The organism is Paenibacillus lupini, assembly GCF_011761355.1.
GTDB lineage: Bacteria > Bacillota > Bacilli > Paenibacillales > Paenibacillaceae > Pristimantibacillus > Pristimantibacillus lupini.
Window position 1 is genome coordinate 333,188 of sequence record NZ_JAASRW010000003.1, and the last position, 57,671, is coordinate 390,858.

50 protein-coding genes (1 of these 50 cut by a window edge) are annotated in these 57,671 nt (G+C 48.3%); 36 read left to right on the forward strand and 14 right to left on the reverse strand.

Features of this window, described 5'->3' with window-relative positions:
- Positions 1-667: 667 nt before the first annotated feature.
- The 6 genes from FHS17_RS11095 (at position 668) to FHS17_RS11120 (ending at position 4,806) form a co-directional block, all read left to right on the forward strand.
- The gene (locus tag FHS17_RS11095) at positions 668-829 is read left to right on the forward strand and encodes a hypothetical protein (RefSeq protein WP_167278470.1); all 162 of its coding nucleotides are present in this window, start codon (positions 668-670) and stop codon (positions 827-829) included.
- Between the two features lie 44 nt (positions 830-873).
- A complete protein-coding gene (locus tag FHS17_RS11100) occupies positions 874-1,728 on the forward strand; it encodes a hypothetical protein (RefSeq protein WP_167278471.1) in 855 nt (284 codons plus the stop codon).
- Between the two features lie 37 nt (positions 1,729-1,765).
- Entirely contained in the window at positions 1,766-2,218 is a 453-nt protein-coding gene (locus FHS17_RS11105; protein ID WP_167278472.1) for a flavodoxin, read from the forward strand.
- A 127-nt stretch (positions 2,219-2,345) separates the two neighbouring features.
- Positions 2,346-3,023 (forward strand): hypothetical protein, encoded by a 678-nt coding sequence (locus tag FHS17_RS11110; protein WP_167278473.1) that lies wholly within the window; start codon positions 2,346-2,348, stop codon positions 3,021-3,023.
- A 189-nt stretch (positions 3,024-3,212) separates the two neighbouring features.
- Positions 3,213-4,064: a helix-turn-helix domain-containing protein gene (locus tag FHS17_RS11115; protein WP_167278474.1), complete on the forward strand. Its 852-nt coding sequence runs from the start codon at positions 3,213-3,215 to the stop codon at positions 4,062-4,064.
- Between the two features lie 70 nt (positions 4,065-4,134).
- A complete protein-coding gene (locus FHS17_RS11120; protein ID WP_167278475.1) occupies positions 4,135-4,806 on the forward strand; it encodes an SOS response-associated peptidase in 672 nt (223 codons plus the stop codon).
- 503 nt (positions 4,807-5,309) lie between these two features.
- On the opposite strand, the gene FHS17_RS11125 is transcribed toward FHS17_RS11120, so the two are convergent.
- The gene (locus FHS17_RS11125; RefSeq protein WP_167278476.1) at positions 5,310-6,290 is read right to left on the reverse strand and encodes an electron transfer flavoprotein subunit alpha/FixB family protein; all 981 of its coding nucleotides are present in this window, start codon (positions 6,288-6,290) and stop codon (positions 5,310-5,312) included.
- 1,047 nt (positions 6,291-7,337) lie between these two features.
- Positions 7,338-8,153 carry an electron transfer flavoprotein subunit beta/FixA family protein gene (locus FHS17_RS11130; RefSeq protein ID WP_167278913.1) on the reverse strand — a complete coding sequence of 272 codons (816 nt, stop codon included), beginning with the start codon at positions 8,151-8,153 and terminating at the stop codon, positions 7,338-7,340.
- Positions 8,154-8,416: 263 nt separating this feature from the next.
- On the opposite strand from FHS17_RS11130, the gene FHS17_RS11135 reads away from it, so the two are divergent.
- Positions 8,417-10,663: a (Fe-S)-binding protein gene (locus FHS17_RS11135; protein WP_167278914.1), complete on the forward strand. Its 2,247-nt coding sequence runs from the start codon at positions 8,417-8,419 to the stop codon at positions 10,661-10,663.
- A 333-nt stretch (positions 10,664-10,996) separates the two neighbouring features.
- Positions 10,997-13,417, forward strand: a complete 2,421-nt coding sequence (locus tag FHS17_RS11140) for a 3-hydroxyacyl-CoA dehydrogenase/enoyl-CoA hydratase family protein (RefSeq protein WP_167278477.1) — start codon at positions 10,997-10,999, stop codon at positions 13,415-13,417.
- Here FHS17_RS11140 and FHS17_RS11145 read toward each other — a convergent pair.
- Entirely contained in the window at positions 13,388-13,621 is a 234-nt protein-coding gene (locus tag FHS17_RS11145; RefSeq protein ID WP_167278478.1) for a hypothetical protein, read from the reverse strand. The two genes, FHS17_RS11140 and FHS17_RS11145, sit on opposite strands and share 30 nt — an antisense overlap.
- 1,008 nt (positions 13,622-14,629) lie before the next feature.
- Here FHS17_RS11145 and FHS17_RS11150 point away from each other — a divergent pair.
- From FHS17_RS11150 to FHS17_RS11200, 11 genes are all read left to right on the forward strand, one after another.
- A complete protein-coding gene (locus tag FHS17_RS11150; RefSeq protein ID WP_167278479.1) occupies positions 14,630-15,841 on the forward strand; it encodes an acetyl-CoA C-acyltransferase in 1,212 nt (403 codons plus the stop codon).
- Positions 15,842-15,903: 62 nt separating this feature from the next.
- Entirely contained in the window at positions 15,904-17,679 is a 1,776-nt protein-coding gene (locus FHS17_RS11155) for an acyl-CoA dehydrogenase family protein (RefSeq protein WP_167278480.1), read from the forward strand.
- A 15-nt stretch (positions 17,680-17,694) separates the two neighbouring features.
- The gene (locus FHS17_RS11160) at positions 17,695-19,935 is read left to right on the forward strand and encodes a long-chain-fatty-acid--CoA ligase (RefSeq protein ID WP_341805819.1); all 2,241 of its coding nucleotides are present in this window, start codon (positions 17,695-17,697) and stop codon (positions 19,933-19,935) included.
- A 22-nt stretch (positions 19,936-19,957) separates the two neighbouring features.
- On the forward strand, positions 19,958-20,389 hold the full coding sequence (locus tag FHS17_RS11165; RefSeq protein ID WP_167278481.1) for a hotdog domain-containing protein: 432 nt from the start codon (positions 19,958-19,960) through the stop codon (positions 20,387-20,389).
- A gap of 147 nt (positions 20,390-20,536) precedes the next feature.
- Positions 20,537-20,734, forward strand: a complete 198-nt coding sequence (locus tag FHS17_RS11170; protein ID WP_167278482.1) for a hypothetical protein — start codon at positions 20,537-20,539, stop codon at positions 20,732-20,734.
- Between the two features lie 197 nt (positions 20,735-20,931).
- Complete coding sequence (locus tag FHS17_RS11175) at positions 20,932-21,120, forward strand: hypothetical protein (RefSeq protein ID WP_012772497.1); 189 nt, start codon at positions 20,932-20,934, stop codon at positions 21,118-21,120.
- A 194-nt stretch (positions 21,121-21,314) separates the two neighbouring features.
- Positions 21,315-21,566 carry a hypothetical protein gene (locus FHS17_RS11180; RefSeq protein ID WP_167278483.1) on the forward strand — a complete coding sequence of 84 codons (252 nt, stop codon included), beginning with the start codon at positions 21,315-21,317 and terminating at the stop codon, positions 21,564-21,566.
- A 128-nt stretch (positions 21,567-21,694) separates the two neighbouring features.
- Positions 21,695-22,441, forward strand: a complete 747-nt coding sequence (locus tag FHS17_RS11185) for a response regulator transcription factor (protein WP_167278484.1) — start codon at positions 21,695-21,697, stop codon at positions 22,439-22,441.
- Entirely contained in the window at positions 22,438-23,487 is a 1,050-nt protein-coding gene (locus FHS17_RS11190) for a sensor histidine kinase (RefSeq protein ID WP_167278485.1), read from the forward strand. Before FHS17_RS11185 ends, FHS17_RS11190 begins: the two co-directional genes overlap by 4 nt.
- Before the next feature lie 12 nt (positions 23,488-23,499).
- On the forward strand, positions 23,500-24,753 hold the full coding sequence (locus FHS17_RS11195) for a molybdopterin-dependent oxidoreductase (RefSeq protein ID WP_167278486.1): 1,254 nt from the start codon (positions 23,500-23,502) through the stop codon (positions 24,751-24,753).
- A gap of 129 nt (positions 24,754-24,882) precedes the next feature.
- Complete coding sequence (locus FHS17_RS11200) at positions 24,883-25,884, forward strand: hypothetical protein (RefSeq protein ID WP_208420327.1); 1,002 nt, start codon at positions 24,883-24,885, stop codon at positions 25,882-25,884.
- A 60-nt stretch (positions 25,885-25,944) separates the two neighbouring features.
- On the opposite strand, the gene FHS17_RS11205 is transcribed toward FHS17_RS11200, so the two are convergent.
- The 4 genes from FHS17_RS11205 to FHS17_RS11220 all read right to left on the reverse strand — a co-directional run bounded on the left by FHS17_RS11205 (position 25,945) and on the right by FHS17_RS11220 (position 28,355).
- Entirely contained in the window at positions 25,945-26,625 is a 681-nt protein-coding gene (locus FHS17_RS11205; RefSeq protein ID WP_167278488.1) for a DUF4386 domain-containing protein, read from the reverse strand.
- Between the two features lie 11 nt (positions 26,626-26,636).
- A complete protein-coding gene (locus tag FHS17_RS11210; RefSeq protein WP_167278489.1) occupies positions 26,637-26,858 on the reverse strand; it encodes a helix-turn-helix transcriptional regulator in 222 nt (73 codons plus the stop codon).
- A gap of 3 nt (positions 26,859-26,861) precedes the next feature.
- On the reverse strand, positions 26,862-27,308 hold the full coding sequence (locus FHS17_RS11215) for a hypothetical protein (RefSeq protein WP_167278490.1): 447 nt from the start codon (positions 27,306-27,308) through the stop codon (positions 26,862-26,864).
- Positions 27,309-27,491: 183 nt separating this feature from the next.
- Positions 27,492-28,355 (reverse strand): hypothetical protein, encoded by an 864-nt coding sequence (locus FHS17_RS11220; RefSeq protein WP_167278491.1) that lies wholly within the window; start codon positions 28,353-28,355, stop codon positions 27,492-27,494.
- Positions 28,356-28,540: 185 nt separating this feature from the next.
- Here FHS17_RS11220 and FHS17_RS11225 point away from each other — a divergent pair, with 185 nt between their 5' ends.
- The 4 genes from FHS17_RS11225 (at position 28,541) to FHS17_RS11240 (ending at position 35,437) form a co-directional block, all read left to right on the forward strand.
- A complete protein-coding gene (locus tag FHS17_RS11225; RefSeq protein ID WP_167278492.1) occupies positions 28,541-29,377 on the forward strand; it encodes a sulfurtransferase in 837 nt (278 codons plus the stop codon).
- A 385-nt stretch (positions 29,378-29,762) separates the two neighbouring features.
- Entirely contained in the window at positions 29,763-31,733 is a 1,971-nt protein-coding gene (locus FHS17_RS11230) for an ATP-binding protein (protein ID WP_167278493.1), read from the forward strand.
- 280 nt (positions 31,734-32,013) lie between these two features.
- Positions 32,014-32,976, forward strand: a complete 963-nt coding sequence (locus tag FHS17_RS11235; protein ID WP_167278494.1) for an AAA family ATPase — start codon at positions 32,014-32,016, stop codon at positions 32,974-32,976.
- Positions 32,942-35,437: a S8 family peptidase gene (locus FHS17_RS11240; RefSeq protein ID WP_243865299.1), complete on the forward strand. Its 2,496-nt coding sequence runs from the start codon at positions 32,942-32,944 to the stop codon at positions 35,435-35,437. Before FHS17_RS11235 ends, FHS17_RS11240 begins: the two co-directional genes overlap by 35 nt.
- A gap of 188 nt (positions 35,438-35,625) precedes the next feature.
- On the opposite strand, the gene FHS17_RS11245 is transcribed toward FHS17_RS11240, so the two are convergent.
- Complete coding sequence (locus FHS17_RS11245) at positions 35,626-36,459, reverse strand: phytanoyl-CoA dioxygenase family protein (protein WP_167278495.1); 834 nt, start codon at positions 36,457-36,459, stop codon at positions 35,626-35,628.
- Between the two features lie 308 nt (positions 36,460-36,767).
- On the opposite strand from FHS17_RS11245, the gene FHS17_RS11250 reads away from it, so the two are divergent.
- Positions 36,768-37,667 carry a helix-turn-helix transcriptional regulator gene (locus tag FHS17_RS11250; protein WP_167278496.1) on the forward strand — a complete coding sequence of 300 codons (900 nt, stop codon included), beginning with the start codon at positions 36,768-36,770 and terminating at the stop codon, positions 37,665-37,667.
- Positions 37,668-37,778: 111 nt separating this feature from the next.
- Here FHS17_RS11250 and FHS17_RS11255 read toward each other — a convergent pair whose 3' ends face one another.
- A complete protein-coding gene (locus FHS17_RS11255) occupies positions 37,779-38,849 on the reverse strand; it encodes a YheC/YheD family protein (RefSeq protein WP_167278497.1) in 1,071 nt (356 codons plus the stop codon).
- 153 nt (positions 38,850-39,002) lie between these two features.
- Here FHS17_RS11255 and FHS17_RS11260 point away from each other — a divergent pair, with 153 nt between their 5' ends.
- On the forward strand, positions 39,003-40,340 hold the full coding sequence (locus FHS17_RS11260) for a YheC/YheD family endospore coat-associated protein (RefSeq protein WP_167278498.1): 1,338 nt from the start codon (positions 39,003-39,005) through the stop codon (positions 40,338-40,340).
- A 137-nt stretch (positions 40,341-40,477) separates the two neighbouring features.
- Positions 40,478-41,695 (forward strand): YheC/YheD family protein, encoded by a 1,218-nt coding sequence (locus tag FHS17_RS11265; protein ID WP_167278499.1) that lies wholly within the window; start codon positions 40,478-40,480, stop codon positions 41,693-41,695.
- Between the two features lie 77 nt (positions 41,696-41,772).
- On the opposite strand, the gene FHS17_RS11270 is transcribed toward FHS17_RS11265, so the two are convergent.
- Positions 41,773-42,684, reverse strand: coding sequence for a glycoside hydrolase family 43 protein (locus FHS17_RS11270; protein ID WP_208420328.1), 912 nt, complete (start codon positions 42,682-42,684; stop codon positions 41,773-41,775).
- A gap of 205 nt (positions 42,685-42,889) precedes the next feature.
- Between FHS17_RS11270 and FHS17_RS11275 the strand changes: the two genes are divergently transcribed.
- From FHS17_RS11275 to FHS17_RS11300, 6 genes are all read left to right on the forward strand, one after another.
- Positions 42,890-43,930 carry an NADH:flavin oxidoreductase gene (locus tag FHS17_RS11275; RefSeq protein WP_167278501.1) on the forward strand — a complete coding sequence of 347 codons (1,041 nt, stop codon included), beginning with the start codon at positions 42,890-42,892 and terminating at the stop codon, positions 43,928-43,930.
- Between the two features lie 151 nt (positions 43,931-44,081).
- Entirely contained in the window at positions 44,082-45,473 is a 1,392-nt protein-coding gene (locus tag FHS17_RS11280) for an MATE family efflux transporter (RefSeq protein ID WP_167278502.1), read from the forward strand.
- A gap of 186 nt (positions 45,474-45,659) precedes the next feature.
- Positions 45,660-46,082 (forward strand): VOC family protein, encoded by a 423-nt coding sequence (locus FHS17_RS11285; protein ID WP_167278503.1) that lies wholly within the window; start codon positions 45,660-45,662, stop codon positions 46,080-46,082.
- A 47-nt stretch (positions 46,083-46,129) separates the two neighbouring features.
- Positions 46,130-46,837 (forward strand): RNA polymerase sigma factor, encoded by a 708-nt coding sequence (locus tag FHS17_RS11290; protein WP_167278504.1) that lies wholly within the window; start codon positions 46,130-46,132, stop codon positions 46,835-46,837.
- Between the two features lie 30 nt (positions 46,838-46,867).
- On the forward strand, positions 46,868-47,365 hold the full coding sequence (locus FHS17_RS11295) for a DinB family protein (protein WP_167278505.1): 498 nt from the start codon (positions 46,868-46,870) through the stop codon (positions 47,363-47,365).
- A gap of 149 nt (positions 47,366-47,514) precedes the next feature.
- The gene (locus tag FHS17_RS11300) at positions 47,515-48,138 is read left to right on the forward strand and encodes a flavin reductase (RefSeq protein ID WP_167278917.1); all 624 of its coding nucleotides are present in this window, start codon (positions 47,515-47,517) and stop codon (positions 48,136-48,138) included.
- 77 nt (positions 48,139-48,215) lie between these two features.
- Here the strand turns inward: FHS17_RS11300 and FHS17_RS11305 are convergent, their stop codons facing one another.
- The 3 genes from FHS17_RS11305 to FHS17_RS11315 form a co-directional block, all read right to left on the reverse strand.
- Complete coding sequence (locus FHS17_RS11305; RefSeq protein ID WP_167278506.1) at positions 48,216-49,820, reverse strand: ABC transporter permease; 1,605 nt, start codon at positions 49,818-49,820, stop codon at positions 48,216-48,218.
- Positions 49,804-50,517 (reverse strand): ABC transporter ATP-binding protein, encoded by a 714-nt coding sequence (locus FHS17_RS11310; protein WP_167278507.1) that lies wholly within the window; start codon positions 50,515-50,517, stop codon positions 49,804-49,806. The genes FHS17_RS11305 and FHS17_RS11310 overlap by 17 nt, the downstream gene beginning before the upstream one ends.
- A gap of 161 nt (positions 50,518-50,678) precedes the next feature.
- Positions 50,679-52,160 carry a leucine-rich repeat domain-containing protein gene (locus tag FHS17_RS11315; protein ID WP_167278508.1) on the reverse strand — a complete coding sequence of 494 codons (1,482 nt, stop codon included), beginning with the start codon at positions 52,158-52,160 and terminating at the stop codon, positions 50,679-50,681.
- 195 nt (positions 52,161-52,355) lie between these two features.
- Here FHS17_RS11315 and FHS17_RS11320 point away from each other — a divergent pair, with 195 nt between their 5' ends.
- Positions 52,356-54,464 (forward strand): GMC family oxidoreductase, encoded by a 2,109-nt coding sequence (locus tag FHS17_RS11320; protein WP_167278509.1) that lies wholly within the window; start codon positions 52,356-52,358, stop codon positions 54,462-54,464.
- Positions 54,465-54,523: 59 nt separating this feature from the next.
- Positions 54,524-55,738, forward strand: coding sequence for an RCC1 domain-containing protein (locus FHS17_RS11325; protein WP_167278510.1), 1,215 nt, complete (start codon positions 54,524-54,526; stop codon positions 55,736-55,738).
- 49 nt (positions 55,739-55,787) lie between these two features.
- Here FHS17_RS11325 and FHS17_RS11330 read toward each other — a convergent pair whose 3' ends face one another.
- On the reverse strand, positions 55,788-56,120 hold the full coding sequence (locus FHS17_RS11330) for a hypothetical protein (protein WP_167278511.1): 333 nt from the start codon (positions 56,118-56,120) through the stop codon (positions 55,788-55,790).
- Positions 56,121-56,259: 139 nt separating this feature from the next.
- Between FHS17_RS11330 and FHS17_RS11335 the strand changes: the two genes are divergently transcribed.
- Together FHS17_RS11335 and FHS17_RS11340 are read left to right on the forward strand one after the other, a co-directional pair.
- Positions 56,260-57,219: an MraY family glycosyltransferase gene (locus tag FHS17_RS11335; protein ID WP_341805826.1), complete on the forward strand. Its 960-nt coding sequence runs from the start codon at positions 56,260-56,262 to the stop codon at positions 57,217-57,219.
- 199 nt (positions 57,220-57,418) lie between these two features.
- Positions 57,419-57,671: the 5' portion of an SDR family NAD(P)-dependent oxidoreductase gene (locus FHS17_RS11340; protein ID WP_167278512.1), read on the forward strand. Its footprint extends 404 nt past the window's final position; the window shows 253 of its 657 coding nt (coding positions 1-253); the start codon lies at positions 57,419-57,421; the stop codon falls past the right edge of the window.

Consider the following 57,671-nt stretch of genomic DNA (forward strand, 5'->3'; position numbering starts at 1 on the left):
CACCCCAAACCCCAAACCCCAAACCCCAAACCCCAAACCCCAAACCCCAAACCCCAAACCCCAAACCCCAAACCCCAAACCCCAAACCCCAAACCCATGGGCTGTGTTGTATTTTATACAGCACACTTCGCCCTGGAGGCGGGCTTTAGTGCCTCGGCTGTATTTTATACAGTATTATCAGCCCGAACGAGCACGGCAGGTGCTGAGTGTGGCAAATTGACTGTATGAAATGCAACGCAGCACGCGTACGTCACCCGATAGCGGTGATTATACTGCATAAAATGCAGCCTGGCTGACAAGTTCTTAATGAAATTTGTCAGGAAGACAGATATTTTGGCGGGAGCGGGCATACATTGTAACATTACGCACAGCAATTGCGAGCGGGAGTAGTCACGCTATATGCATTGCTGCTTCTCGCGTCGAAATAATTGCCGATAGGAATAGGTACTTGGGTACAGTTGACAGTGCCATTGAGAATGGTTATCATGAATATAACGATACTGATAATCATTATCAATAGCATATAATGGAAGTTTGGTCCCAGTGGATAGTCGACAGAGATCAAGAGGACAAACTGGAGCGTTGCTAGACAGCATGCAGCTTGTAACTAATGTAGCAATTACTTATCGGGCAGAGGCCTAGGTGCAGCATAAAGGAGGTTCTGACATTGGGTTTGTTGTATGAAATGGTTGTGAAGAAAAGACAGTCGATGACGCAAAATAAGCCGAACCAAAGTAGAGAACATGAGGAGCGGGTAAGCAGCCCATGGACGGTGAAGTCGATCACGATTCATGCAGCTGATCAAGAACGGAAAGAACATAATAAGTAAGCCTAATCGATAAGGCATCACATAGCATTGGAGCTGGTTCAATAATGAAGGAAAGTCGATTTAACGCTAACGGGCAGCAGCCGGAGCAAACAGAAGAAGTGATTAATCACGAGGGGAAGCCATGGAACTGGATGCTGTTCCCCTTTTCCTCCGTGCGGGTGGGCCAGGAATCCATTCTTGCTGCCTCTGTTGGTTACGGAGTGTATGAGATCAATGAATTTGGAGAGTGGAACAAGCTGGGTGTCGGAATGCCGGAGAATGCCACTGTGAACCGGCTCCAGCTGCACAGCGGTGTCCTGCATGCGTGCACGAGCGAAGGGCTGTATGTGTTCGATGAGGAAGAATGGGTAGATACGGGACTAGCTGTCCCTTGCTCCCAATATCGCCTGCTAGGCGGGACCGGTTATGCGGCGACGGAATACGGGCTATGGGCGGAGATTAGCGGAGAATGGCAAAAGTTCGCCTGTCCGGAAAAACGGGTGTATGATTTTATGAATTTGCCGCAATACCTAGTTGTTGCTCATGAGAGCGGTATTTCGCTCTATGACCGGTTTATGGATGAATGGGCGGAGTTCGAACTGAATCGTGCGGTTACAAGCCTATCTGTATTTCGAGGGTACCTAATTGGGGCAAGCGATAAGGGAGAGCTGCTGGTTGGGGATAAAAGAGGCCGGTTCGACCGAATCCGCTTCAGCGGCAAGTTTATTTTCTCCGTCGTCTCTATTGGTATCGATACTTATGTGTGTACGGATCACGGTTTATTCCGGCTCAGCCAGATTCAAAGTCATTTCTCGCTGCTCTCGGTTAAGCTTGGAGTTCCTGTGACGGATGTAGAGCTTCATGATGGAAGGCTGTATATGGCGACCTTATTTCAAGGCATTCAATATTTAGATATTTAAATTACTTTCTTACAGGGGAAATAGGAGGTACGGGAGATTGGCGAAAGTCATTGTACTTTATGCAAGTATGACGGGGAACACCGAAGAGATGGCAGGTGCGGTTGCCGTTGGGGCAAGAGAAGCAGGGGCTGAAGTTGTCCTGCGGGATGTTTTTGACGCGACAGCTTCTGAGCTTGTAAAATATGACGGCATTGCCATTGGAGCCTATACCTGGGGAGACGGCGAATTGCCTGATGAATTCCTTGATGTCTATGAAGCGATGGGCGCTCTTGATCTAAGCGGGCGAAAGGCTGCTGTATTTGGCTCAGGAGACTCATCCTACCCGATCTTTTGCGGAGCGGTTGATACGATTGAGGAGAAGCTGAAGGAGCTGGGCGCGGAATTAGTAGCGGAGGGCGTGAAGGTAGAGTTCACCCCGTCGAAGGAAGAGTTGACGAAATGCCAAGCGGCTGGGCGACTGGTTGCAGGCGCTGTGCCGGCGTTGAATTAGATCCATCTGGAAGAGGTGACCGGCTATTAGCGCGATAGCAAAAGGAACGATCATCGAGGATTATAAGCTGGAAGAGTTATTAAAATGCCCTTACCGATACATAAAACGGCAGGGTGCCGTACCGTCAATGAAGACGGAAGTGAACTGGATGCAGCTTTCTCAGCTTGCCGTCAGCCATGTGGTGAATGCTTTTTATTCGACGCCAGAGATGGAGCGGCCCTGGTTCTCCATCCCCGCAACTCTGGAGCGCTGGTGGACGAACAAAATATCCAAGTTTGAGTCGGAAGAGCATTATTGGTCAATTAAGCAGCGCCTTCTCGATGGCCTTCATTTATTATTAATGGAAAATAAGAGCGACTCCCCCCTTATCCTGTTCGAACAGCATCAAGTATTCGTGCAGGAGCTTCAGGTGGAGCTGATGCACATTTTGCAGCTTGTGCTTAGAACTGAGGATGGAGAACCGTCTGATTATATGGTGCGCAAATATATCGTCGATGAGGACGAGGATATGATTGCCTTGTTTCAGCATTTGACGACTGTTTTTTGCGCGAGTGCATTTGGCAGGCTGCCTATGCAAATCGAGGTGTTGTCTGTACTAAGCGGCAATAGGCTCGTGACGAATCCATCGTCAGAATCGCTCCAAGGATCAATTGATTACATGAAGCTTGTTACAAGCTTAATGCCTGAGGTGGCTTCGGAGCCGATGCAAATTCGTAAAACACAAGGATCGGCAGAATGCCGCCGCTGTCCGTTTTTGGAAGAATGCATAAGGCCGGCAGAGACAGCTGAAGCCGTTATGATGTAAAAGATAATAGCCTTGCTCTTCTAATAGAGGAGCAGGGCTATTTTTTTCATAGAATGACAGGGATGAGGAGACTTCTTGCGCATCTGTCGAATATTGTAGACAAATAGGGTTGATTTATGTAACATGGCAATAGCCTTAAGGATTTTTTGCATACATACACACACAACTAGACAACGAGGAGAGGTTTTTGTGTCGGAGGAATTGCTGCTGACTTTTCGGTCGCCGCCGCTGCCGTTTTTCATAGAGTCAAATAGAAGAACCTATCACGCGGGGGAGGAGCATCCGAACCGGACGAATCTAGGCGTGTTTGATCTGTTATTTGTCCAGCAGGGGTCGCTTTATATCGCGGAGGAGGACAAACGGTGGACGCTTAATGCGGGGGATGTGCTCATTCTTCGGCCAGACCGCTGGCATCATTCCTATAAGCCCTGCCAAGAGGATACAGTGTTTGACTGGGTACATTTTCAGACCGTTGGGGCCTGGGAGGAAACCGAAGGAAGTCAGCAAGGCTCGCTGCGCGGAGATTATTACACCTATGCCATCCGCCTGCCGAAAAAAATGCATTTATCGTTCCCGGACGAAGCGAAGCTTCTGTTCTCCCAGCTGCATGAAGCAGCGCAAAGCTCTTCGCATGGCGCTTTCTGGGAGCGTCAGCAGCGTTTTCTTCACTTGCTGCAGATGCTTGATGAGGGCTGGCGTTCGGATGCGGCAAAAGCTGGCGTCTCCGTTGCGGAGCGGGCTGCCGCTTATTTGAAAATGAACTATCGAAGTATCATTACGAATACGATGCTGAGCGAAGCGCTTCAGCTTCATACCAATTATATAACCCGTTGTATGACGGAGGTATTTGGCTGTACGCCGCAGCAATATTTGCTGTATTACCGTTTAGACCAAGCGAAGCTTCTGCTGATCAAGACAGATTGGCCAATCGCAAGGGTGGCAGAGGAGACCGGATTCAGGCAGACGCCGCATTTTTCAAGACTTTTTGCTGCTCAGACCGGCATGCCGCCGCTTAAATTCCGCAAACGTTTTACGAATTAATGGGATATTAACGCATAATCGACCTGTGCTTAAGCAAATACTGGGTAAAAAGCACAGGGGGTTATATTGCATGATAGAACGTTATTCCATTACAGCAGATGTTGGAGATATGATTGAGTCTTTTAAGGTGGAACAGTTAATTAACTGTTATACGAACCGATTTAATGTGGCACCGACCCAAACGGTGTCGATCGTAATGACGGATCGCTGGGGTCTGCGCACGATGCATGATGCAAGATGGGGACTATTCCCGTTCTGGGCAAAAGATTCGGTGAATGCGGACAGCTCGATGCTGTCGAACAAGCCTTTCTTCGAGCGGATGCTTCGGAAGCAAAGATGTGTTGTCCCTTGCAGCGGCTTCTTCGGCTGGCAGAAGGGCCAGAAAGAAAAGGATTCCCGTGCGATGCATATCGTCGTGCCGAATCAGGGATTGTTTGGTATCGCAGGCTTCTTCGACGTATGGCGGAATTACAGCGGACAAGAGGTGCGCGCTTTTACGATGATTACGGCGCCGGCTTCGGGGACGATGTCGCAATGGCAGCCTAACGTGCCGATTATTATGGACGAAGAGGGCATTGAGGACTGGCTCAATCCACGTATTTCGGATTTCCGCTCGCTGCGCAAGCATCTTGAGCCGATGGACAGCTACCGGATGCGGGCTTATCCGGTGACGAACGCGGTTGGCGATGAGGCTTATGAGTCGCCGGATTGTATCCGGGAGATTCGTCCGGATTTTGCCTGAATGATGAAAAGGCGCGTTCCCTGGGGGGACGCGCCTTTTTTTTGTTGGTGGAGCAGGTTAGTTGGGCTAGCTAGGACATCGGAATGGGCTGAGTAGGCGGTTAATCAGGGCGTATGACTAGCCCGTCGGACTGGGCAGGGTAGGCGGTTAACCAGGTTGTCTGACTAGCCCATCGGACTGGTCTGAGTAGGCAGTAACCAGGCCGTCTGACTAGCCCATAGCCCATCGGACTGGTCTGGGTAGGCTAACGAATCCTGGTATCGTTATTTACCCATTTGGGGCAGCTTTTGGAATCTAACGAATCCTCATATCGCTATTTGGTGATTTAGGTGAATCTGGTGGGCATTATCACGAAAATAGCATTATTACGATTCGTTAGAATTCCGCGAGCGGCGTTTGGGGCGGAATAAGCGACTGAGGATTCGTTAGAGTTGGGCGATTAACTTGTAGAATGATTAACTGACAGAGTGATTAACTTGATGGATGATTAACTTACAGAATGATTAACCAGATTGCGTTCTGCGGAACTCATCTGTTAATAATGGAACAACCTCGAATAGATCCCCGACGATGCCATAATCAGCGACGCTGAAGATGGGAGCGTCGGGGTCTTTGTTTATAGCGATAATTACGCGCGATTGGCTCATGCCGGCCAAATGCTGGATCGCGCCGCTGATGCCGCAGGCGATATAGAGCTGCGGCGTAACGACCTTGCCGGTCTGCCCGATCTGCAGGGCATAACCGCAATAGCCGGCATCGCAGGCGCCGCGCGAGGCGCCAACTGCGCCGCCGAGCTGGCCCGCTAGCTCTTGCAGCGGCTCGAAGCCCGCTGCACTGCGCACGCCTCTGCCGCCGGAGATGACCACGTCGGCTTCGGCGAGATCGATCTGACCGCCAGCGCGGCGCACAAGCGAGCGCACGGCGGTCAGGAGCGGCGGCACCGTGAATGGCAGCGCCTGCACGGTGCCTTGGGCTTCGCCAGCCGTGGTCTCGGCCGGCTCGAAATTGTTCGGCCGGATCGTGACGACCCACGGCTGGCCCGGGGTGAAGCTGCGCCGCTCGAACGCCTTGCCAGCGTAGATCGGCCGCGTGAATACGCCATCAGTTTCATCGATGGCGGTCACGTCAGCGACGTGGCCGGCGCCGCAAGCCGCGGCCACGCGGGGCGCGAGTTCGCGCCCCATAGCGGTATGGCCGAGCAGCAGCGCGTCCGGCCGTACCGCCTCCATCGCTGCGCGCAAGGCGGCGATGTACGCCTCGGGCGCGAAGGCGCGAAGGGCCGGGTCGTCCGCGACATGGACGACGTCCGCCCCTCGCGCAGCCAGCTCGGCCGCTTCATCGGCCGCGCCGCCGGCTGTGGCGAGGACGGCATGCACCGAGCCGTCTCCGCCTGCGAGGCGCCGGGCTGCGCCAAGCGCCTCAAGCGCCACACGGCGCAGCTTGCCGTCCCGGCTCTCGGCGAAGACGAGTATTGTTCTTCCCATTCGTAATTCCTCCTTTGTTGCAGTTATAACTGCAGCTTCACTCAGAACTCAAACGTTGCTAAAGTAACCTTTTATTTAGTCACTTGTCTTCATGGGAGGATAAGACCCTGCGAGGGTCTTATTGCCTCAGATCGGGTAGTCATTGTGTTGAATAAGACCCTCATAGGGTCTTATATCATTAGTTTCTTCTAGTATTCGATGTATTCTCGGCTGTAAGGTCGAGATAAGACCCCGACAGGGTCTTATCTGAGTGGAACCAGTAGAAGAATGGGGCAATAAGACCCTGACAGGGTCTTATCACTATCTCTGGCATTGCACGGAGGGACGCTTGACTAGTAGCCTGTGTCCGCGAGGTTAAGGTCCTTCAGGGTACCCGAATAAACGTGACGAGAGCCATGTTAAGGTCCCTAAGGGACCTTAACCATTGCCACAGCAGCAATATTACCGCCAAAGTGATTTGTTCACCCGAGCATAGGGTCCTTCAGGGACCTTAACTAGCTGAAAAAGCGTTGCACGAGCCATGTTAAGGTCCCTAAGGGACCTTAACCATTGCCACAGCAGCAATATTACCGCCAAAGTGATCTGTTCACGCGAACATAGGGTCCTTCAGGGACCTTAACTAGCTGAAAAAACGTTGCGCGAGCCACGTTAAGGTCCCTAAGGGACCTTAACCATTGCCACAGCAGCAATATTACCGCCAAAGTGGTCTGTTCACCCGAGCATAGGGTCCTTCAGGGACCTTAACTAGCTGAAAAAGCGTTGCGTGAGCCGCGTTAAGGCCCCTTAGGGACCTTAACCATTGCCACAGCAGCAATATTACCGCCAAAGTGGTCTGTTTACGCGATCATAGGGTCCTTCAGGGATCTTAACTAGCTGAAAAAGCATTGCGCGAGCCATGGTAAGGTCCCTAAGGGACCTTACCCATTGCCACAGCAGCAATGTTGTCGCCCAAATGGTCTTTTCCCGCAAACTGAATGCCGATTAATCGACTTAACTATTAACGGTGGCATGCACCAAGCGAGCGCTACAATCCCGTCGCACCAACACCTACTGTGGCAGCTGCCCCTCCGCTTGCAGCAGGCGGACCAGCTCGAGCGCCTGCTCGCCAGGCGTTCCGGCGATACGCCGGCCTGCCGCACGTGGCGCCGGCGGGAAAAGCTCAACGCGTGTTGTTCTCGCGCCTTCGTCTGCGCTCGCGGCCGCCGCCACCCTGGCGAGCGGCTTACGCTTCGCCTTCATAATGCCCGGCAGCGACGGATAGCGCGGCTCGTTCAAGCCTTGCTGCGCCGTGACGAGCGCGGGCAGCGGGATAACGACCGTCTCCGTATCGCCTTCCACGTCGCGGTCCACGACAGCGAACCGTGCCGCCGCTGCAGCTCCTGGCGGCAACTCACCGGATGCCTTAGCCTCATCCGGTCCAACAATGCCTAACTTCACCGCAGATGAAGCATGCGGCAGCCCAAGCCGCTCCGCGACCTGGAGCGCAACGCTGCCGGAGCCGCTGTCGACGGCGAATAAGCCGGCCAGCAGCAGGTCCGGCTTCAGCGGCTCGATCACCTTCGCGAGTGCAGCAGCCAATGCGAAGCTGTCATCTCCCGGCACGGTAGCAATATCCAGCCGAATAGCTTCGTCCGCGCCCATCGCTAGCGCTGTACGCAGCGCCTCCTCCGACCGGTCTCCGCCGCAGGAGACAACACGCACCTCACCGCCATGCTGCTCCCGCTGGCGCAACGCTTCCTCGAGGGCATATTCGTCATAAGGATTAATGACGAGTTTGGCATCTGCCTCCGAAATCGCGCCATCCTTTACCGCGATTTTTTCTTCCGTATCAAACGTCTGTTTTAGTAGAACGACAATGTTCAGCACCGCAGCATAACCTCCTTCAAAACTGTAATTCTAACCTCTTCATCACTCTAACAATCCGAAGACGCAAGGCTCGGCTTACCCAACTTCCATCAGTGCTACGATATGAGGCAACACGGCCAAATAGACCGTCCAAAGCGGCGAAAGGGGCGCATGTTCATGCTAACGGGCTCATATACTGGAGCACCGCGGTATTTTGAAAGAAAGCGCTTATGAACTTGTCCGAATGAAGGGCTGCAAAAGGGGGCGAAGCGCGTATGAGCATGCTGGATTGGTGGTCGGCAGATGAGGTAACAACGGGAGTTCGATGGATATTTTTCGCTGTAGTAACAGGGCTGGCTGCGGCTGCTTTTGCAACCGTTGTACTGCGCAGAGTCGGGTATATGAAGCTTGGCCGGGCGGCTCCGCTTGAAGAAATACCGGCTGATGAGCGACACAAGAAGAAAGGCCGTTCTTCCGTAGCAGGTCAAGTACTTGGGCATCGCAAGCTGCTGCGCGATTTTAGAAGCGGCGTCATGCATTTCATTTACTTCTACGGCTTTATTATCCTGCAGTTTGGGGCGGCAGATCTGATCTGGAAAAAACTCAGCGGTCACCCGATACCGTTTCCCTTCTACGGACAGTTCGCCTGGTCGCAGGAGTTGACCGTTTCCCTTGTCTTCCTTGCTGTTTTATACGGGGCATTCCGCCGGTATGTCGAGCAGCTGCCAAGGCTGAAGAGAGGCTGGAAGCCTTCTCTTGTTCTATGGTTTATTGGCGGCTTGATGCTTACCGTTCTGCTGACCCTAACCTTCGAGCGGCTGTCAGGGGACGCTCATTCTGTAGCTGAACGTTACGCACCTGTTTCCTCCGTACTTGCGGACTGGATCGGGAAGCTTGGCATGCCGACAGGAGGTATCGCAGCGGAAGCCGGCTATGAGCTGTTCTGGTGGATGCATTTACTGGTGCTGCTGTCTTTCCTTGTGTATGTGCCGCAGTCGAAGCATTTTCACCTCATAACGGCTCCCGTTAATTTGTGGCTGGGGCGGAACGCGCCGGTAGGTCGTCTTGTGCCGCTTAATTTGGAGGATGAGGATGCGGAGTCGTTTGGTGTGGGGAAGGTAGAGCATTTTACGCAAAAACAACTCCTCGATCTGTACGCCTGCGTCGAATGCGGCCGCTGCACGAACGTGTGCCCTGCCTCGAATACCGGCAAGCTGCTGTCGCCGATGCATCTGATGACTAAGCTTCGTGATCACCTGACGGAAAAAGGAGCTGCCATTACGTCGAAGTCACCTTGGATCCCGTCAGCTATGGGCGGGCAGTTGGCAGGAGCCCATGTGATGGGCGCGGTTATTCCGATTTGGGAAGAAAGCCCTGAAGGCAGTGTCACTTCCATTATTCCAACAATGACGGCGCAAAAGCAGGCCTGGGGTGTTCGGGAGACCATGAAGGTGGAAGAGCTGGAGCTGATTGGGGATGTGATGACGGAAGAGGAGCTGTGGGCTTGCACGACCTGCCGCAACTGTGAGGAAATGTGTCCTGTTGGTAATGAGCATGTCGACAAAATTATCGATATGCGCCGCCATCTCGTGCTGATGGAAGGACGGATGCCCTTCGACGGCCAGCGCGCCCTGCAAAATATTGAACGCCAAAGTAATCCTTGGGGGCTGCCAAGAGCGGAACGTGCAGCATGGATCTATGATTGCGAGACCCGCACAGGCATCCGTGTCCGGACGATGCAGGAGATAAAAAAGCAAGGAGCCGCCAAGCCGGAGTTCCTCCTGTGGGCAGGATCGATGGGGGCGTACGATACACGCAGCCGGCGCGTGCTCTATGATCTTGTGCGGCTGCTGGACCGGGCTGGGGTGTCCTTTGCTACGCTAGGTCTGGAGGAACGGAGCTCGGGTGATACCGCAAGGCGGATTGGCAACGAGCTTTTATTCCAGGAGTTATGCCGCGAAAATATCGAGACCATCGCTCGTTACGGGGTAACCCGGATCGTTACGGCATGTCCACATACGTACAACGCTTTCCTTAAGGAATACCCCGACTTCGGTCTGCCAAAAAGCATACAGATTGAGCATCATACGGAATTGCTTGCCCGTCTCTTGAAGGAAGGTCAACTGAAGCCTACGCATGTGTTAAAAGAACGGGTTACTTACCATGATTCCTGCTATTTGGGACGGTATAACGGTGTCTATGATGCACCTCGGGAAGTGCTGAAGGCCATTCCTGGCGTTGAGCTTGAAGAAATGGCACGTTCACGCGAGAACGGTATGTGCTGTGGTGCAGGCGGCGGGCTCATGTGGATGGAGGAACAAAGTGGTGTGCGCGTTAACCGGGCGAGAGTCTCGCAAGCGCTGGAGGTGCGTCCGACGATTATCGGTTCTGCGTGTCCGTACTGCTTAACGATGATGGAAGATGGATTAAAGCTGCTCGAAGCGGATGAAAAAACGTCAGCCAGGGATGTTGCAGAGCTGCTTGCAGCAAGCGTGTTTGGCGGGGAGACCGCAATGCTTACGAAGTAAGAATTGCTCTAAGCGGCTAGAGGTAGCCATTAATGTGGCGATTCTCTAAGTCTACGCTTACGAAGTAAGAATTGCCTCAATCTGAATTAGATTAGCCGCTCATAATGCAATTCTTTTTGATGCTTACGAAGTAAGAATTTCTTCAAATGACCGAAGACGGCCATCAACGTGGTCATTCTTTAAGCCAATGCTTACGAAGTAAGAATATCCACAAATGGCTAAAAACGGCCATTTACGTGGTCATTCTTTAAGTCCACGCTTACGAAGTGAGAATATCCACAAATGGCCAAAAACGCCATTTACGTGGTCATTCTTTTTAGGAGGTGCTTTCAAATGTCGATGAATCGAACGGGTACAGTGAGGCGCGCGGCGGTAATTGGGTCTGGCGTTATGGGCGCCGGGATTGCTGCGCATCTGGCGAATGCCGGTATGCGTGTGCTGCTGCTTGATGTAGTGCCGCAAACCCTTCTTCCAGAGGAGGAGAAACGAGGTCTTACCCTTGCTTCCCCACAGGTGAGGAGCCGCCATTCACAAGCAGCAATTGGCCGTATGGTGAAGGCGCAGCCTGCACCGCTATATGAGCCGTCTTTTGCCGCGAGGATTACGGCAGGTAATCTGGAGGATCATCTCACCGCCTTGTCCGAGGTGGATTGGATTGTGGAAGCGGTGGTCGAGCGGCTGGATGTGAAGCGGAGTCTGTTTGAGAAAGTGGAGTCGGTATGGAAGCCGGGAACGCTTGTGACTTCGAATACGTCGGGCTTATCCGTGGCTGAGATGGTGGAAGGCAGGAGTGAGGCGTTCCGGCAGCATTTTGCAGTGACACATTTCTTCAACCCGCCTCGCTATATGAAGCTGGTGGAGGTTGTGCCAACGGCAGATACTGATCCAGCGGTTACAGCTCTCTTGGCTGCGCTTTGCGAGGAGCGGCTTGGCAAAGGTGTTGTTGTAGCGAAGGATACACCGAATTTTATCGCGAACCGGATTGGCACTTACGGCATGCTCGTAACGCTGGAGGAGGTTCTGCGATACGGACTTACGGTGGAGGAAGCCGACGCACTGACGGGTCCTGCTATGGGCCGTCCAAAGACGGCGACCTTCCGGATGCTTGATCTGGTTGGCCTTGATACACTGCTTCATGTCGTAGATAACGTCCGGGATAAAAGCTCAGATCCTGCGGAGCGCGAGACGTTCGCCAGACCTCCGCTGCTGGAGCAGCTTGTAGCTGCAGGCAGGCTAGGAGAGAAGAGTGGAGGCGGCTTTTATCGGAAAATTAAGGGGCCAAAGGGCAGCAGTGAGATCGAATCATTAGATTTGCAATCGCTTGCTTATAGGGCGCGCAGCTCGGTCAAGGGGCCGATCATAGATGCCGCGAAGGCGGCCAAAGGTACAGGTGGGAAAGTGAAGGCGCTGCTTGGCACTGATCCTAACCATCCTTATGCCCAGTTTGCCTGGCAGACCATTAAGCGGACTTTGCTCTATTCGGCCAACCTTGTTGGAGTCATTGCCGATTCCATCACGGATATCGATAAAGCGATGAAATGGGGCTTCAACTGGGAGCTTGGACCGTTCGAGCTGTGGGATGCGCTGGGACTGCAGAAATCCGTTGCCCGGATGAAGGCTGAAGGGGACGTGGTGCCGGAGTGGGTGGAGCAATGGATTGCGGGAGGTCATAGCAGCTTTTACGCGGTGCAGGAGGGCAAGCGATTGGTTTACTCAGGTGCGAGTGGTAGTGGATTTGCCGAAGAGGAACAATCGCCGGATGAAATATCGCTTACTGCTTTGAAAGAAGCGGGCAGGACGGTGCTGCGTACCTCAGATGCCAGCTTAATCGATCTTGGCGACGACGTCGTCTGCCTCGAATTCCACTCGCAGAATAACGCAATCGGAGGAGAGATACTGACAGCCATTAGGCGGACAGCCGATGAGGTAAGCCGCAACTGGCGCGGACTGGTCATTGCTAACGATGGACGCAACTTCTGCGTAGGCGCGAACCTGCTGCTTCTGCTCATGGAGGCGCAAAACGGCGAATGGGATGAAGTCGAAGACATCATCCGGATGTTCCAGAGCAGCATGCTCTCGATTAAAAAATTAGACCGCCCCGTCGTCGCCGCCCCTCATCGGATGACGCTTGGCGGAGGTGTCGAGGCTTGTTTACCGGCGGATCAGATTATTTTCTCGCCGGAAACATACTTTGGCCTCGTCGAGACCGGTGTCGGCCTGATCCCGGCGGGCGGCGGCTCGAAGGAAGCCGCCGTTATGGCAGCAGCGCGTGCTGGAGGCGGCGAAATTCAGCCGCATCTGAACACCCTGTTCGAGACGGTCGCGATGGCTCGCACCTCCTCAAGCGGCTTTGATGTTGGCCGCATTGGACTGAAGCGTCCGCAGGACAGTGTCATTATGCGGCAGGATGCCCGCATAGCTGAGGCCAAGCGGGCCGTGCTCGAGCTTGACCGTGCGGGCTATACGCCGCAACCGGAATCACGCGTCCGTGTGGCAGGCCGCGAAGGCAAAGCAGTTCTGCGCATGGGCGTGCACAGCTTGCTGCTCGGTGGCCAAATCAGCAAGCACGATGCGCTGATCGGTAATAAGCTCGCTCATGTGATGGCCGGCGGTGATGCCGCGCCAGGAGCAGAAGTGAGCGAGCAATATTTGCTCGATCTAGAATGCGAAGCCTTCCTTAGTCTCTGCGGCGAACAGAAGACGCAGGATCGCATGAGCCACATGCTAACCACCGGCAAGCCGCTGCGGAACTAGGCTGGTGAGGCGCGGAATTGCCTGAGCCCATGCCAGACTCAGAGGTACGTTCGCATTCACACTCCTAGCAACATTCACACCTACTCTCATACCTACTCTCGCACCTACATTCGTATCTACATCCACACTTACATCTAAACTTACATCTAAACTTACATCTACATTCCTATCAACACTCATATTCACACTCAAATCTGCACTCATATATACGCTAACTTCAAAGCTCATTCCTGACCCAGACTGTATTTCGTACAGCCTAATGCCGCGCTATCAACAAGTAACTAGCCCTACAGTGGATTCCATCCAGCATAATCAGTAACTTCTCTGCGGGGATGGTCTGAACGGGCAAATGTTACTGTAGAGAATCCAACGTAGGTGCGTCATACGAGCTTCTGCTGGACTTTTACTGGAGTAATTCCAACGTAGGTCAACGCCATTCTATGAATCCAGGCAGTAAAGGGGAGAGAAGTGTTAGCTTCCAGATACTTAAGGTCCTTCAGGGACCTTAAGTACCCTGAAGTTCACTGTTTGGAGCACGTTAAGGCCCCTGAGGGACCTTAACACACAGGATCCACGCTGAAAAGCAACAGTAAACGCTCCATTCCAAGTACTTAAGGCCCTTTAGGGGCCTATTCATCCGAAGAACGATAAGGTCCCTAAAGGACCTTATCTCTCAAGAGCTAAGCAGATACGTAGTCGAAAACGCGGACCGTGGAGCAAATAAGGTCCTGCGAGGGTCTTATCTGTAACGCACCAAGCCGTTCGGAGTGAGATAAGGCCCCGGGAGGGCCTTATCTCCCAAACTCAAGCAGAAAAGTAGTCGAAAACGCGGACTGTAGAGCGAATAAGACCCTGCGAGGGTCTTATCTGCAACGCACCAAGTCGTTCGGAGTGAGATAAGGCCCTGGGAGGGCTTTATCCTCCCGAACTCAAGCAAATAGGTAGTCGAAAACGCGGACTGTGGAGCGAATAAGGCCCCGCGAGGGTCTTATCTGCAACGCACCAAGTCGTTCGGAGTGAGATAAGGCCCAGAGAGGGCCTTATCCTCCCGAACTCAAGCAGAAGGGTAGTCGAAAACGCGGACCGTGGAGCGAATAAGGCCACGCGAGGATCTTATCTGCAACGCATCAAGCCGTTCGGAGTGAATCGGCCGGTGAATGACACGGCGCTGCGTGTGAATACCGCGCAGCGCCAACAAGAAGGAGGACGCTTATGGGAGCAGCGGGCAAGTTTGTGGATAGTGACCGCGATGCCGTTATCGTATCCGCGGTGCGTACCGCGGTCGGCAAGGCGAAGAAGGGGAGTTTAGCGGAGACGAGGGCCGAGGATCTTGGACGGGCCGTGCTGACGGCGGCGCTGGAGCGGGTACCGGGCTTGAACGCAGCGGATGTCGAGGATGTGATCATCGGCTGCGCGATGCCGGAGGGAGAGCAGGGGCTGAATATGGCGAGGATCATCTCGCTTTATTCAGGCTTTCCTGTGACAACGCCAGCCGTAACGGTCAACCGATTCTGCGCATCGGGTCTGCAGTCGATTGCTTATGCGGCGGAACGTATTCGCCTAGGCGAAGCCGACATCCTGGTGGCTGGCGGCGTGGAAAGCATGAGCCATGTACCAATGACTGGCTTCAAGCTGTCGCCTCATCCGGGCATAGTAGATGCCATGCCGGAAGTGTACATGGGTATGGGCCATACCGCCGAGGAAGTGGCCCGTCGCTACAACGTCACGCGTGCCGCACAGGATGCGTTCGCAGCATCGAGTCATCGCAAGGCGGCAGCGGCGATCCAGGAAGGACGCTTTAAGGACGAGATTGTACCGGTAACCGCTACACGATCCGATGTGAATGCAGCTGGACGTCCAATCGAAAAAACCTTCACCTTCGACACAGATGAAGGAGTCCGCACAGAGACTTCACCGGAGACACTTGCTCCGCTGAAGCCTTCTTTTGCAAGGGAAGGAACGGTAACAGCAGGTAACTCCTCGCAGATGAGCGACGGCGCAGCGGCAGTCATTGTGATGAGCCGGGCAAAAGCGAGGGAGCTTGGGCTGACGCCTTTGGCTGCTTTCCGCACCTACCGTGTTGCAGGGGTAGCCCCGGAAGTGATGGGCATTGGCCCAATCGAGGCCGTGCCAAAAGCGCTTCAAGCCGCTAACTTAACGGTTAATGACGTTGATATTTTCGAGCTGAATGAAGCTTTTGCCGCCCAATGTGTACCGATTATTGAGCAGCTAGGCATCGACCCGGAGCGTGTGAATGTGAACGGCGGTGCGATTGCACTTGGCCATCCACTCGGCTGCACAGGGACGAAGCTTTCGGTCTCGCTTATTCATGAACTGAAGAGACGCGGCGGAGGTATTGGGGTAGTCACAATGTGTGTCGGCGGGGGCATGGGTGCGGCAGGAGTGTTCGAAGTGTACGCATAGCATAGCGCGATAGAGCGAAGGTGGAGGAAGCAGGAAGGCCAACTGAAAGGAGAGCTTAAGGCATGGGGGAAAACATTCGTTTTGGCGGCAGATTCGTCATTGAAGACGCTTTGCCGTCCGCAACGGTGACGCCGGAGGATTTCAATGAAGAGCAGCGGATGATGGCGGATGCGGCACAGCAGTTTATGGAGGGAGAGATTTTCCCGGTTGATGAACAGCTTGAAGGCTTAGATTATGAACTAACCGTGAAGCTGATGCGCCAGGCAGGGGAACTTGGGCTGCTCGGAGCTGATGTACCTGAGGCCTATGGTGGACTTGGGCTCGATAAAGTAAGTACAACACTGCTGTCGGAGACGCTTGCCCGCGCCTCCTCTTTCGCGCTGTCCGTAGGTGCACATACGGGGATCGGCACGCTGCCGATCGTCTTTTTCGGGACAGCTGCGCAGAAACGCAAATACTTGCCGAAGCTTGCAACCGGTGAGTTAATTGCAGCCTATTGCTTGACGGAGCCAGCCTCCGGATCGGATGCCTTAGGTGCGAAGACAACAGCTCGGCTGTCGCCTGACGGCAGTCATTACCTGTTGAACGGTTCCAAGCTTTACATTACAAACGCGGGATTCGCGGATGTGTTTATCGTGTATGCGAAGGTGGATGGGGAGGCTTTCACCGCGTTTATTGTGGAGCGGGATATGCCGGGGTTCAGTGTTGGTCCCGAAGAGCACAAGATGGGGATCAAAGGCTCATCGACTCGCCCGCTATTTTTCGAAGATGTGGCCGTCCCCGTAGAACATGTGCTGGGCGAGATTGGTCAGGGGCACAAGATTGCCTTCAACATTCTGAATATCGGACGGTTCAAGCTTGGAGCGGGCTGCCTTGGCGGGTCGAAAGAAACGATTGAACTGGCCTCCAAATACGCTAACACGCGAAAACAATTCGGCCGCGCCATATCCTTCTATCCTCTGATCGGCGCTAAGCTGGCGGATATGAATATCCAGACGTATGTGCTCGAAAGCATGGTGTATCGTACCGCTGGCTGGATTGATGCGATGCTCAGTGCAGAAGGGGCAGGAGCCGATGCTCCGGATTCTGGCGTGCGGGCTGCGAAAGCGATCAGTGAGTATGCGCTGGAATGCTCAATTATTAAGGTTTTTGCGTCGGAGACATTGGATTTTGTGGCGGATGAAGGCGTGCAAATTCATGGCGGCTACGGCTATATCAAGGAGTACAAGGTCGAGCGTATTTACCGGGATTCGCGGATTAACCGGATTTTCGAAGGGACCAACGAGATTAACCGGATGCTGATCCCAGGAACGTTGCTCAAAAAAGCAATGAAAGGCGAGCTTCCACTCCTCGAAAAAGCGCAAGCCCTGCAGGCGGAGCTGCTTCAACCGATGCCGGTGCCGCCGTTTGATGAGCCGCTGAGTCGTGAGGCGTACCGCGTTGCACAAGGGAAAAAAGCATTTCTTGCCGTCGGCGGCCTCGCCGTGCAAAAACTTGGAACTCGTCTGGATCAAGAGCAGGAAGTGCTCTGCTCGCTGTCAGATATCATGATCCAGCTGTTCGCTGCCGAAAGCGCGCTGCTGCGTACGCAAAAGCTCGTGCAAAGCGGAGCAGAAGCGAAGAACCCGATTCAAATGACTGAAATATTTGTACAGGAGGCACTGGAGAAAATCGAATCGATAGCGAAGATTGCTCTGGCAGCACTCGCCAAGGGGGATGCCCTGCAAATGCAACTGTCTGTCTTGAAGAAACTGATGCGTGCTCCGCTGGTGGATACGATTGCCGCTAAGAGAGAAGTTGCCGCACGCGTCATTCGCGGGGAGCAATATATTGTGTAGGAGGGGGAACGCCTTATGGATCCGTCAAATCCGGAACGCCCGCTTGTACCCGAGGATCGGCAAGAGCCGACCAATTCCACACCTATCGAAACGTCACTTCCGTCACAGCAGGAGGAAGCCGCAGCCTCGCAGCTCGTAGTAGCAGCGCAGCCAGAAGAAGAGTTATCTGTAATGTTGGAAACAGAAGATCAGCCTGAGCAAGATACCGTACTAGCAGAGGCAACTTCAGACGAGGAGCCTGCTGAAGCAGGTTTTGAGCAGACTGTCGAGGAGGCTGCCCCAAGCGGGGAGCCTCTCGTTGCTGCTCTTAATGCCGAGGCTGAACCGCTGTCAGACACAACCGTTGAAGCAACTTCATCTGATGAAATGCAAGAAGCGGAGCCTGCTTCGCACACCGAGGCAAACTCACTCGATGAAACTCCTGCCGCCCAACTCGTACTAACGTCCGACTCAACCGCCGAAGCATCCTTTTTTGAGGATTCCTCCACGGAAGCCCCAGCAGAAGAAGTCGTCTCATCCGCGGCTACACCTACGGATGAGCCCGCCGCTGCAGCAGAAATCCCAAAACCATGGCTGCGCCATTATCCGCCGGAGATTCCGGCTACTCTTGATTATCCGAACTATGGCATTCCTCAATTTTTGATCAATGCCGTAGAGAAGTATCCGGCTAATGAAGCTGTTCATTTTCTAGGCAAATCCATCACTTACCGCGAGTTATATGATCATGTCTGCCGCATCGCCAACGGTCTTATCACTCTTGGTGTGAAGCGGGGAGACCGCGTCGCCATCATGCTGCCGAACTGTCCGCAGGCGGTCATCTCCTACTATGCTGCTCTAATGGTCGGAGCTGTTGTTGTACAGACGAATCCGCTGTACGTCGAGCGGGAGATTGAGCATCAGCTGTCCGACAGCGGTGCAACGACTATTATCACCGTGGATCTGTTCTATGAGCGTCTCGCGCGCGTTCGTGGTGATTTCCCTGAGGCAGGTCCTCTGCCAAACCTTAAGAACGTGATCATTACGTCACTTAAGGATGGACTTCCTTTTCCGAAAAACCTGCTCTACCCGCTCAAACAACGCAAAGAAGGCTTCAAAGCAGATATTCCTTATGGCCGCCAAGGTGTTGTGTCTTACAAAAAGCTGCTTTCCTCCAGCTCTAACTTGCCTGTCATAACGGACATTCACGGCAGCGATCTTGCGCAGCTTCAATATACAGGTGGTACGACGGGAACGCCGAAAGGGGTGATGTTAACACACCGGAACCTTGTTGCCAATACGATGCAAATTGCGGCATGGTGCTACAAAGCAAAGGACGGATACGAAAGATTTCTAGCGGCACTGCCGTTATTCCATGTATTTGGTTTGACCGTCATCATGAATTTCTCGGTGCTGCGCGCATCTTCGCTTATCCTGCTGCCGCGCTTCGAGACCGAGACTGTACTGGAGACAATCAGCCGGCAGCAGCCCACTATATTTCCCGGTGCTCCAACGATGTATATTGCTCTAATTAATCATAAGAACGCAGCAAGCACAGACCTTTCCTCCATTGAAATATGTGTAAGCGGGTCTGCGGCTCTGCCGCTTGAGGTACAGGAGCAGTTCGAGAGGATGACGGGTGGCAAGCTGATTGAAGGTTATGGTCTGACGGAGGCTTCACCTGTCACGCATAGTAATCTGCTCTGGGGCAAACGCAAAATCGGTACGATTGGCTTTCCGTTCCCGGACACGGAAGCAGCAATCTTCAGCCCGGAAGGCAAGCCTCTCCCTATACGGGAGGTTGGGGAGATTGTTGTAAGGGGACCGCAGGTGATGAAAGGTTATTGGAACAATCCCGAGGAATCCGCCATTGTGCTGCGCGATGGCTGGCTGCATACCGGCGATCTTGGTTATATGGATGAGGATGGTTTTTTTACAATCGTAGATCGCATTAAAGATATCATTATCGCAGGCGGCTTCAACATTTATCCGCGTGAGATTGAAGAAGTGCTGTATGAGCATCCGGCGGTGATGGAAGCCTCTGTTCTGGGAGTCAAAGATCCATATCGGGGCGAAACCGTGAAGGCATACATTGTGCTGAAAAAAGGTTCCTACACCTCGGCTGCTCAGCTGGATGTCTGGTGCAGACAACGGCTTGCTGCGTTTAAGGTGCCTCACCTGTATGAATTCAGGGAGTCGCTTCCGAAGACAATGATCGGCAAAGTATTAAGGCGCAAGCTGCTTGAAGAGCTGGAAAAGGAAAAGGAACAGGAACAGTAATAGTAAAGGCGGTGAGCGAGGCGTGTCGGAGGATTTTGTCGTGAAGCAGGCGGACATCGAGGAGCACTTGGCAAGACTGGAGGAGCTGGCTCGTGGAACCTTCTGGAGTGAGCTTGGCTGTGAAGTCGTATATGCAAATGCTGAAAAAGCGGCGATCCGTCTGCACGCAGAGCAGCGTCATCTGAATTTGATTGGGATCGTGCATGGCGGAGTGTTAATGTCTATGCTGGATAATGCGATGGGGCTGGTGGTAATGGTCGCTTGTCGGGAGAAGACGGTAACCGCCCAGCTCAATACGCATTTTTTGGAGAGTTCAAGAAGTGGGATTCTGGTGTGTGAAGCCGAGATTATACATCGCATCGGCAGGACCATTACGCTTCAAGCAACGGTGAAAGATGAGGACGAAAAATTTATCGCATGGGGCAGCGGTTCTTACCGAATTGTATCGAGGTAACACGGAAATAGTCTGATAGTCCGAGTTGCTGTCGAGCGGCTGCTTCGATATAATATATCCTATATATGGAAGAAAATTTTATGGGCGAATGAACTGTAACGAAAGCATCGATTTGCCGATAAATATAAGAAGAGAGGAGGCGGGAAAATGGTCGACGGTTGGATTACGGCAGTTGTGTTGATATTCGGTATTGCAGTTGCATTGATCGGTGTTTTTGCTTATTTACGAATGTTTAATAGAAACGAGACGCATCATTCACCTACAGACATCCCGCCTCCAACACCCGTGAAACCGGCTCCTACAGAGGAAGTAGTCCCTGCTGTGAAGCCGCCCGGGGAGAGCTGAAGGTAAGGATTGGATTAATATTTGTTTATTTTACAATCTTGCCCGAAATGTTATAATAGTAAGAAAAATGCAAACATTGTGACTCATTGACCATGGAGTTGCCTGCACCGAATGGGGGTAATTGCGGTGTAAGTGCCGCATCCGTTCTCGGATTTGTTGTTTAGGACGACCATCCAACGTATAGGGGAGGAGATTTCATGGCGAAGCATAGCCAGAATGAGGTCAAGGAAAGCCTGAAGGAACTCACGAGAATTTTTCAACCTAAGGACCCGCGTAAGTTTGTAAAGGATTATATCCGGAAGTACAGAATTACGGGTGGTTACGAGGATGAATTAACAATTTTAGTGGAAGACGAGATGGGTAAGATAAACTCCTCGGTCAGTTGAGTGACGTAAAGATGGCTTTGCATCTGTGGCATACAGATGCAAAGCCTTTTTTGTGCTTGGAAAATGTAATTCTTTTGTAAGGATTTGATAATGCTTTTGCAAGGAGCTCGTTCTTGGATGGTTAGTTTTGTCCGCTAAGCTAGTTCTCGTAGGCAAGTTAAGGGCGAAACGAACACTTCGAGGGAGAGATGATAATGAAGAAAACACTATGGAGTACCTTAATTATTGGAGGAATGCTGCTGATCAGTGCTTGTAACTCCAATAACAACAACGAAATGAAGAACGACAAGCCGGCGACGGAAATGAATGACGACAAGATGATGAATGACGATAAAGCTATGAATGATGACAAGATGATGGATGATGAGAAAGCTATGAACGACGACAAAATGATGAACGACGATAAAGCGATGAACGACGACAAGATGATGGATGACAGCAAATAGGTCCAGTAAGCAAGTCCTTCGCCTTGCCAGGCGGGGGATTGTTCTGCATTAAGGAGGAAAGTCGTATCCGGGACGAACAGGTCGTATAATAGAATGAACTAGTACTACTTTTGACGGGAGGACATAAGATGGGCGCATGTATTGTTGTCGCGGACGATGAACGGAATATAACGGACGTGTGCCGACGGTATCTGGAGCGGGAGGGCAATACGGTATGGGTTGCTGAGAACGGGGAAGAAGCACTCCGATTATGGCGAGAGCATCGCCCGGACTTGCTTGTCCTCGACCTGATGATGCCGAAGGTAGACGGACTTGAAGTCTGTGATACGATCCGGCAGACAGATGATACGCCTATTATTATACTGACAGCCCGCGGAGAGGAAGCGGACCGGCTGCTTGGTCTGACGATGGGCGCCGACGATTATATGACAAAGCCTTTCAGCCCGAGGGAGCTTGTGCTTCGGGTCAATAATATTTTACGAAGAATGGGCTGGAAGAACGATGCTGCGGTCGGTGAACGGGATGTTGGCAGCAAAGCTTTGGAAGAAGCCGAAGGCGAGAAGGCTATCCATTATGAAGGATTATCGATCTTTCCGCAGGAGAGAAGAGTCACTGTGCAGCAAGCGGATATTGAGCTGACAGTCACGGAATTTGACCTTCTCTATTTATTAGCTACATATCCGGGAAAAGTATTCTCGCGCAGCCAACTGTTGAACCAGGTGTGGGACATCGCGTATGACGGCGATACGACGACTGTGACCGTTCATGTCCGGCGTCTGCGGGAGAAGATTGAACCAAATCCGTCTGATCCGAGGTGGATCAAGACGGTGTGGGGCATCGGGTACAAGCTCGATAGTAAGGGGATTGCACCATGAAGCTCCGCTCCTATCTGCTGCTAGCGAACACAATTAGTATCGCTTTTATTATTATTCTGCTGCTTGTTTTCTTTCAATATATGCTTGTGACGCGGGAACAGCTGATTTGGCTTGGTATTGCCACAGTTGGGGCAGGTATCGTCTCGGCGCTGTTATTCTACTTGCTCGTTCGCCCGCTAGAAGCATCGGTTCGAAGAGTGAGTGAGGGTGCGGCGCGGATTGCTGCAGGTGATTTAGAGGCAAGAGTTGAGAATACCGGCTTGACGGAGTTTAAGCTGCTTGCTGACCAGTTCAATACAATGGGAACCAATCTGGAGCAAAGCTTTCGTCAGGTGAAAACAGCAGAAGCAGCTCAGCGTGAGCTTGTTGCGAATATGGCACATGATCTGCGTACGCCTCTCGCTTCCATGCAATCTTACGCAGAGGCGCTGGAGGATGGCGTGATTCAGGACGAAGCAACGTATCGCCGTTATGTGACGACAATTCGTTCGGAGACAGTTAGGCTCAGCGAGCTTATACAAGATTTGTTTGAGCTCTCGACGCTGGATGCTGGGGCGAGGAGCAGAGAGGAAAGTCAGCCGGCGGTAGTAGAGGATGTTCTGCTAGAGCTGCATCCGAGATTTTCGCTTCAGCTTGAGGCGAAAGAGCTTCAACTGAGGGTAAGATTGCCTGATCGATCACTTCGAGTGAATATGCTGGCGAGACATCTTCAACGTGTACTGCAAAATCTGATCGAAAATGCGGTTCGTTATTCCCCTCAGGAAGGGATCATCGTCATTGCAGCTGAAGAGCTTGAGGGAGAACTCATTCGAATATCCGTCATCGACGAAGGAGCGGGTATTGCGGAAGCGGAACGCGAACGGATCTTTGAACGATTTTATCGAACGGATCGCTCTCGAAGTCGTCAAGGCGGCGGGGCTGGAATCGGGTTGTCGATTGCCAAGCTGCTGGTCGAGCAATATGGCGGACGTATTGGCGTAGAGCAGGCGGAAGGGCAAGGAAGTCGGTTCTGGTTCACCGTGCAGGAAGTGAAGATGGTCCAATAAGGAGGAAGACGAGTGGGCGAGTTGTTGAAGCGGCTGCGTAAAGGGTTTGGCAGGAAGCTGGTTGTACTGCACACGATAAACGGCTGGATTGTCGTAATCCTGGCATTGTCCGGCGTCATGCTGTTCATGAATTACTGGCGGGGTACGCTTGGAGAAGGCCGGGTGTGGTTGAAAGAGCTTCATATTATCGTAGGACTGCTCTCTCTGGCACCGGTCATCTTCTATCTCCTGCTCGCGGCCAAGCACTGGAAGCAGCTCAAGGGTAAGCCTTGGCAGAAATTTAATGTATTTGTTGTGCTTGGTCTACTGGTTGGATGGTTGATCTCAGGCTTACTGCTGTGGCAGTTCCGTACGGTTGGTCCGTGGTGGTCCAACCATGCTCTGACGGTTCATGATCTATTGACCTGGGTCGGGCTTCCTTACATCATTTATCATTCGATTACGAGAGCCAAATGGCTGAAGGAGCCAAACCGCCGGACCGTGCGGATAGAGCGAGAGGTAAAAGAAGGTGGAGCAGCAGTCATTCATCCTGCGGCAAGCCCGCAATCGTTTTTATCCCGGCGAGCTTTCGTAAAATGGGCAGTAGGCGGGGGCATTGCGATAGCGGTGGGGCCGTCTTTTCTCAAATGGACCGTGAATACGCTTGGGGTTAGCATCGGCAGCCCATCCTATGATGAGATTGTGACGAGGGATGGCAATCAAATGGTTCCTCTTCCGCAGCCAATGCCTGCATCTGCCCCTCCGGTGGGTGGGGGAGCGAAAGGAGATTTTCGCATCTACTCGGTGACACCAATTCCGTCATTCTCGAATGCGACATGGTCCTTCAAGATTGACGGTCTTGTCGACAAGCCGATGACATGGAACTGGGAGCAGTTCGTGAAGCTGACCCGGAAGGTACAGGTGAGTGATTTTCACTGTGTGACGGGCTGGTCCGTATACAAAAACACATGGGAAGGCATTCCGCTGAAGCAGTTCCTTCAAGAGGCGGGGGTTAAAACTAACGCGAAGACGGTTAAGTTTTACTCCGGAGATGGCGTATATACCGATTCGCTCACGCTTGAACAGGCGCAGATGGACGACATTATGGTCGCGGTGCTGCATGACGGCAACCTGATTCCGAATGATCTTGGCGGACCAGTCCGGTTGATCGTACCGAAGATGTACGCGTACAAGTCGGTGAAGTGGCTGAACCGAATCGAGCTGATCGACAAGGATCATGTGGGGTATTGGGAAGAGCGAGGATATGATATTGATGCTTGGGTGTAAGAATATCTTGAAACAAGGTGTACTAAAATAGACGCTTTGCTCAGGGGCAAATATCGTGCCATGACGGTTGACCATCCAATACACTGTTAACCAGGGCAGTTAAGTTTGGATGGCAGGAGGAATGGCGCTTTGGCTAGAAGCAAAAGGCTTACTATTGAACAGAGGGTCAGCAAATTGGAGCTTCCCATAACCGCTAGACGGATTGCACCAAGAGCAATAACGACCACTAAATTAGCAAGAAATGCGGTTACTTCAAGCAAAATTTCTGCAAACGTCATACCCGCTTTGATTGCGAGCCCGAGTTTTAACCGATCGATCGTCTCTGCTTTACCGGAGGTATTAGCAACTCCTGCATTTGATAGGGTCGTTCGTACGGTTCTGCCGCAAGTGATAGCCCATCCCGTATTTGATAACGCTGTTCGGTCTGTGCTGCCCACGCTTGTATCAACCCCGGCATTCGTGCAGGCCATTCAGGCGGCGAATATAAGAGGGGCTGCGGTGGCTTCAGATATTTCTGGTGTACAGGTAGAAGCGGGAGTGCAGGGAACACAAGATGCACAGGGAGCTCAAGGAGCTCAAGGAACTCAAGGCACTCAAGGTGCGCAGGGCGTACAAGGTGTGCAAGGCGTTCAGGGGGCGGTTGGGGCGCAAGGAGCAGCAGGTGCAGAGGGGCAGCAAGGTGTGCAGGGTCTATCTGGTCCTCCAGGTATTGTGGATATCCGGTTCGCAGGCAGCAATACACCGATTCCACTAGTAAATAACCAGGTCACGGTGGAGTTAACCTTAACGCCTATCGTTCTCGGAGCTAACCAGGTCGTGAAGCTGGATGCTTTTACAAACGTTGATTTTACCATTGTCCAAAGCTATTCCGTTAACAGCTTCCTGTCCAGAAACCCGGCGGATGTTATTACTACTAATAACGAAGCGATTATGCAGCAAGCTAATCAGACGGACTTCTCTCAAGCTACTGTAACGACTAATCTAACTTGGGTGGATAATCCGGGTCCAGGAACGTATACCTACTCTTTTACCGTAACAGGTCTTGCCACATCACAAGTGCAATTAGCCGGAGGGGCAATGAATAGCCGGTGCCTTACAGCTACGGTCATCAATACGAATGGAACCTTATGAGCTAAAAAGCCCAATATATAATCGAGGCCGGGATCCCTTGTGGAATTCCGGCCTTTTTGGTTAGAGTACAGACTTATTAAATCCTCTGGCGATCAGCCATACAGCTAGAATCATTTCATTCGCCGCAACGGGAACAGCGAGCAGGGCACCCCATACGGAAAGCTGAGGGAATACGCCAAACATCTCTAATACGGCTGCGATAAAAATTAAGGCTGCACCGGTCATACCTAGAATAGCGATTGGCCGCGGTACGAGACCGGAACGATAGAAAATGTAACTGTACAGCATAGTATTAAGGCCAAGCATGAAGTTGGGGCCAAGCAGGAAGGTCCAGTCGTGGATCGCTTTTAGTACGGTGCCGGAAGCCTGGAATGTCGCTATATCTGGGGAACTTGCTGCGGTAAATTCCTGACTTAAAGTCAGCAGGGACAATACGCTGACGATACCAATCGTAATAATAATGGCCTCAAGAAAACGAAAACAGACATGCCCTAGTGCAAGGGTTTCATTGTATTTGCGTAAGTGTGGAAACATCGTAATGGATGTACCAACCGCAGAAATGACAAGAATTAATTCCATTAATGCTCCGGTAATCACCTGATTGGCATGTGAAGCGCCGTTTACCAGGTAGTCAGAGCCGTTAAGGATGGGGTCGTACAACAGAAGTCCAATGATGGAAGAAACCGCCGCAAGGATAAATAGTACACCTGTCACTTTCCCTGTTGATATAGCTGATCTCATAGTTAACCTCCCTAATTAGATTCATCCCCGTAAAAGAATACCTCCTCAAGTGGTAAGCCAAAGGCGTGTGAAATGCGGAAGGCCAATTCGAGAGACGGGGAATAGTTGCCCTTTTCCAACGCTACAATCGTTTGTCTCGTTACGCCAACCTTGTCAGCCAATTGCTGCTGTGTCATTTCATTATGATTGAAACGTAATTTGCGGATGTGATTGCCGACAAGATTTTTGCTCATTGCTTAGACTCCTCTCCTGTAGTGATAAAGTTTCGTGATAGATCCGGTAACATCGGATAGGAAGCCGGAAACGATAAGAATGACGAACATGACAGATAGCGGCTGATCGGTGACCAGTGATCCCATGGCAAGCAGAAAGCCGAGGATAAAGAGGAAGAAAGAGTTCCGGTGTGCTCTTAACTCAATTAATTTATCCAGTTCATCGGCGAAGGTGGGTTCCTTCTCCCCGGTGGTGATCCGGAAAATGATGTTAAAGATGATGCTGATGATGATATGAGCCACGATGGATACCAACGTCAAGACAAGGACGAAGGAGCCCCAATAACGGAAGCTTTCTTCGAGCTCCAGCCCCTCCTCGGGGTACTGCACATACATGTACAAACAATAGGATGCGAAAATAAGTACGGCACTGATTAACGTGGTGATGCTTTTCTTCTCCTGGTAGGTCAAGCCTGCACCTCCTTAAATGGTAAATATAGTTAAGTTCTATATACAAAATGTAATCCAAACTATACTTGATGTCAAGTAAACTTTACACGTTAGTGAGCCTAAATTAAAAAACAGCCTTCCTTCGCTTAATAGCTAAGCAGAGGAAAGCTGTTTGACAGGTTGACAGGCGATTAATTCATTAGATTAATAACGATCCATAATTAACTGCGTTTTCAGCGAATCTTGAGCGAGGAACCAGCCTTTGCTTTGCAGGTAAGTGACCAGCTCATCATGTTTAGTGGAAGCAGTTGTGGCGCTGGTTGTTTTGAAGGAAGCCTCAACCACATATTCCGTGCCAGTGCCTGCAGCGTTCTTGATCGGCCATACTTCGATATAAATCTGCATGCCGCTCCATGTACCGATGGAACGTTTGGCAAGTACCGGACCGAAATAACGGGAGGATTGCAGTTTGCTTGTGCCCCAATCATTAGACAGCCAATCATTAAATTTGTCTGGTGCGTTGTTAATCATCAAGCTGCGGGAGTCACTAATCGATGGGAGATCCATGCCGCTGTAACCGGATTTGCTGCCGCTTTTGGTCCGAGTGATGCTGAGTGTTTTCTTCTGGTAGCCCCATTCCACTTGAGCCTCATAGTTGGTATCGCCGGAGTTAAAGCCATCATTGTTTGCCTGCGTCAGAGCGGCATTAGTATCGTTATTGGTGATGGTGTAGCGCTTCTTATAAGACAATTCGAAGTCATCTTCGCCTTCCGTCTTGCGGATTCGAGTGCTCCAGCCGTTGTTGTAGATGTCTTTGGTGTTGGTATCCAGGAAAGCTACGTTCATCTTCGTAACGGTTGTTGGCATCGAGAAGGCGCTTAATACGGAGCTTGTCAGCTTATAATCCGAGCCTAGTGTGGTGCTTGGATTCATAAGCAGCTTCACTTCATAATCCGGAACCATGTTACTAGCCGCATGAGCTGTTGATGGCGCAACCCCGGCCTCCGTAACGAGCGCTGCACCTAGTGCGATAATAATGGCCGCCGTACCGATGACACGTTTAAACATAAATTCATCTCCTTTGATAAAATGTTGGACAAACCTGTCCAAAGAAGATTTTATCTATGAAGTATTTCTACATGATTATGGAAATATGCGATATTTGTAAACGGAAGCCACCTTGGTTAGAAGATAGGGGCCGGATTCATGTATAATGCACATATAGCATACATACGAAAGGCGGTTATTCCTAAATGAACAATATCGTATCATTAAAATGGCTTCTTGCCCGCTTATATGAAACAGACATCGTTATCGTCGACTGCCGGTTCCAGCTTGGTAAACCGGACTTCGGCCGTGAAGCTTATGAAGCTTCCCACATTGCAGGTGCTGTATTTCTTGACTTGGAAAAAGATCTGTCCGCTCCGGTTGAAGAGCATGGCGGACGCCATCCATTGCCGGACATTACGGCGTTAACCGTTGCCCTGAGCAAAGTTGGTATCAGTAATGAAACTCGCGTCATTGCTTACGACGATCAAGGAGGAGCGTTCGCTTCGCGTCTGTGGTGGCTGCTGAAATATTTGGGCCATGAACAAGTATTTGTGCTGGATGAAGGCTATTCGGCTTGGCAAAACGCCGGCTTCCCAGTCAATGCCGATCAGAAAGTGCTGATCCCAGCACGCTTCCTTGCAACGGTGCAGCACAACATGCTCGTTGAGATGGACGAAGTCCATGAGAAGCTTGGTAATGAGAACATTACGCTCATCGATTCCCGTGATGGTGCGCGCTACCGCGGAGAAGTTGAGCCGCTGGATAAGAAAGCCGGCCATATCCCTGGAGCCATAAACTATCTTTGGTCCGAAGGCAAGGGAGAAGGCGGCAAGTGGAAAAGCGCGGACGAGCAGGCAGCTCGTTTTGAGGGATTAGATAAAGATCGTGAGACAATCGTCTACTGCGGCTCCGGTGTCACGGCTTGTCCGAATGTACTGGCTTTGCAGGATGCAGGCTTTACGAAGGTAAGGCTGTATGCTGGGAGTTGGAGTGACTGGATTAGTTATGAGGGGAATCCGGTGAAGGTTGGGGAAGAGTAGGGAGAGAGTTGAATAGAAGTGAGTTGAGATACAGAGCAAGGCGAGAGGGATGCCGTTGCTCTGTATTTTTTATGTTTCGTTGTCAATACCAGTTCAACAGTCAGCAATTAGGAAATGAGTACAACATGACTTTGTATGAGTGTGTTCATTGAATCAATATTTGAAGACTATTAGGTGTAAATTAAGGAATTGTAGCAAGTAAGAAGAATTCAATTTTAAATAATAATAATATAGGGAAAAGAAGGAAAAAAATAAGAGCTGTTGAAGTAGTTGTTTTATGATTGGGAGGATAATAGTAATTTTTGTTATTACCAGATCAATATTAGAACTCGCATATTATGGGGATACTATTAAAAGACAAATTTTATTTAGGTAGGGGATATACTTGAACAAATTTGAACCGTTTGACCCGTTGGAAGCTAAGCATATTGTAAGTTCTGATGTGGCAACAAGATCTGTTAAAAGGGAAATTCTTAATATTTTGGCTTCCTATGTTGGTTGGTTTGATCCTTTTGCAGAAACAATACAAAATGCGTTGGATTCTATAGAGGAACGAGCAGAATCTGAAGATTCTAGTTATATACCCTCTATCTTCATTACTATTGACATTCAAAATCAAATGTTATTTGTAACTGATAATGGCGTCGGCTTAGATGAGCAGAAATATAAGTCATTCTTGGCTCCCGATTTTTCATTTAAGTCAGGCAAGACGAGAGGACATAAAGGCGTTGGGGCAACATATTTAGCATATGGCTTTAATTTTATGCAAGTCTGCACTAAAACCCCTGATTTTTCGGCCGTAGGAAAACTTGTTGATGCAAGAAAGTGGATATTAGATGAAAGTCCTTCTGGAAATCCAGAAGTAAGGTACGATGAAACAGGAGCAATTGACGATAAGTTTAAGGAAATCGATAAAGGCGTATCTATTTGTCTGAAATTTGATAAATATACCCATCCAAAAGACTTAGGTTGGCTAAAAGTAGATAATGCTTCGGCCTGGATGCAAATACTCTCAGTAAAAACTGGGTTAGGTGCATTTAGAGAGAATAAGGATATTAGAGTGGAACTAACAGTTTTTTCTCGCTCAGGGGAAATAACGTCAGATTCAATAACCGGCATTAATTATCTATGGCCACATACAGTTGTAAGAAAATCTGCTTCTATTCGTGAAATAGAATCGAAAAGGAGTGAATTGTTTGATAAAGGAAAGGATCCATATAGGTTACCTTCTTATTTAAATGATTTAGATATGGTTTACGAGTATTGGGGAACTGAGGATTTAATATCTCTAGCAGGAATAGATCCAGATAGTGAGGAAATGGAAGTATGTATTAAGTTCTCTCCATCTGTTTATTTTGCATATACCTACACTACAAAAGTTTGGGATAAGTTTAATCAAAACCTTAATGTTCGAAGCAATTATAAAATTCTTCAGGGCGGAATTCAACTAGCTGCAAACAATATGCCACAAGGAGAAGTAATTCAAATACCATTAAAAAGATACATTGGTCGACAACATCAGGTTCATGCAGTGTTTCATTTTGATAACTGCAGCGCCGACCTGGGGAGGAAAGGATTCCAAAGTGAAATTGTGGAGTTTTCGAAGGAGGTATCCAGAAAACTAATTGAAGGTGCGTTACAGAGGGTAACTTCTGCTTTGAAATCAAATACAGGAGTCGCACCAGATTTATTAAGGGAGAAAAAAGTCGAAGACTGGAAAGATGAAATGATGCGATATGAAAATGAGAACCCTCTAACCTTGATTAGTGAGCATTTCTTTCTTCCACTAAAAACAATTTCTATCACTTCACAACCTACCAGAGAACAAGATGTTATTGCATTGTTTAACCAGTTAATTGCAGGTGGAGTAATACGTGGGGTTAGAATTATGTCAACTAACGAACGGTTTACTTATGATGGTTTATACCGCATTATAATTGCTGAGCCTTTAGAAAACCACATTTATAATAATGAAATAAATCCATTAGGTGTATTACGTGAAAATACTGATCAATTAAGAGATAAGCCCTTCATATCAGGACCTAAAATTCTAGAGTACAAGTATTCACTTGACGGGCTAATAGAAAATATTCATGATGGCTCCAAAAACTCAAATGATATTGGATTAGTTGTAGTTTGGGAAACAGGTGAGAGCTATAAAGGAAACTATAAAATCACCTCTATGCTAGACCAAAACAATATAAGTCTACGTCAATATCATGGATTAACCCATGTAATGACGAACGTTACTACTGGCCAACGAGAGATGGACTTGATTGTTTTGAAAGAAATGATTGATTTTCTAAATGACCCTATCTCCACTCAGCGCGATCAAGTGGAGAAGTATGAAGACTGACGTATTTATAAAATGGTGCCTATGGGCACCTTTTTGCTGGATTACCCTATGGCACAATTAAGTTTTACTCCAGATCATCAATGCCGTTATACCGCTTTATGGTGCTAATTATTTGAAGTTGACTCTATCAAAAATGGCGCAATCAATAGAGTATGTTGAAATAATCAATGAGTTTTAGTAATAAGATGGTAATAAGATTAAATTTATATAATTCTACGTTTTATCAAGTATTTCCACTTTTGAGTGATGTGATAATATTAAGGAAGGGGGCGAAAATATCGTGGCAACTGCAGAGCAAATAAAAATGTTAATAAAGTCCCATTATGAGAATGATAATGATCGTTTTAATACAATAGTTTTACAACTTGCCGCCTACGAAGCCAATAAAGGACATCAAGCCTTTGCTAGGCAAATTAGAGACATCCTTGAAAAGGGAAGGAATTTGAATAAAAAGATAGTTCCCATTAATAAAGAACTTAATGAAATGATTTTGCTTAGCAATAGTGAATATTATCTTAAGGACTTAGTTTTACACGACGAAATTAAATCTAGAATTGAACGTATTCTATTAGAATACAGGCAAAAGGAAAAACTTAATAAGTTCGGACTGAATAACAGAAGAAAAATACTATTCACAGGTCCACCTGGAACAGGAAAAACAATGACAGCTGAAGTTATAGCAGCTGAAACAGGGTTACCTTTTTGTACGATAATGGTGGATCGACTAGTTACAAAGTTTATGGGTGAAACAAGTGTAAAACTTAGACAGATTTTTGAAAATATAAGTGAAGTGAAGGCAGTTTATTTATTTGATGAGTTCGATGCTATTGGTTCAGAAAGAAGTCTTGATAATGATGTAGGAGAAATGAGAAGGGTATTAAACTCCTTCTTGCAATTCTTGGAGAATGAAAATTCGGGAAGTTTTATTATTGCAGCCACAAACAATCTTAAACTATTAGATCAAGCCCTATTTAGACGGTTTGATGATGTTATCCAGTATCAACTACCTGACAAAAAGCAAATTATTAAATTAATTCAGATTCGGTTAGGCCAGTTCTCTAGTAAAGATCTATACTTGAATGAGATAGCTGAAAACAGTTTGCATTTAAGTCATGCTGAAATATCAAAAGCATGTGATGATGCGATAAAAGAAGCAATCTTAAACGATACAAATGAGGTTAATGAGAAGTTATTAGGAAAAATGTTTAATGAGAGAATTTCCGTTTATAGGCGGGGGGATTAAAATGAGTGAATTGCGCTTAAAAAATATTTTCATTACACAAGATGGGGGATTAATTCCTTATACTTCTAGACAATCCGGTGGGCAGCGAGCTACCTATCCACCTCGTCAAAGGGAAGAGCATGGTGCTTACATTTATCGAAGACTACGAGAAGCATGGCAAGAATCTAGAAGTATTAATACTGAGAGAACTGCTATTTCTCTTCCTACTAAGGAAGGAACTTATATCGAATTTTTAAGTTCACCGGATTACGAATTGGAGCTCAGTAGTTTGGAAAGGAGACGTTCAGGGATACGACTTCTAAATGTTCAAGCTATCGAGCAAGACGGGTTGCCAGTAAAGAAAGCAACTGTTTTTATTCCAGAAGGTCAAGAACAGCATTATTTACAAAAAGTCGAGGAGTACCTTCAGTCGGATACTCCATCAGGTAGGCCGAAAAACGAAAAACTCATTGCAAGTATTGAGAACATTAAAATTGCAGTCCTCGAATCGTTCTGGGTGGGAGACCATAGATATATGCCCGAGGACTCACCTCAATGGTGTGAGGTTTGGCTTAGTAGCGATAGTGAGGATGTAGAAGAGCGATTTCGTTCAATGGTATTAACAACGGGTCTTTCGATGCAACCAGAATCGTTAAGATTTCCGGAGCGTACAGTGGTCTTGGTTTACGCAAACAGTACAAATCTGAAAGAAATAATACTAAGGAGTCCCGATATCGCAGAAATAAGAAGGGCTGCCGAATTGGCAAGTTTTTTCACCACTTTGGATAATTCAGAACAGGTCGCTTGGGCAAAGGATCTTATGGAGAGATTAGATGTAATAGCTGATAGTTCTGTATCTATATGTATTCTTGATACAGGTGTCAATAACGGTCACATTTTATTGAATCCTCTACTAAAGGATGAAGATAAAAGGAGCTATAATAGAGAATGGGGTAGCAATGACCACAACGGACACGGAACTAACATGGCAGGGATTGCTGGTTATGGAGATTTGCAGGATGCACTTGAGACTAGGGGGAGGGTCAAAGTTTTCCACAACCTGGAGTCATATAAGATTCTTCCGCCACCTCCTGGTGAGAATGAACCCAAACTGTATGGGGCAATAACATCACAATCAATAAGTGATATTACAATAGATAAACCTAATATTAAGCGAATTCTTTGCATGGCAGTAACGGCACCAGATTACGAGACAACAGATGGGAAGCCTTCCTCCTGGTCCGCCGCAATAGACGAAATAACGTCCGGGTATTTAGATGAAGAGAGAAAGCTATTCATTGTTTCGGCAGGAAATGTTAGTGACCCAACTTTATGGAGAGAGTATCCAACAAGTAATTTAAACATGCCAGTGCAAAATCCAGCACAATCATGGAACTCATTAACCGTAGGAGCATTTACCGAGAAAGTATCTATTAATAAAGTAGAGAATGGGGATTTTGAAGCATTGGCCCCAAGAGGGGGACTATCTCCAACCAGCTCTACGTCATACTTTTGGGATAATAAATGGCCCATAAAACCAGAGATATTACTGGAAGGCGGAAACATACTTAATGATCCGAGTGATCTCAGAAGTTGTGATGATTTATCTCAGCTTACAACGTCTCATAGAGTACTTATGAGGCAATTCGATTATATGAATGCAACAAGTGCTGCCACAGCAAAGGCTGCCTGGATGGCTGCACAGATTCAAGTGGAATACCCTGATGCATGGCCAGAAACGATTCGTGCATTAATGGTACATTCTGCTGAATGGACTGAGACACTGAAAGACCAGTTCCTTAGAGGCAATTCAAAAAGAGATTATCGAAATATGTTGAGAATTTGTGGTTACGGGGTTCCTAACTTGGAACGGGCAATATGGTGTGCTAAAAATAGTGTAAACATGATAATACAGTCTGATTTACAACCTTTCGAAAAAAATGGTTCAAGATACGTGACCAAGGATATGCACTTCCATGAATTACCTTGGCCTAAAGATCAACTTTTAGAACTAGGTAATACAGAAGTAGAACTAAAGGTAACATTATCGTACTTCATTGAGCCCGGACCAGGAGAGGTTGGCTGGAAGAATAGATATCGCTATCCATCGTGTGGCTTGCGATTTGAAATTAATGGGTCTGATACAAAGGAGACTTTTCTTAGAAGGATTAATGCAGCGGCTGAGACAGATGAGGATGAGATCGAAATTGAAGGTACAACCGTAAACTGGTTAATAGGAAAACAGAACAGACATTTGGGATCAATACATTCTGATGTCTGGACGGGAACCGCGGCGGAATTAGCAACAAGTAATCTAATAGGGATATACCCTGCTGTTGGGTGGTGGCGAGAGCGACATTGGCTTGGTCGGTGGAACAAAAGAGTCAGATATTCACTTGTAGTTTCACTTAAAACACCTGAACAATCAATTGACTTATATTCTGTTATATCAAATAAAATAGAAACAACTGTGTCAGTTTAATCAGAGGAAGCCGAGGATCTCGGCTTTTTTTATTTCAATATTTCGTCGTTAACCGTTACGGAGAGGCTTATTATAAGTGGAGCAAAAATATTGCTTATTTAGTGTTTGTTTCTATACACCATACGAGCCGGACATGCGCCACAAAACAAAAGAGCCGCGCAGTCCGCGCGGCTCCCACCTGAAAATCGTTAAACCTGTACCCCCTGCTTTCGGTACACCTCTGGAAAATGATCACCTATGAGCAGCTCGCCCGGCTTTACGTTGACGTAGGAGAGCATGACATGCTCTCCCACAGGCTCGTAGCGGGTGTGGCCTGGCATGTAGTGTACGGCGATGGCGCGACGCTTCATTTCGGATCGGTTGTTCGGGCTGCCATGCCAAGTCAGGCAGTGGTGGTATCCCACTTGGCCTTTCTTGATCTCGAAAGGCACGGCATTTACTACTGCGTTGTTCGGCAGCATCTCCGGCTGTTTATGGTACGGCATGAAGTCCGGCGTGTTCGCCAGATAGCGCTGGTGATTGCCCCACTTGTGGCTGCCCGGCACCATCCACATGCAGCCGTTTTCGATGACGGCGTCGTCAAGCGCGACCCATGCACTGACGAGGTCGGAAGGCTGGATGATCGGCCATAGCGGGTGATCTTGGTGCCAGTGCGTAGGTCCACCTGTAATAGGCGGCTTATATTGCACTTGGTCATGCCAGATGCGAAGTGAATTGGAATGGCAAAGCTGGGCAATTTCCTCGCAGATGACCGGATGTGCGGCATGTTGTAGGAAACGATCGCTGGCGAGCCAGATATTAACGATCTGGACGACACTCTCGCTCGTGATCATTTTCATATTGTCATACGGGGAATCCGAACTTAGCATGTTGTGATTTAAGGCAGGTTTATTGACGGTCTCGCCGTTCATCACCTTGTCGAGCTCCTCGCGAAGCTCATCTACCTCGGCCTCGCTCAGCACAACCCCACCTTTTAGAAAACCGTTGTTTTCAAACTCCGCGATTTGTGCTTGACTTAACATATGAACTATTCCTCCTAAAAAGAATTGTCACCCAAACAGCCGTATGGCTGTTCGTGATGATTCTTACTTCGAAAGCGTGAGCTTAATGAATTATCACCACTATGGACCGTGTACGGGCTATCGTGATGATTCTTACTTCGAAAGCGATCACCTTAATAATCAGTGGATTAGATGCGTTTCGAACTTGCGTTATTGCTTGATGTGCTAAGCATAACGGAGTTTGTAAGCGGTGTATTTACAGATACGAAACAGGTCTTTGCACTTTTCAAATATCATTAATCATTCCTGCCATGAGGTGATTCCGCCGTATGTTCCAAGACCCGCCGCATCCGCCGTATTCAAATCCGGATATCGTCCTGGGCGCGATCGATGATCTGCAGCCAACGGTAAACTTTGCGAGCCAGGCCGAAGTGCCTGCCTTCGAGCAATGGGGGCCTCGCATCATCCCGGACTATCAGCTGTTCTGCCTGCTCTCGGGCGAAGCCGAAATAAGGATCGGCCAGGAGCAATATACTCTAGCAGCAGGAGATAGCGCGCTATACGGACCCCATTGTCCGCACCGGATCATCACGCGAACGGGTGCCGTCTTCATCGGCATCCATTTTGCATATCGCCAGTCATCGCTAGAGCCTGTCCACCCTGCATTCTCGATTGAAGCATGCAGCGAGGAGAAGCTTAAAGCCAGTATCCGCCCTAATTACAAGCTTGAGCTCTACAACAAAGAGCTGCTGGAGTTACCGCCTTTCTTTACCAAGCCCGACCTCAAGCCGATTTTGATGCGTATTGTAAAAGAATACATGAACGAGCAGCCGGGCTACCGCATCGTGCTGCGTTCATTAATGACAGAGTTGATTGCCACCATTGTTCGCAATCAGCTGACGAAGCGGCCGAGGTCGCCGGAACAGGGCAAGATTGATCCTGCCCTCCAGGCAATTAACCAACAGCCGGAGAAGAATTGGACCGTGAATGAGCTCGCTGCGCTGTGCGGCTATCACGTCATCTATTTCTCATCGCTATTTCGCAAATGTACCGGCGATAGTCCGAAGCAATATCTCATTAACGAACGTATCCGTAAAGCGAAATATTACCTGCTCAGCGGCGAGAAGATGGAAGTGATCGCAGAGCGGCTTGGCTACGCAAGCGTTCATTATTTCTCCCGTAACTTTAAAGAGGAGACTAGTTTGACGCCTACGGAATTCAGAAATTGATTGATCCGATTGCGGTGGGGGACGAAGAAGCGCAGTATTACTTGAGGATGAATAGAGAGCGAGGCATGAGGAACGCCGTCGCTCTCTATTCCGAATGCTAGAAGGGGCCATTCATGGCTTGCGCCGAGTTTTTCCTCCCGAAAGCCTATTATGCAGGAAGCCTGCATAATAAATCGGAAGCTGTAGGCTTTGTCTGAACACTTTGGGAGTGGCAGCCTGCTTAAACACTTCTTTTCCAGGTATGGCGTTAGCCTCGATAATCCAAATATGGGACTGATGATCTATCCCGAAATCAAGTCCAAGCTCTACAAGCCGTTTTTGATAGGACCGTTCTAATTGTACGGCAATTTCAAAGGCAAGCTCCCGAAGCTTTTGCTCAAGCTTTAATGCCCGCGTAGGACCAAATTGTCTGGATAAGAAAGAGATAATCTCCTTTGCGCTGCCTTCAGTAGCCAAATTTGAAGTAATGTTACCCGCTTTCCCTAAACGTACACCCATCCCGGTCAGATGCCATTGTCCAAGTGCATTTTTCTGAATGAGTACGCGAATATCGTAGACTCTATTCGCAGAGTCGGTTATATCTACCCATTTTTGAACGAGATACTTCCTTTGGCTGCTCAGTTGAGCAAGCTTCCCATGCAATCCCTCTTTAGATAAGTGGATTCTCTTCCTTTTATTTTCCTCTAAAACATATTTCCCGTTCATATAAGACAGCTTCAATATTCCCGTTCCTTTGTGGGTGCCAAGAGGTTTAATAATGACTTTTTTATATTTATGCAGCATACTATGCGCGGCTTGATTATGGCTTAACAGCAGGGTGGGGATGAGATATGGACGGAGCCTGCTATTTACCGAGAGCTTTTTATGAATGTTCCATTTATCATTCTCCAGCCAATCCCCTGCAAAAGGAATGCCCGTGTTTTCTTTCACTTGTCTAGCTTCCCGGAGCATTCGGCCGCTATAGATGCCGCGGTCATAGATGATAGCAGGATACGGGGATCTTGGCTCATAGCGCCAATGATTATTCTCATATACCCATCCGGAAATGGTTCGAGATCTTCGATCGACATGGTCAGGCTTAAACAATAATAACTTGTCAAACCCAGCTGCCTGAATGGCCTTGGCCTGCCATTTAAAAACTCCCCTGTTCATTCGATCCCACATGATTCCGAGAGTTGCCACAAATAAAGCCTCCCCTCCTTGATTTAATTTTAGTGTATGAATGATTAATGGAAAGGACACAAAGCCCAATTGTGATTAACAAAGTAACAATGTAGTACACGAATAATAGACTGATGCATAGCTGATTTTTAATGGAAGGAAAGGTTCCTAACCATGATCAAAATTCGCAGTCGAACCTCTCTACCGTCCGATACGGTCCTGGTCGCCCCAGCATTCCTGAAGAAATGGAATTTATCTCGGAATCAAAGTCTCCTTCTCCAATTCGGCATTACGACCATTCCAATCAAATTGACGACCTCAGAGAAGGTAGCGCAAGGCCAATTGCTCGTCTCTGATGCATGTATGAACCAATTAAAGATACCGGCAGAAGGACGATTTCAAGTACGCAAGGATGGAAATACGCTGATCGTGGGTCCTTATATCGGCATTCTTGTTGATAAGATAAAAGGCAGGCTCCCATTTCAGAATTTAATCCATTACACGAAGATGTACGGTCACATAAACGGAGCACTATTAGCTTTTTCTCCTGAGGATGTTAATCTTCGGGCGAAGACGATTCGCGGGTTTATGTATTCGCCTGCAAAGAAGACATGGATATCCGGTCAATACCGATATCCTTCGTCTATATTCAATAAATCGTTGACCAGTCATCCATTAATGAGCCATTTTCAACACAACCTTGGGAAAACCATATTTAATGACTTTCGGCTGGATAAATGGAGCATGCACAAGCTTCTCTCCCGGAACGTAAGCGTTAGAACTCATCTGCCTAGAACCATTCTGTATCAAAGGCCGCAGGATATCGCCCGAATGTTTGAACACAGTGAAGAGTTATATATGAAGCCTGTCCAAGGATCATTTGGGAGTCATATTCTCAAATTGTCAAAACAAAATAATAGAATAACGGTTACGCATAAAGGCTCGTTGAAGAAGCATTTTCACAATTTGCAGGAGCTGGGTCAATTTCTTCAGAAACAAACCCATCATTCCGGCTATTTAATTCAAGAAAGAATAAAGCTGGTCTCTTCCAAGGAGCGTCTAATTGATTTCCGGTTAATCCTAGTGAAAAACGGACATGGGCATTGGCAGCGGATGGGGATTATCTCAAGGCTTGGACCTCGGAGATCGATTGTAAGCAACATATCCAAAGGTGGAACGGCAATAGAAGGGAAACGAATGCTTCGAAGGATTCTGCATAGGGGAGAAGCTGAAGCTAGAGCTACTTGCCGCAGGATGGAAAAGGTTGCTCGGAATATTGCTATGCAGCTGGTGTCATCGGGCTATCATGCCGCTAATTTGGGCTTTGATTTTGCTCTTGATACACAGAACAAATTATGGATTATCGAGGTTAATCATAATGATCCCAATCCTACCATCGCTTTGGACGCAGGGGAGAAACAAATGTTTCACCAAACAATTAAAGCTAATATGCTGTATGCAAAAAAACTAGCCGGCTTCGGCACAAGCCATCCATTGAAAGGAAGGCAGTGATAATGGCTATGTATGTTAAAAAGCTGAATCATGCAGAGAAAGACAGCTTACACGTAAACCAAGCTTTTTTGCGGAAATTCGTAAGTAGACCATCAACCGTCCAGGTGCATTTCGGAGGCTGGAGCCGGCAGTTAAAGGTGAGAGTATCTCAAAGCCTGCCAAGCAATACAATCGGTATTTCATCGCCATCTCTGGAAGGGTATAGCCTTCCTGCGTTGCAATATAAAGTATTGGTCAAGGGAAAAAACGTCCACATCGGTCCAGTGCTGGGTATAGTCGTATTTAAACCAGGCGCGGATATAACAATAGAGAAAGTAAAGAATTACAATGATTATTTACGTCCCTATTCTCATATACAGGGCTTAATCTTTGTTTGCGGGGCTGACGATATTTCCTTGCAGGCGAGGAAGATTAGAGGGTACTATTATTCTCCAAATGGTAAAAAATCAAATTGGACTCTTGGTACTTTCCCGTATCCATCCGCTTTATATAGAAGAGCAGCGCTGAATCCGCCTACTTACAAAGCTCTCAAACGGGTGCTTGGCAAGCGTCTGTTTAATGGTTATTTCCTGGGCGACCATTTTAATAAGTGGAAATTATGGAAATGGCTTTCCCCAAATCCGGCGATCCGCAAGCATTTGCCCCATACGAGAAAGCTGCAGAGCCGCAAAGATCTGGATGACATGTTATCCCGATATAACGCCGTCTATCTGAAACCTACTATGGAATCTATGGCCAGAGGGATTATAAAAGCGGTTCGTTCGGGGGATGGCTACCAGTTCATTTACCCTGAAAATAATAAAAAGGCTAGCGCTTATCGAATTGTACCCGTTAGAACCAAGGAGGCAGCTGGTTTTCTAGCGAATCTCCTGCGAGAACAACAGTATATCGTGCAGCAAGGGATAGAAATGAAACGAAAGGACAGCAGAGGCATCGACTTTAGGGTGATTATGCAAAAAAACGAACAGCTTCAGTGGTCCTGTACAGGTGTCATTGCAAGGTTCGGCAAGAAAAACGGCATTGTTACAAACTTTACCTCTGCCGGCTTTGCATCCAAAGGTTTGAATGCATTACAAGGCACTTATGGCTATAGCCGAAGTCAGTCGCTGCAGACGCAGCAACGAATGATAGAGATCTGCACCAAGGCCTGCAAAGTATTTGATGCCAAAGGCGGGAACTATGCCGATATTGGTGTCGATGTGATGGTGGATAAAAACGGTCATATTTATGTGTTGGAAGTAAACATTTTACCCGATCATCATCTGGCGTTGTATGCAAAGCAAAGGGACTTATACCTTAAGCAAGTTGCTAAGCCATTGCTGTACGCCAATGCACTTTCCGGCTTTAAAACCTGAAGTGCCTCCTAATAAAAAAACATCCTTAAGCGCCTAATGGATCCGGGCGTTTAAGGATGTTTTTTTATACGCATACCTTATTTAAGAACTCTTTCAGGAGCTCCCTCAAATGTAAGCCGAACAGGCATGATCGTGCCATCCTCGTTGAACGTCATTCTGTCTATGCAGGTGACTCGATGATTGGCATCCGTTTCTTCAAGAGGCCTCCGGTGGTAGACGATCCAATATTCGTCCGTTCCAGGTATCTGAAGAAATCCGTGGTGACCTGCGCCGGTCGCGACGTCCTCCTGTTTAGCGAGCACGACACCAAGCCGCTCGAAAGGCCCCAGCGGATTATCGGATATTGCGTAAGCGACGCAATAATTTGGTCCGCCCCAACCGCCCTCTGACCACATGAAATAATACTTTCCGTCTTTCTTAATCATGCACGGACCTTCGACATAGTTTGTCGGAGTGATCTCTTTGAATGTCTCTCCATCTTCGAATGTTCCAAGGCTAATCATGTCCTCGTTCAATTTTGCTACTACGCAATGGCCCCATCCACCGAAATAAAGGTAGGCTGTTCCATCTTCGTCGATGAATGCATGCGGATCAATCGGCTGCGCGTCGTGATGGAACCTGTCGATCAGCGGTCTGCCTAGTGGATCGTGGAACGGGCCTTCCGGCTGATCAGCCACCGCTACGCCGATTCCTCCAAGCTCATCGTTGCTCTGAATGTCGTTAGCGCAAAAATAGAAATAGAATTTGCCATCCCGTTCGATTGGCGAAGGTGCCCACACAGCTCGCCTAGCCCAATTGACCGTTGAACGGTCCAGTACTTTTTCAACTTTATGCCATTCGACGAGGTCTTTCGAGTAGAATGCATCAAAAAATGTCTGTTCGTCGTATGGAGCGGAATAAGTAGGATACACCCAATATGTATCATTAAAAACGCGGGCTTCCGGATCGGCATACCATCCCGGGAAAATCGGGTTTCCTGAATTCTTCATATTATGATTCCTCCGTAGGTTGAATGTAAGTGCTTTAAGCCTCCTAAATAATAACACAAAATGGCGCATTGAAAACGCTAACAGACAAAAGCAACCGACAACTTATCGGGTGATAGGGGATCACATACTCATGGGACAAGATGTTATAATAAAATTGCGTTTGCTAATTTTTAATGGATTCAACTCTTGATCGGAGGTTAATACATTGTCAACTTCAACAGCAGTACAATCCTTGTTCCGTCCGTTTACTCTTGGTCAACTTACACTGGCCAATCGCATTGTGATGGCGCCTATGACGCGCGCTATGTCTCCGGATGGGGTACCGGGAGAAAATGTGGCCGCTTATTACCGCCGGAGAGCCGAGAATAACGTGGGCCTTATCATAACGGAAGGAACGGTGGTGAATCATCCCGATTCCTCAAACTCCAATGATGTGCCTCACTTTTACGGTGAAGAAGCGTTAAAGGGCTGGGCTAACGTCGTAGCCGAGGTTCATGCTGCGGGCGGGAAAATAATGCCGCAAATCTGGCATATGGGCACGAAGAAGCAGGTGAATGACTATACCGTAGCCGAGATCGCAGCTATCGTCCGAGCATTCGCCGACTCGGCCTTTGAAGCAAAGCGGCTCGGCTTCGACGGCATAGAGATCCACGGTGCGCACGGCTATCTGATCGACCAGTTCTTCTGGGAGAAAAGCAATCAGCGTACGGACCGTTACGGGGGCAGTCTGCTAGCCCGTACCCGATTCGCCGAAGAGGTCGTCCGGGCTTGCCGCGAATCTGTGGGGCCTGATTTCCCGATTGTGCTGCGGCTTTCGCAGTGGAAAGAAAGGGAATACACCGTGAAGCTGGCTTATAGTCCTGAAGAGCTGGAGCAATTTCTGCAACCGCTGGTGGATGCAGGCGTGGATATTTTCCATTGCTCGACCCGCCGATACTGGGAGCCTGAATTTGCCGGATCGGATTTGAATCTTGCGGGCTGGGTGAAACGGATCACCGGCAAACCGACGATTACCGTAGGCTCGGTTGGACTCGACAGTGATTTCATGACCTTCTTCACCGAAGGAAAAAGCTCTGCCAATACAGGAATTGAAGGGCTTGTGCAAAAGCTCGAAAATGATGAGTTTGATCTGGTAGCGATTGGCAGGGCACTCCTTGTTGATCCAGCATGGGCCAGCAAAATCCGCGAAGGTAAATTGGCTGAATTGGTGCCATTCACGCCTGAAGCGCTAAAGACCCTATTTTAAATAACATAGGTTGTATTTGATTAAAGGCGGTTCCTTGCGGAGCCGCTTTTTTGCTTTGTTGAGTAATCCTCCAAGGCATAGACGTATCCACTAACGAGCGCTACACTAGGGAAGGCAACAGAGAATAATAACATAGTAGGAGCTTGTAAACGTGACCTTATCCAATAGTACTCCATCGTGGAAGAAACTTAGTCTTTATGCTGTGACATGGCCCATATTCGTTGACTTCGTGCTGCGGATGCTGCTGGGCACAGTGGATGTGTTTATGTTAAGCCGCATCTCCGACAAGGCGACAGGTGCAGTAGGCTTAGCCAATGAAATTATTTATTTTTGTATTCTGATGTTCGGCTTTGTTGGAGTAGGCACCAGTGTTGCGGTTGCCCAGTATATCGGCGCAGGGCGGGCGAAAGAGGCGAGTCGTATTTCAGCGCTGGCGATTACGATGAACCTGATATTCGGGATCCTCGTCAGCATCGTTCTCGTAAGTTTTGGGGAATCTCTGCTGCAGCTATTGAAATTAAATCCTGAACAAATTGGAATTGCTAATCATTATTTGAAGATCATTGGCGGTTTTATTTGGATCGAGGCGCTTTCTTACGCAGTGTCGTCAGTCATCCGTTCAAGCGGAAACACGAAGAGCGTTATGTATGTCACGCTAGGTGTGAACATTATCCATATTGCAGGAAACTATTTGCTTGTCTTTGGCAACTTGGGCTTTCCGGAATGGGGGGTTACAGGAGCGGCTATATCAACGGTCGTGAGCCGTTTGCTCGGCATTATCGTTTTATTTATCCTTTTGTATCGCCGGATTTCTGAACCCATTCGTCGTAAGGATTACGTGACCTGGAACGGTTCTTATGCAAAACAGATCATGAGCATTGGCTTGCCTGCCGCGGGGGAGCATATCTCTTATCAGTCGCAGTATCTGATGATTATTAGTTTTGTTAATATGATTGGTATCACTGCATTAAATACGCATGTTTATGTTATGAATATATCGAACTATTTTATGGCGTTGGGGTTAGCGATCGGGGTGGGGACGGAAATCATCGTCGGACAAATGGTTGGTGCGGGGGATATGAAAGCGGCCTACCAGAGATTGATGAAAAGCTTGAAGGTTAGCTTCTTATTAACAATAGTGATCGTCGGTGTGGCAGCGTTATTCCGGCATGAGCTAGTTGGCATGTTTACAGATGATCCTGAGATCATTGCTGCTGGATCGAGTATTTTTTTGCTTTCCATCATACTTGAACCAGGCAGAACCTTCAATACGGTCGTCATCAATTCGCTGCGTGCCGCCGGGGATGCGCGGTTTCCTGTCTTGATGGGCACTATATCCATGTGGGGAGTGTCAGTACCACTTGCCTATTTGCTAGGCGTTCATTTCGGAATTGGACTGCTTGGCATATGGATTGCCTTTACGGTTGACGAATGGCTGCGAGGAGTCATGATGCTGCTTCGCTGGAGAAGCCGAGTCTGGGAAAAGAAAGCGTTAGTGAAGCCGGCTTCCGTTTCGGATAACGGCATGGAGGCGCAGGCTTAAAAACGGATTTGAGAAGCTGATCCAATGGCAAACCACCGGTCCCATCATAAGCAAACTTAGCAAAGCGTTCTGAATCGTATAATCGATTCGGACGCTTTTTTTTGCCTATCATTGTTTACCCGTATCTTATTATGGATTTTTATCGTTAATAGATTGAAAATGAGGATAAAGGAGAGTGGCCAATCTATGGAAAAAATCGTCGCATTTGTATCAAGCATTTTTATCCCTGTAACAGACATTACACGTTCTGCGGAGTGGTACGTTCGAATGTTCGATCTGGAACCAATTGAAAGGACCGATTATCGAGTTGCACTCGCGTTCCCTAACAGTCAAACATTGGTTTTATTATGGAAAGTCGAAAAACCGCAGCCTGTCCAGTTCGATTCGGGTAAAGATAGGATGCCTTATTACAATTTTACTTCGTACGATATTAACCATTCGTATAGTCAGCTTAAGGCTAAGGGTGCGAAGTTAAGCGAAATTCACGAAGAGGATGGATATCGATTTTTCGAAGCCTTTGATCCTGATAGCAATCCATTAAGTGTCGTGGAAGAGACGGGGCATACGCCGTATTTCACTCACAAGGATAATATAAGGAAACAACGATAGTGCCACAGGGGAACAATTCGGACGCAGGATATGAGGCGTTCTCGATAATGACGCTTCCGCTACAAAACGATCTGAGAAGGTATTGTCTGGCAAAAGCCGGCTCGGCTTGGGACGCAGATGATTTGCTGCAAGAATCACTTTTTAAGGCCTATCGCTGGCATACTCGTTTTCCGGATAGAGAAATGACGAAGCCGTTTTTGTTTCGAATTGCCTCAAACGCATGGATAGATATATGCCGCAGCCGTAAATTGCAGCCGCAAGTCGGACAGCTCGACGAACAACAGATCGCTTCCTATGATGAATGGAGTAAGTGGGATGTGCGTGAGGCGCTCGAACTATTGGCTGATCGGCTTGAACCGAGGCAGGTTGTTCTGGTATTGCTGATCGATGTCTTTCACTTTACCGCGAAGGAAACGGGAAAGCTGTTCGGACAATCCGAGGGCTCGGTGAAGGCGGCTCTGAAGCGGGCGAGGACGAGGCTGAAGACGGCCGTCGAACGCCATCCTGAATGTTGGGATGATTCTGTGTCTATGGCTCCGCGCCGCGGACTTAGCATCGAGGTATTCGAAGCGCTTGTTGACGGTTTTCGCCGTGCGGACCCCTATGCAATACTCCGTTCATATAGGGCGATGATAGACGATGGCGCCACGGTGGATCGGATCGAATTACGCGGCAATACGCTTTATTTTACAATCATCGATCCCGACGGCAATCTATTGACGATAACAGAGAAGTTGAAATGGCAAGACGGATAGTATCTTTCGAAACTCGAGGAGTGATTGCGGTTGTTGGAAATCTTGCAGCAACAATACAGCTGGATCAGATTGGCAAGACAAAACATGTTTGTATTCTTGGAGGAACTTCCTCCTCAAATATTACACCAAACAGTTTCCGAATTTGGACGTGGAACAATCATACGAACCCATATTCATGTCGTTGACTGTTACAGGTTCTGGTTGGAATCTTTTGCGTTTAAGAAGATCAACGAGCATAGGGATATTTCCGTACACGAAATTGAACGTGCAGATGTAAAGAACGTCCGCGAAAGATTTGCGGAAGTAGATGAACTCGTACAACGGTTCTTGTACGAATATTGCGATCGTTGGTCTGAACCTATCGAACAAGATGAGAGCTGGCAGGGTTACCCGAAGACAGCAACTCCTTTGCTGCTATTAACACATGTGGAGACGCATGAATTTCATCACAAGGGTCAAATCGTATCGATGGCTAGACATCTGGGCCACCCGCCTCCAGCCGATGATCGTTTAGGCGGACTTTTTTAACTAACGGCTACCGAGGTCAATCCTACAGCTCTGGAGCGCTTGTTCTTTCGTGTTCTTGCTGTCTCATTCCGAATTCGTATGAGCGCCTAATGTTCTGTGCTACATTAGGATCATATTAAGCCTCGGAAGGGAGTTCATAACACATGACCATACATCTGGAAATCGAACCTAAAATCTTGTATTTCGGCTCGCCTGTCGTGCTGATTAGCACAATGAATGCAGACGGAACACCCAATTTGGCGCCGATGTCGTCAGCGTGGTGGCTGAATCGATCTTGTATGCTCGGATTAAGTAGTAGATCTCAGACCGCTCTGAATTTGATTAGAGAGGGAGAATGCGTGCTGAACATGCCGTCTATCGACCTGATTCCTGCTATTGAAAGTCTCACCTTGGTAACCGGACGAAACCCGGTTCCGGAATCCAAGGCAGCTAGGGGTTATCAATTCGAGCCGGACAAATTCGGTAAGTCGAAGCTCACTCCCTTACCATCTCAAGATGTCAAGGCACCTCGCGTACAACAATGTCCTGTTCATTTAGAGGCAAAGCTTATAAAGGTACATCCGTTCGAAGAACCGAGTTCACTGGTTGCATTAGAGGTCCACATCGAGAAAATTCACGTAAATCAAAATCTGACGATGAAAGACCATCCCAATTACATTGATCCGTCCAAATGGAATCCAATGATTATGAACTTCTGTGAATATTTCGGCCTAAGTGAACAGCTTTCTAATTCCCGATTGGCCCCAGTATTTGGGCCAGGTGCTACGAAATAGAGGGCGTTACAGAGCACGGCGAGAGGAATGCCGTTGCTCTGTGTTTTTTATAGCCTCTCCTATCACTAGTAAATTGCTCACTTCACTCTGAAAGTGCGAGGTCCCCACTTCTTAACAAGAGTAAGCGCCGTGACGAAGTAAACGATTGTTATGGAAACTATGGCTATCGCGAGTCCCATTGCATCAGCTTCCAAGATGAGGGCCAATACGAAAGCGATGGAAACGACAAAGTTTACGACAAAGAAGAATGGATTTTTCATATTTAGCTCGGTCGAATAAGGCTGAAGAATGTAATACAGGAATAGATGGTGGATGGAGAAAAACACAGACAGAGCAATTAAAGAGACTAATGTCAGAAGCAATTCTTCCGATGATATTCCCCCGGCAGTCAGTGCAAATCCGGTCAATGCGGCTCCAAGTAAGGCGGCAAGCGCTAAGTTATACCCGCAGATGCGGTACAGCCGCTCTCGGAAATGCTGTTCGGCGGCATTTCGATAGAAGCTGTAGCGCATCAGGCTGAGATCACAGTTATAGAAAATAGCCTTGCACGCTTTTTCTCCAACGGACAGAAAGTTCATGATCCAGATCAACCAAGGAAGTCCCGTGCTCCATTTTGCAGCCAGGGAGGAGGCCTTTTCCGGATCGAAGAGAGCAAATGCTATGCCGATTACCCCAATAGCACCAATAATCGCCATTCTGTTCCACAGAGGTCGTAACAGGAGACTGCGATGCCTTGCGAAAAACAACGCATTCAGATACGCATAACCTTCCCGGTTGTTATATTGTGCCGTTTGCCCTGCTATAGAGGTATAGTCGACGTCCTTTGACTTCACTTGCTTTTTATTTGCTTCCACGAACATACGGCTAAGATCGAGCAGCGGATCATCCCTTTTTGTCGCAGCATCAACTGCCGTTCGATAGTCAGAATATCGTTTTAACTGCAACGCAGCTATTGCGCCAAGCACCACAATGACCAACGTAACGGGCCACAGGAGCAGCAGCTCGCCGCTTGTTGGCGTCCAATTTAGCAAAAGAGGCACATAAGCAGCACCATAGCCAAGTCCTATCGCAAGCCACACTGCCACGTTATTTTTGATGAGCACGATTCCCTTTTTCTGAAACAGTTTGAGATGTAGATATTCGCACAATACCCGCCAAAGCGTGACCGACAAGGCCAGCGCCATCCCTTTAAGAATCGGGACATCCAGCAAGGAGGTGAAGATCAGCATAGCCGGGATATAGTAGATAAAGTAAGAGCAATAACGATAGCCCAGCGACGCATGCATATAGGCGGCAGGCTTCATCCGCATGAGCTTTACGGCAATGTACTTCTCTCGTTTCGTCTCGAGCACCATGACGCTGGCGACACCCGCCACCCCAAAGCTAATCAGCAAGAAGATATGCAAAAATAGTGAAAGCTGATCCTCCTTTGACAGGGTCCCGTTCATGGTGACAGCCGGCATGTAAACTAGTAGCCCTAGAAAAGCCAGCTTGGAAACGAAGCCCCAAATGACGTGAAGAAGGAATGCGATGACAGCAATCGCCTTTTTCCCACCCAAATTGGCATACTGCGTATCCTTAATTGCTTTGCCGACCAGAGGCAGCTTCTGAGCATAAAAAATCAGACGATTGACGGTTGAGGAAGTCCGAATGGAAAACAGCGTGCTAAATGTTGTCAGCATGACTGTCATCCTTTAACAATGAAATTATGTTTTGCTCGAACTCCGCGCTATGCAGCAAATCGGCCGGCACGGCGGACAACTGACCGTTGTTCAGTACGACAATCTCATCACATAAATCGGCGGCTAACTGCAAAATGTGGGTAGAGAAAATGAGGATATGATCGTGTTTCATTTCGCGCAGCATATTTTTCATCTCATGTGCTACGATCACATCGAAGGAGGTCAGCGGTTCGTCAAGCAGAATGACCGGCGGTTTTGAAATGAGAAAAAGCAGCATCTGAATTTTGTTTTTCATGCCATGGGAATAGTTTTTAATAAGCCGGTGACGATCTTCCTGCGACATGCTCATCTTATCGAAGTAAGCGTCAATATTGGAGTCCGAACGCTTGTCGCGGTTAATATCAAGGTAGAACTTGATGAATTCATAACCCGTCAGAAATTCGGGCAGGATCGGCAGCGAATACACGTAACCAATATCCTCCTCGACCAGTTTCCGCTCGTCTTCCTCATCCTTCAACCACGCATGTCCGCTATCGATCTTGGTTTCACCACTTAAGCAATTAAACAATGTTGTTTTCCCTACGCCGTTTCGACCCAGCAGTCCGTATATTTTACCTTTCTGAAAATGGAACCCTGCGCCCTGGAGCACTTTCTTATCCCCAAAGCTTTTTGTCATTCCTTGTAGGATCAATTCCATGCCTGTGAACCTCATTTCTTTCATACTTAGAATATGGTTACTCGTCTATTACGCAATTGTGATTAGACCGTTGCGGAGATTCCTAATTGATTCTGATATAGCCTGAAAGCCGCCGAATCCTCGCGGATTCGGCGGCTTTCTACTGCTCATAAGCGGTTTATTCAGTTTGAGACATTCTTAAAAATAATTACCGTTTTTTTGCTGGCCAGGTACTCAACAGAGGCGTTCAACTGCTCCGACACAAAGCGTACCGGCACAAACGAAGTGTTGTTTTTTTGCAATAGGGGAGCATCGTACGTGATGGATTGCTGGTTCACTTGAACTTTTTTGCTGCCTAAGCCCCATCGAATGGTAATTCCGTCTTTTTTGATCGTAACCATTTTCGTGCTCTGATTCCAACTTACTGTTGCCCCAAGTTTTTCGGATATGAAACGGATCGGTACATAGGTTCGATTGTTTTGAATAAATGGAGCAGACATTATGGTGTAAGGCTTATCGCCTAAGTAGGCCGTTTTGCTCCCGATAACCAATCGCTGTGCCAGGCTCTGCGATCCGGCGTAATCTGCGTCAAGTTTGTCAAAGATCTGGCTTGTTGGAGTTTTCGGGGATAAATCCAGATAGTTGCCGTCAAGCTTCAACTGAGAACCGTATTCCATTAAGTTTTCAAATTTATGATTTTGAATCGGTGATAAATCCCATACCCGATTGTTGCTTAAGTAAAGGGTGCTTAAGGATTTTAAATTCCTTAATGGTTCCAAATTCCAGACACAATTATTGTCCAGATAGAGTGTACTAAGATTGGTCAAATTTCTTAAAGGGTCCAGATCTTTAATCTTATTGGATGATAAATACAATAAACCCAAGCTCTTTAATGAAGCCAGTGGAGTAAGGCTTTCGATATTATTGTTCATGGCAGAGAGACTCATAAGATGATTGAGTGTTGTCAGAGGACTAAGATTCGAAACCTGATTACCGTCAATTGCCAGGTGGGTTAGTCCTTTGGCAAGCGACTTAAGAGGAGTTAAATCTTTGACTTTGGTATTAGAGATCTCCAAATAAGTCAGTTTAGTCAACTTGCTTACCGGTGCAATATTCTCTATCGCATTTCCATTTACAATTAAAGATGCTAGATTCTCAGCCCCGGAAAGCGCCTCTATATTCGAAATTTTATTATTTTCGGCATTTAGATCAATCATGTTGGGTAATTGTTTCATGACATCCAATGATGAAACTTGGTTGTAGCTAATATCTACAAATCGCAAATCCTTCAACGACGATAGAGCCTCAATAGAGGAGATTTGATTGACGTGAAGCATGAGTGTGCGAACCTTGGTAAGAGACTTTAACGGTGTTAGATCTGTAATGTCATTATAGCTCATATGAATCTCTGTTAAATTAACAGCATACTCTAGTCCTCGCAGGTCCTTAATGTTCTTGTGGTTTGCAGTTAAAACGGTAAGGGATTGCATATCCGCTTGAGTAAGCGGTTCGTCGTTTGTTTTACCCAAAGACAATCTAATGGCTTTTTCGAGATTGGCGTCATAAAAGGTTGGCTCCTCGCTGGATGGCTCCATGTACGCTAGTCCCGGATAACTCAAACAAAGGGTCGTAATTAAAAACAGTACAGCGATAACTCTATTCATTTATCGATCTCCCGCATATTTTATTTGCTATAACAATATAGAGATATTAAATAGCAGTGTTCATAGGATATCGTATTTAGCCACTCCTCGCTACATTTGCAAGCGCAAGGCAGAAATTAGTAGATATAGGCATTGAAAAACTATAAGAACAGATTATGATGGAGAGGTAGCTAGAATCAGGGAGGGGTCAAGGGAATGAGTCAATATGATGCAGATTCTCTGTTGAAAGCGATTACGGATAGAATGATTCCTAAGGATGATTGGCAGTCAGCGAGTGAAGCTGGCGTTTTAACCTATTTGGAGCAATATGCCGCGACAGGTGCAGCAGATTGGACGAAGGTTATTGAACCGGGACTCCGCTCCATGGAGGAGGAAGCATTAAAGCTTCATGGAACGCCATTTTCAAATTTATCGGCTAATGAGCAAGATGAACTGTTAAAGAAGGCGGAGCTTGATGCTTTTCAGGACTGGCCTGTTTCGTCAAAGCTATTTTTTGATACGTTATTGAATCTATCCGCAGAAGGTTACTATGGAACTCCGGAAGCGGGAGGTAATATAAATGGTCAGTCATGGGATATGATAGGTTTTCGTCCAGGCCCCGTGGAAGGAGCGGCTGCGCCAGCTCCTGAAGCTGAGTTGCCGCAAAAATCACTTGAACAGCTGCGGGATCGGTATGATGCTGTTGTGATTGGATCCGGAGCAGGGGGATCGGTAGCTGCGGCTGTCCTTGCCGAAGCGGGAATGCAGGTGCTTGTCGTCGAGCGCGGCAGCTGGCTGCAATACGATCAGGTTGGCAGGGATCACCTGCGGAATCACCGGATTAGCAAATATGGGCATAACACAGGACCGGATGTGGAAGGGAACCCTCGCACGATTGCACTCGCGAATGGCAGCGAGCGAATGACGCTGCCTATTGATGGTGATTACCACAATAATGCGATGACGGTTGGGGGAGGTACACGGGTTTATGGGGCGCAGGCGTGGCGGTTTCATTCGGATGATTTCCGTATGGCAAGCCGTTACGGAGTGCCAGAAGGGAGCTCATTAAGCGATTGGCCGATCCATTATGAAGATCTTGAACCTTATTACGAGCGTGCGGAATGGGAGGTTGGCGTATCCGGTGATGGGAATGCCCATCCTGGGAGAGGCAAACGTCACAATGCTTATCCCATGCCGGCTATGCCTCTGACGCTGGAAGCCGAGCGGTTAGCCCGCGCTGCCCAAAAGCTGGGATGGCACTACGGGGCGGTACCGCTTCTTATTAACTCCGTTGAAAGGGATGGCAGGCAGGCTTGCGGCAGATGTGGTCAATGCGTTGGATTTGCTTGTCCGACGAACAGCAAGAACGGCGGGCACAACACCATGCTGGTAAGAGCATTAGCTACAGGCAGTTGCGATCTGATCTGCGATACGATGGTCGAGCATATCGACACCGAAGGAGGAAGGCATGCGACCGGTGTTCGCCTTGTGCAGCAATCGAATGGTTCGACCCATCGGCGGCAAATACGGGCAGGGCATATTGTCGTTGCTGCGGGAGCGATAGAAAGTGCGCGGCTCCTTCTGAATTCCACAAGCGATGCGGAGCCAGACGGAATCGGCAATCGGAACGGCCAAGTTGGCAGGAACCTGCAAGGTCATGTTTATTCCGGCGCTTATGGGATTTTTGACGAGATCGTTCAAGACGGCCTTGGTCCAGGGGTCAGCATAGCGAGTTTCAGCTCTGAACATAGCAATAAGGGGATTATTGGCGGGGGACTGCTGGCAAACGAGTTTACCCGGCTGCCTCTTATTCACTGGTATCGGGCACTTTCGCCGAATGCGGCAAGATGGGGAATCAAAGGCAAGGAGACAATGCGCGATACTTTCTTGCGCACGAGTCAAATTCAAGGCCCGATTCAAGAGATTCCAAACGCCGATTCCAGGGTGCTGCTGTCGAAGTCGGTTAAGGACCGTTTTGGCATACCGGTTGCAGCGCTTTCTGGCAGCGTTCATCCCGAGTCCCTTCGAGCGTCGGCAGTAAATGGAGAGCAGGCTGAGAAGTGGCTTTGGGCTGCCGGAGCGCGTGAAGTGTGGCAAACCAAGCCCGGTGGAGGGTTAAGTGGAGGACAACATCAGGCAGGTACACTTCGTATGGGGAATGATCCTGCGACATCCGTTACTGATCCATCTGGCCGCGTGCACGGCTATGACAATCTGTGGGTGAGTGATGGCTCCGTTCACGTAACAAACGGCGGCGTTAACCCGGTGCTGACGATTATGGCCTTGGCTTTCCGTACTGCGGAAAACCTGGTGAAACTGGGCTAGCCAATCTATTTAAAAAGCTATTGTGCTAGTAAAAACGGACCTACATAGGAGGATCGAGCATGGCATTTAAGCTATGGACTCGTTTAACGGCGTTATCTTTACTCTTCTTACTTGTGTTAGGTTCTTCGCCACTCGTGTTACAGAAGGCGAACGGAGCGGAGAAACGGGAAGTTGGCATGTCGGCAGGGGATTCCTTTGCCATTGTTTTGCAGAGTGACGGTACTGTATGGGGATGGGGAAGTAATGCTGCGGGTCAATTAGCAACGGGTCAAATCTCCAAGAAGGCATCGGCGCTGCCAATCCAAATTAAAGGGATTAAGAGCATTAACAAAATTGTCGCCGGCGGATCACATGCCTTTGCAATGGCGAATGGCAAGGTCTGGGGATGGGGGCTCAACCACTCAGGACAAGTAGGCATTGACTCCAGAGCGGAATACATTATGCAGCCGACTTTAATCCCGCAATTGAAAGACGTCGTTTCTATTAGCGGAGGTAATTCTTATAATCTGGCCTTAACGAAAAAAGGCGCTGTACTCGCTTGGGGAGATAATACATCGGGTCAGCTTGGCACAGGGAATAATAAACTTAGCCGGGAGCCGGTAGAAGTGCCGGGATTAACACATGTTATCTCGATTTATGCCGGGAATAAGACCTCCTATGCGATCCGTGATGACGGTACATTGTGGGCATGGGGAGATAATTCAGGCTATCAATTAGCGGACGGAACAAAGACTAACCGGAATAAGCCTCTGCAGGTGAAAAATATTTCCTCCGTGCAGCAAGTAGCCAGCGGTTCATCTCCGCATACGGTCGTGCTGAAAAAGGATGGAACGGTTTGGACTTGGGGAGTAAATGGCAGCGGACAGCTTGGTAATGGCGGCGTCTCCGCTGTGCAGGTTCAGAAAAGCCCTGCCAGAGTTCAAGGGATCAGCGGTGTTGTTAAGGTTGCAGCCAGCAAGGGCAATACGCTTGCACTGACCAAGAACGGCGCGGTGTATATCTGGGGCGGCAACGAGATTGGACAGAGTGGTGGCGGGAAGAGCAGTCGAACAACACCATTTCATTTTCCCGGGTTAACCGGCGTTGTTGATGTAGCAGCTTCCTCTTCGAGAAGCTTCTACGCTTTAGATACGAATGGTTACGTATGGGCATGGGGAGATAACGTGAATGGGATGATTGGAAATGGTATGGAGACGATCATCGACCCTAAGAATCCGGCAAAAATCGTTACTAATCATAATCAGACGTCAGCTTATAGAGTAATGAAATTATAACAACAGTTTAGTGCAAAAAGGGAGAGTCACCTATCTGGTGGCTCTCCCTTTAATCTATGAGCAGTCGGATCTCAAGCAAATCATAAGTTCCATCCGCTTGTTGGACGTAATGGACGGTGTACTTTCGGTTGATCGTAACCGTTCTCCAGAGTGTTTCTTTCACATTAAGTTTAACGGTGCTTTTGAACTTCTTTTTATCCGGATATACAGCCAGAATCCAATAGTGCCCGTCATCCGTTGTTCCCTTATCAGTAACTACAACATTAGAGACAATCGCTCTTGCTTCTGCGGGATGATCTTCATGCTGGGAACAAGCAGCAAGCAGCAGACTAGCAACAAATAGAAGGATAAAAGTGCACCATAGGTTTCTTTTCCAAATCAATAATCGCACCTCCTGTCGATCTTTATACATTGCAGATACTTATTGGCGTCAGTGGATAGTCAGTGAAACATCAGTCGACAGTCTTCGAGCTAAAGGTATAATTAATAAATGAGGTATTTCTACAAATGGTGGTGATAGTATTTTATATTTGATTGCTTTTCTGCTGTCTTTTGTGACGGTTCTCGTGTTAATTCCTCCATTCAGCAAGCTTGCGTTTAAAATCGATTTTGTGGACAAGCCTAGAAAAAATGTTGAGCGTAAACTGCACCGAAAGCCTATTCCACTTACGGCTGGTTATGCTATTTTTATTGGCTTTTTTGTTGCTTACTTAGTTGTCGTTCGGGATTTCTCTATGGAAACAGGGGCTATTTTTCTAGGTGGGCTATTGTTGCTGGCGATAGGTACACTAGATGATTGGTATAAGACAAAAGGGAAGGACTTCCCTGCTCTGCCCAAACTGATTGTTCAGCTCTCCGCTGCTATATTAGTCTATGCCGCAGGTGTTGTGTTTACCGGCTTCGTTAATCCGTTTTCTGGTGAATATATTGAGCTTCCTGTCTTTTTGCAGTTTATTTTAACCACGCTGTGGATATTTGGGGTTACGACCGTCATCAACTTCTCGGATGGATTGGATGGACTAGCGGGCGGGTTGTCTGCTATATCTGCGATGACCTTGTTTATTGTGGCGTTAACGATGGGGCAGTCGAACTCTGCTAGTATGGCAATTATTTTAGTAGGTATAACATTAGCGTATTTAAGATTCAACAAACCTCCGGCTAAAATATTTATGGGCGACGCGGGAGCTACTTTCCTCGGATTCATGCTCGCTGTGATTTCATTAGATGGGGCTTTCAAGCAAGCAACGGCTCTCTCTATCTTCATTCCGATCCTTGCATTAGGCGTACCGATATTCGATAACCTGTATGTGATGATCAAACGATTTCTGCAAGGAAAAGCGATCTACCAGGCAGATGCTAGTCAGGCTCATTATCGTTTGCTGAGGGCGGGACTTAATCATAAGCAGGCTCTAATGGTACTGTGCTTAATGGGCACATGCATGGGCTTGTCCTCTATTATACTTATGCTGGTACAGGTGTAAGAGGTAGTCAGTAGGGGCGAAAGCACGAAAAACAGAGTACGGCGAGAAAAGACGCTGTACTCTGTTTTTTTGTTTTTTTAATATAGTTAATTCAACTGGGCTTTGGAAGACAAAAACGTCGGGCATTCCTCGATGTTTATATTGTTAAATTCCGATAGGGATGATAGTATATAGAAAAATATGTAAGGGAGTGGATGGAATGAGTAAGCCGTTTTTAGTTATTGTTGGAGCAGGACAGGGAGTGAGTGCCGCCGTCGCGCGTAAATTTGGATCCGAAGGGTTCCGGGTTGCACTTATCGCACGTAATCAAGGTTCTTTGGATACGTTAGTGGATAATCTTAAGGATGAGGCTGTCGAGGCGTTTGCTATAACTGCGGATGCAACGAACACAGAGTCGGTCGAAAATGCATTTCAGGTTATTAGAGAACAGTTCGGCACGCCGGATGTATTGC

What these genes read in the sequence shown, in the direction of transcription:
- FHS17_RS11100 (WP_167278471.1), top strand. Translation starts at nt 874, where the DNA reads ATGAAGGAAAGTCGATTTAACGCTAACGGGCAGCAGCCGGAGCAAACA.
- FHS17_RS11110 (WP_167278473.1), top strand. Translation starts at nt 2,346, where the DNA reads ATGAAGACGGAAGTGAACTGGATGCAGCTTTCTCAGCTTGCCGTCAGC.
- FHS17_RS11120 (WP_167278475.1), top strand. Translation starts at nt 4,135, where the DNA reads ATGATAGAACGTTATTCCATTACAGCAGATGTTGGAGATATGATTGAG.
- FHS17_RS11125 (WP_167278476.1), bottom strand. Translation starts at nt 6,290, where the DNA reads ATGGGAAGAACAATACTCGTCTTCGCCGAGAGCCGGGACGGCAAGCTG.
- FHS17_RS11135 (WP_167278914.1), top strand. Translation starts at nt 8,417, where the DNA reads ATGCTGGATTGGTGGTCGGCAGATGAGGTAACAACGGGAGTTCGATGG.
- FHS17_RS11140 (WP_167278477.1), top strand. Translation starts at nt 10,997, where the DNA reads ATGTCGATGAATCGAACGGGTACAGTGAGGCGCGCGGCGGTAATTGGG.
- FHS17_RS11145 (WP_167278478.1), bottom strand. Translation starts at nt 13,621, where the DNA reads ATGAGTGCAGATTTGAGTGTGAATATGAGTGTTGATAGGAATGTAGAT.
- FHS17_RS11150 (WP_167278479.1), top strand. Translation starts at nt 14,630, where the DNA reads ATGGGAGCAGCGGGCAAGTTTGTGGATAGTGACCGCGATGCCGTTATC.
- FHS17_RS11155 (WP_167278480.1), top strand. Translation starts at nt 15,904, where the DNA reads ATGGGGGAAAACATTCGTTTTGGCGGCAGATTCGTCATTGAAGACGCT.
- FHS17_RS11160 (WP_341805819.1), top strand. Translation starts at nt 17,695, where the DNA reads ATGGATCCGTCAAATCCGGAACGCCCGCTTGTACCCGAGGATCGGCAA.
- FHS17_RS11170 (WP_167278482.1), top strand. Translation starts at nt 20,537, where the DNA reads ATGGTCGACGGTTGGATTACGGCAGTTGTGTTGATATTCGGTATTGCA.
- FHS17_RS11175 (WP_012772497.1), top strand. Translation starts at nt 20,932, where the DNA reads ATGGCGAAGCATAGCCAGAATGAGGTCAAGGAAAGCCTGAAGGAACTC.
- FHS17_RS11180 (WP_167278483.1), top strand. Translation starts at nt 21,315, where the DNA reads ATGAAGAAAACACTATGGAGTACCTTAATTATTGGAGGAATGCTGCTG.
- FHS17_RS11185 (WP_167278484.1), top strand. Translation starts at nt 21,695, where the DNA reads ATGGGCGCATGTATTGTTGTCGCGGACGATGAACGGAATATAACGGAC.
- FHS17_RS11190 (WP_167278485.1), top strand. Translation starts at nt 22,438, where the DNA reads ATGAAGCTCCGCTCCTATCTGCTGCTAGCGAACACAATTAGTATCGCT.
- FHS17_RS11205 (WP_167278488.1), bottom strand. Translation starts at nt 26,625, where the DNA reads ATGAGATCAGCTATATCAACAGGGAAAGTGACAGGTGTACTATTTATC.
- FHS17_RS11210 (WP_167278489.1), bottom strand. Translation starts at nt 26,858, where the DNA reads ATGAGCAAAAATCTTGTCGGCAATCACATCCGCAAATTACGTTTCAAT.
- FHS17_RS11220 (WP_167278491.1), bottom strand. Translation starts at nt 28,355, where the DNA reads ATGTTTAAACGTGTCATCGGTACGGCGGCCATTATTATCGCACTAGGT.
- FHS17_RS11225 (WP_167278492.1), top strand. Translation starts at nt 28,541, where the DNA reads ATGAACAATATCGTATCATTAAAATGGCTTCTTGCCCGCTTATATGAA.
- FHS17_RS11240 (WP_243865299.1), top strand. Translation starts at nt 32,942, where the DNA reads ATGAGAGAATTTCCGTTTATAGGCGGGGGGATTAAAATGAGTGAATTG.
- FHS17_RS11245 (WP_167278495.1), bottom strand. Translation starts at nt 36,459, where the DNA reads ATGTTAAGTCAAGCACAAATCGCGGAGTTTGAAAACAACGGTTTTCTA.
- FHS17_RS11250 (WP_167278496.1), top strand. Translation starts at nt 36,768, where the DNA reads ATGTTCCAAGACCCGCCGCATCCGCCGTATTCAAATCCGGATATCGTC.
- FHS17_RS11260 (WP_167278498.1), top strand. Translation starts at nt 39,003, where the DNA reads ATGATCAAAATTCGCAGTCGAACCTCTCTACCGTCCGATACGGTCCTG.
- FHS17_RS11270 (WP_208420328.1), bottom strand. Translation starts at nt 42,684, where the DNA reads ATGAAGAATTCAGGAAACCCGATTTTCCCGGGATGGTATGCCGATCCG.
- FHS17_RS11285 (WP_167278503.1), top strand. Translation starts at nt 45,660, where the DNA reads ATGGAAAAAATCGTCGCATTTGTATCAAGCATTTTTATCCCTGTAACA.
- FHS17_RS11290 (WP_167278504.1), top strand. Translation starts at nt 46,130, where the DNA reads ATGACGCTTCCGCTACAAAACGATCTGAGAAGGTATTGTCTGGCAAAA.
- FHS17_RS11305 (WP_167278506.1), bottom strand. Translation starts at nt 49,820, where the DNA reads ATGCTGACAACATTTAGCACGCTGTTTTCCATTCGGACTTCCTCAACC.
- FHS17_RS11310 (WP_167278507.1), bottom strand. Translation starts at nt 50,517, where the DNA reads ATGGAATTGATCCTACAAGGAATGACAAAAAGCTTTGGGGATAAGAAA.
- FHS17_RS11315 (WP_167278508.1), bottom strand. Translation starts at nt 52,160, where the DNA reads ATGAATAGAGTTATCGCTGTACTGTTTTTAATTACGACCCTTTGTTTG.
- FHS17_RS11320 (WP_167278509.1), top strand. Translation starts at nt 52,356, where the DNA reads ATGAGTCAATATGATGCAGATTCTCTGTTGAAAGCGATTACGGATAGA.
- FHS17_RS11325 (WP_167278510.1), top strand. Translation starts at nt 54,524, where the DNA reads ATGGCATTTAAGCTATGGACTCGTTTAACGGCGTTATCTTTACTCTTC.